We start from the raw sequence: 57671 nt of genomic DNA, 5'->3' as shown, positions 1-57671 counted from the left end.
AAAATGCGTTATGTGGAGAGCGGTGGCGGCGAAGCCAGCGGTGACTGCCGCCTGTGTGTCCCCATGGTCACAGACGACAGCACCGAAACCGACAAGGACTAGGCGCCGGCCTCTGACTGGATTTGTGCAGCAATCTGCTGTGCTTCATCCAGGACACGCAGAATGTTGCCACCCCAGATCTTGGCAATATCCTCTTCTGAATAGCCACGGCGAACCAGTTCCAGAGTGATGTTAAAGGTCTCGCTGGCATCATTCCAGCCGGTGACCCCGCCGCCGCCATCAAAATCGCCGCTGATACCCACATGGTCGATACCGATCAGCTCAACCATGTAATCTATGTGATCAACAAAATCGTTGACATCCACAGGCGGTGCGGACTCACCCGCTTCATTGGCCTCCCGCCAGGCGCGATGCTTTTCTGAATCCACATAACCACGGAAGGCCACTGCCTGAACGACTCCGCCATTGTCGCGCACCGCCAGCAACTCCTCGTCCCACAGGTTGCGGCTGACAGTCGGATCCAGCGCACGTGCCGAGGAATGAGAGGCAATGACCGGCGCCCGGCTCAACTCGATCGCCTGACGGTTGGCTTCAACAGAAGGGTGAGAGATATCAATCAGTATGCCCAGCCGGTTCATTTCAACGATGGCCTGACGTCCCAGTTCACTCAGGCCATTGTGCAGCCAGACATCATCCCGCTCGCCGGTGTTAGAATCAGAAAACTGACTGTGACCGTTATGCGACAGGGAAATATACCGCGCGCCCATATCGTAATAGTCCTGGATTTTGCTGATGTCTTCGCCCAGCGGATACGCGTTCTCAACACCGATCATGGCCACTTTTTTGCCACTGGCAACAATGCGACGCACATCCTCAGAGGTCGTCGCCAGCTCAATTCGGTCCGGTGCAATCTCACTGACCAGCCGGTGAATTGCACTGAACTTGTCCATCGCATTAGCTTCTGCACTGTTATAGCCCTCTTCTGTCAGCGGACCCTGCCCCGTGTAAACAACCAGCCAGGCCACATCCATACCACCCTGATCCATTTTCGGCAGATTGACCTGGGTGTTCAGATCCTGCAGATAATTGATGTCCGGCGTGAAGTTGGCCGTGTTTATGTCTACGTGAGTATCCATGACAATCACCCGCTCATGGATTCCCCGGGCCCGCTCAATCAGGGCAGATTCTGACTCGACGGCAACGGCAGTCTCCATGACTGGCGGCTCCGCAACCGCAGCGCTCTGGACAGGTGGCTCAGCCGGCCCGCAGGACACCATCAATAATAACAACACCGAAAGCATGAGTGACGTTCGGGCAGACTTCACAAAAGCTGTGTTCATAACAATATTCTCCGTCAATGTCATTCTTGTTTTATGCAAGGCGTGTGCCCGCTTCAGTTGTCCTGAGGAAACCAGCCGCCGGAGCGAATCGCCCGCAAACCAGACACTGGGGGATTGTAAATATATATCCAGGCCGGCCCGAAACGTGTCGGCATGAGAACCCGGTTGTACAGCCCTTCGTCCGGAGCATTACTCAGGTAGTCTTCCAGAATATCCAGTCGGCTCAGATGCGACACCGTCAACTCAAACACTTCGACGTCCACCCCATCAGAGCGCTCCGGTCTGGCCCCCGGAAACGGTCCCAGATCATAAAGCGTAATGTCAGTCAGACAGTCGCAGCCAACAAATCGCGCGCCCTGCAGCAAGGGAAAGTTACTTAATCCCCGCTTCAATGTACCGTAGACGGCCACTCGTGTTTCAGTCTCAGACATTGATCCCCGGAATTGATTTAAAATCAGACTCGTGTGATAGTTGGAACCTGCTAACACCCGACACAATAATCAAGAACAAGCGGGAGAACAAGTATGCCGAATTATCTGGCCGGTGCAGCACTGTGTTTAAGTCTGACAGTGACCGGTTTCGCCACCGCCCAAACCGACAACGTGTCGCGCACTGCAAGCGGCAAGCCTGACTTCAGTGGACTGTGGCAGGCACTGGGCAATAACCAGTGGAACATTGAGCCCTCTGCTGCAAAGGCAGGTCCGGACTGGCAATGGGGAGCGCTCGGCGCCATACCGGCCACCCTGGGCATCGTCAAAGACGGGGAGCTTCCCTACACACCCAGCGGTCTTGCTCAAAAACAGGTCAATCAGGCTGACTGGCTGGCACTCGATCCCGTGGTGAAATGTTACATGCCGGGTGTGCCGCGCGCCAATTACATGCCCTTTCCCTTCCAGATTGTGCAATCCGACGAAACAGTAGTCATGGCCTATGAGTTTGCCAGCGCCATGCGTATTGTTTACATGGATCAACCTGATTTCGACGGACCGGTACCCGCCTGGATGGGACACTCACGCGGCCACTGGGAAGGCGACACCCTTGTTATTCGGGTAACAGATTTTATGCCCTACACCTGGTTTGATCATGCCGGCAATCACCACAGTGACCAGCTGGAAGTAATCGAGCGATACACGCCCGCCGGCCCGAACTTGATCATGTACGAGGCCGAGATTCGCGACCCGGTGACCTATACACGGCCCTGGCGCATGGCTTTCCCACTTTATCGTCGCATGGAAGAAAACGCGCAGCTACTGGAATTCAAGTGCGTGGAATTTGCCGAAGAGCTAGTATACGGCTACTTGAACAAGGATGCGCCGGATGACCGGGTGCCGCCGCGCGGCATGCCATTTACCATTCAGGAACAATAGGGCGAGGTTAAGCATCATGACACGGCACAATATAACTGAAAAAAATCAGGGTAAATCGCAAGGTTTCACGCTGGTCGCGCTGGCGCTGGGAATATTGGTATGCGGTGCTGGCTGGGCTCAGCAATCTGACTGGCAGGTGCCTCGTACGCCCGAAGGTCAACCGGATCTGCAGGGCGTTTGGGCCAACAACAGCAGTACACCACTGGAGCGCCCGGAATTTTTTGGCGATCGCGCCACACTGACAGCCGAAGAGTTTCAGGAACTGCGCCGCCAGGCTGAAGAAATTCGTGCCAGCGGTGGTGATGCCCTGTTTGGCGACGGCTTTCTTAACGCGGTCATCAGCGGTGAGGTTCAGTCCTACGATCCAGCCACCGGAAACTATGACTCGGGATGGATGGTGGACAGAAACCTCGAGAATCGCACCTCACTGATCATAGATCCGCCCAATGGCCGTATCCCGCCCATGACAGAAGAAGGACGCGCACGCGCCCAGCAACGCATGAGCGCCCGTCTCAGCCCGACTGACTCATACCTCGGGCGCCCCTTGCAAGAGCGATGTATCACCTGGGGCATGCCCTACATCATGGCGGGCTATAACAGCTATTATCAGATCGTGCAGGGCAAGGACTCTGTGGCGATCATTCAGGAAATGATTCACGATGTGCGAATCGTACCTCTGGGTGAAAAACCACCCCTGGATGAGCGAGTCAAACTGTGGCACGGTGACTCACGCGGCTGGTGGGAAGGCGATACGCTGGTGGTCCAGACCAAAAACTTCTCAGACAAAAGCCTGTTCCGGGGTGCCGGTGAGAATCGCCTTTTTACAGAACGCTACACACGTGTTGCCGAGGATGTGCTGCAGTATGAGTTCACGGTGGAGGACCCTTCAACCTGGGAGCGTCCCTGGACAGCTGTGATTAATTACACAGCCAGTGAAGATCCGATTTTTGAGTATGCCTGTCACGAAGGCAATTATGCACTGATGGGCATATTGTCAGGTGCCCGGGCTGCCGAACGCGCAGGCCAGATCCCGACGGAGTGAACATCCGGTTGCGAGGCGCGAGCGGTCAGTCTCTGGCCAGCTCGCGCGGCATTCTGAATACAATATTCTCTTCAACGCCAGGAATTTCAACGGGTGCTTCGCCAGTCATCTCGCGCAGACGATCGACCACCTGCTGAACAAGAATTTCCGGTGCAGAGGCGCCGGCTGTGACACCAAAACAACGCTTACCCTCAAACCACTCCGGACGAAGATCTTCAACCCGGTCAATCAGGTAAGCTTCGCAGCCCATTCGTTCCGCCAGTTCACGAAGGCGATTGGAGTTGGAACTGTTTGGCGAACCCACCACCAACACCAGATCGGACTCCAGCGCCAACTGCTTTACAGCATCCTGTCGATTCTGTGTGGCATAACAAATGTCTTTTTTGCGAGGTCCTTCGATAAAAGGAAAACGCTCATGCAACGCATCAATCACCTTGGCCGTATCATCCATGGACAGGGTTGTCTGAGTCACGTAGGCAAGCCGCTCCGGATTATTGACCTCCAGCGTAGCAACATCCTCTACTGACTCCACCAGATAGATATCACCGCCCTGACTACGGTCGTACTGTCCCATCGTGCCTTCAACTTCCGGGTGCCTGGCGTGGCCAATCAGAACACACTCTCGTCCCTCGGCGCTGAAACGTGCAACCTCCAGATGGACTTTGGTCACCAGCGGACAGGTGGCATCAAAAACCTGAAAACCTCTCTCTGTCGCTTCCTGTTGCACCTGTTGTGACACCCCATGTGCGCTGAATATCACAATAGGCTGTCGGCCAAGCGCATCTGTTGGCGGAACGTCGTTCAGCTCATCTACGAAAACAGCACCACGCTGACGCAGAGTATCAACTACAAATTTGTTATGGACCACTTCGTGACGAACGTATATCGGAGCTCCATAAACATCCAGTGCCCGGTTAACAATATCAATTGCACGATCCACGCCCGCACAGAATCCGCGCGGATTAGCGAGGCGAATTTCAGGCTTGCTGTCCTGAATAGAAACCACTGACTGTTGCATACGGATACCTGTTTACCCTGCGTCTGTTTATTAACCCTGAAGCCTGACAGCCTGAACGTCAGCTGCCAACACTGATATCACGCTGGCTTTAAATACAATGTCACGACCAGCCAGCGGATGATTAAAATCTATCACGACATTAAGTTCACCTATCTGTTTGAGAACACCTGGTATCTCGTTGCCGCCGCTGTCAGTAAACGATACGACTGTTCCCGGCTCAACGGGATCAGTCGTATTAGCCAACAATCCCGCAAAACGTTGTCGGGGAAAGGTTTGCACATTTGCCGGATTGACATCACCAAATGCCTGTGCTGCGGGCAGCACAACATCAATGGTCTGTTCTGCAACAGCTCCCATCAACGCGGCTTCAAAACCCGGCAATAAATTTCCATCGCCCACCGTGAAAGTAGCTGGGGAGGATTCATAATTGCTGTCGATAACCGTACCATCGGTAAGCGACAACGAAAAGTGTAGCGTCACTCTAGCGCCAGGTGCCACAGGAGCTGACTGCTTCATGCCAGTGTCCGTTTGCTCACGCATAGGCTCGCTGCTCGCCCTCGCCACTTATATTTTCCACACAACGCATGCACAGTTCCGGGTGCTCAGAGTCCTGTCCTACGTCGGCACGATGATGCCAGCAACGAACACATTTGGGCTGCTCTGACGGCCTGACGTACAAAGCAAGACCCGGCAGATCAGTAACCGCTGCATCAACGGCATCAGCCAATGGCTTCAGCTCTGCAGATGACACAATAAGCACAAACCGAAGCTCATTCTGCAGGCGCCGCAGACGCTCATTCAACTGGTCATCGCAAAACAGTGTCACTTCAGCACTCAGAGCTGCGCCTATTTTTTTCTCCGCGCGTTGCTTCTCCAACTCCTTGTTGACTGCAGTTTTGACATCAATCAACTCGCGCCAGAAATCATCACTGAAGTCCTCGGCGGCTGGCAACAGCTCCAGCCCGTCATCAAAGGAGGACAGGAACACTGAAGCGTTGCGTTCACCCGGTACAAACTGCCAGATTTCATCCGCCGTGAAACTGAGGATTGGCGCAATCAGCCTCACCAGAATCTCGGTGATGTGATACATGGCCGTTTGTGTTGAGCGACGCGCCAGACCGTCAGCCTTGGCTGTGTACTGTCTGTCTTTGATGATATCCAGATAGAAACTGCCCAGTTCGATCACACAGAAATTGTGAACTTTCTGATACACATTCAGAAACTGATAGTTGTCGTAATCTGCCTTTAATTGTTCTCGCAGCTGCTGAGCCTGGCGTGTGATCCAGTAATCCAGCGCCAGCATCTGTTGTGGCTGCACCGCGTCAGTTTGTGGATCAAACCCGTTAAGATTGGACAGCAAAAAACGCGCGGTATTGCGGATACGGCGATAGGCATCGGCGACACGTTTCAGGATTTCGTCTGATACTGCCATTTCTCCGCGATAATCTGTCGCCGCCACCCACAATCGCAGAATGTCTGCGCCGTACTGGTTAAAGACCTCCTGCGGAGAAATGGTATTGCCGATGGACTTGGACATCTTGCGTCCCTGGGCATCGACGGTGAATCCATGTGTCAACACCTGACGATAAGGTGCCGTGCCATTCATGGCGATAGCCGTTTTAAGCGATGACTGGAACCAGCCGCGATGCTGATCCGAACCCTCCAGGTAGATATCTGCCGGATACTGCAACTCTTCGCGGGCCTGCAGGACTGAGAAGTGGGTGACGCCTGAATCAAACCAGACATCCAGCGTGTCAGTTACTTTATTGTACTGCGCGGCCTCATCACCCAGCAGTTCACTGGCATCCAGATCGAACCAGGCATCAATGCCGGATTTCTCAATACGCTGCGCAACCTGCTCGACCAGCTCAGCGCTGCGCGGGTGCAGCTCGCCGCTTTCCTTATGGACAAACAGAGTGATGGGCACACCCCAGGTGCGCTGCCGGGACACACACCAGTCCGGGCTGCCTTTCAGCATCAGCTCAATACGCGCCTGACCCCACTCAGGAACCCACTTCACATTTTTTACCGCAGCCAGCGCATCCTTCAGCAAACCTTTTTCAGTCATGCTGATAAACCACTGCGGTGTGGCTCGGTAGATCAGAGGTGTCTTGGTTCGCCAGCAATGCGGATAGCTGTGACGGATCTTTTCAACGGCTACCAGCGCCTGCTCGCGTTTCAGTATGTCGAGGATTTTTTCGTCAACTTTGTAGACGTGTTCTCCGGCAACTTCACCGGCACGCTCGCTGAACACACCGTTTTCGTCAACCAGGTTCAATGTGCCCAGACCGTAGGCCTGACCTGCCACAAAGTCTTCCATACCGTGATCGGGCGCGGTATGCACGGCGCCCGTACCCGCGTCAGTGGTCACGTGATCGCCCAACAGCACAGGCACTTGCTTGTCGACAAAGGGGTGACGTAACAATGCATTTTCAAACACGGAGCCTTTGGCGACTGCCAGACGCTCGGCGTTTTCCAGACACGCATAGCGGCTCATGATGTCATCTTGCATATCAGCGGCGACAACCAGTAGTTCAGCACCACGCTCTTCACTGATGGTGCAACGAACCAGCGCATATTCCAGTTCGCCGTTCAGGCAGACTGCCTGATTGGCTGGCAGGGTCCAGGGTGTTGTGGTCCAGATCACAACCGACAACGGCTCATTCCGGGCAGCCGATTCCAGCAAACCAAACAGAGTCAGCCACTGTGCCGCGTCCACTACCGGGAAGCGCACATCGATGGCAAACGACGTTTTATCCTGATATTCCACTTCGGCTTCAGCCAGCGCAGACGCACCGACAACGCTCCAGTACACCGGCTTGAAACCCTTGACCAGATGACCGTTTTCCGCGATGCGGCCCAGCGCCCTTACGATATTGGCCTCAGTATCAAAATCCATGGTCAGATAGGGTTTATCCCACTGTCCCAGTACGCCCATACGCACAAAGTCTTTTTTCTGGTTGTCGACCTGTCTGGCTGCATATTCACGGCATGCCTGACGAAAGGCTGCATGGCTGATTTTTTGTCCGGCCTTGCCCTTTTTCTTCTCAACATTGTGCTCAATTGGCAAACCATGGCAGTCCCAGCCTGGCACGTAGGGTGCGTCGAAACCTGACAGCGTGCGCGATTTCACGATCATGTCTTTCAGGGTCTTGTTAACCGCGTGACCCAGGTGCAGATCACCGTTTGCATAGGGAGGGCCATCATGCAGAATAAATTTGGGACTACCAGCCCTGAGCGAGCGAATCTGGCCATACAGGTCCATGTCCTGCCAGCGTTGCAGCATGGCAGGTTCGCGCTGGGACAAACTGGCTTTCATCGGAAACTCGGTGAAAGGCAGATTCAGGGTTTGCTTGTAGTCACTCATAAAATGTTCACTTGCTCTGATCGTTAGCGTTTAAGTGTTGAGATTGAAGAACTGTCTGACCTGTTCAATGTCGATATCAATTTGCGATTTGAGCGCCTCCAGAGACTCGAACTTCTGCTCTGCCCGCACACGGCTCTTGAATGTTACCGACATCCAGGCACCGTACACGTCTCTGTCAAAATCAATCAGATGGACTTCAAGTACAGCTTCCCGGTTGTCATCAACAGTCGGTCGATAGCCGATATTCGCCGCGCCGAAGGCACGGATCGTCTCACCATCAGTCGTCACAATACGGGATTCACAGGCATACACGCCATGCAGCGGAATATTGCGTCGGTTCAGCGCCAGGTTACAGGTCGGAAACCCCAGACTGCGCCCTAGCTGACGCCCCTTTTTGACCGTTCCGGCGATGGCGTACTCGCGTCCCAGCGCCGCCGTGACCCTGTCGAAATCCGCCACGGCAAGGCATTCCCGAATGTAAGTACTGCTGACCCTCACCCCCTGACAAATACAGCTTTCCGTTTCAATCACGTCGAACCCTGCCCGCACCCCATACTCCTGCAGGAGTCTGTAGTCACCAGCGCGCTGATACCCGAATCGAAAATCATTACCGATAATCAGGCTGCGAACATTCAGTCCTTTAACAAGAATGTCCTCAATATAGCTTTGCGGGCTCAGCCGACACAGTTGCTCGTTAAAAGTCAGCAGAAACACGGTATGCACACCTAACTGGCTTAACAGCTGAATTTTCTCCTCAGCTTCACTCAGGCGGGGCGGGCAGTCCTGCGGGTGACTGGCAAAAAACTCCTCCGGGTGCGGCTCTATGACCACCACCACAGACGGAACTTTCAAGTCAGCCGCTTTTGCCAGCAACTGACGGATAATCTGCTGGTGGCCAAGATGAACACCATCAAACTTGCCGATTGTGGCTACACAGCCAAGCTGGCGCTCACTGAAGCCTGCGGTACTGTGTATTACATTCATGACCAGACAGTCGCTCAAAAAATGCGTAACTATACCATCTAAAGCCGCTTTCTGCCTGCCTCAAGGAGCATTTTGGCCAGTACCAGCGCCCCGATAATGACAACAAATTGACCGATCAGGGTATTGACCACCGAAATCGAGTCCGGACGAGTCATGATAAAACCGAGGTTGATAGCAGTTGCCACCGCGACCAGTGCGCACAGTGCAGCCAGCGCCAGCAAAACAAAACCCAGCAACCTGGTCGACACTGGTTTTTTCGATGAATCCATTTCCAGCCTACCTCCGTTGACAGGACTGACTATTCTACGATTGCTGACAGTGTATGCCCGGTACAGGTATCATGCCAGCTCAGGATACGGAAACACGACATTATGCTATCAAAAATTCTGCTGACGGCATTGGTCATAGTAGCGGCCTACGCCTATATACGCCGCCGTCAAAAGCAGCGAGATACAATCAATGACCGGCCGGTGCAGCGCTTCCTGGGACAGGCACAGCAACAGGGACAGTGGTCGGATAGCGCCAGCGACATCAATCTGAACAGAGAGCACAGCCCGATGGCAGGCAAATTGCGCCTGAGTTTATGGCTCGCGCTGCTTGTTTTAATCCTTATCGGTGGCGGATACAGTCTGTGGCACTGGCAAAGCCAGCAACAGGAAATCACCGTGCTGCTGTACGCCAGCGGACAGGCTGCGCCGACGGTTTACCGAGTACCCAGAAAGAATCTTGGGCAGTCCAGCTTTATCACCTCAGACGGCACATTGGTCCAGGTCTCGGCCAATGAACGCATGGAAGTCATCGGTCTGTAGCGCCAGACACGCCAATTGTCGAGAAACTGCCACAGTTGGTCGTCAGCTCCATCTATCTCTCACCACTTTCTGCTAACCTGACCTCAATTATGTTCTTCGGATTAATGACCATGGCGCTCTGGCAGCCTGACATGACAAGCACAACTGATGCATCAGGAGCATCGTGGCGTGACCGCTTTCACAGCATCTGTCTGGCCATTTTATGCCTGTGCCTGCTCAGCCCGGCGGCACAAGCACGCGAAATTGTGTTACCCATGGATGATGGCAGTGCCGTCAAAGTGTTCATGTTCGAACCGGACGACCATGGTGAAGGCCCGTGGCCGCTGACCATACTCATGCCCGGCGGCGACGGTAACGAGTACGTTGCCCGCGCCCAGTTCTGGCTGGGTCGCGAGCTGGCCCGGCAGGGCTGGATCATTGCTGTACCGGTTTCATCAACCAATACCGCGTTTGTAGGGGAAAATGGTCAGAAGATCCCTGTTGTGATAGCCAAACTCCAGGAACAGGCTGACGTACTCCCAGGCAAAGCCCTGTTGGTTGGTGTATCCAGTGGCGGTAGCGCCGCACTGGAGCTGGCCGCACAACACCCTGAGCAATATTATGGCGTGGTTGCGGTTCCGGGCATGTTGGCGGATCTCTCAGTTATCGGTGATATGCAGAATCTACCCGTCTATCTGCGCATTGCTGAAGAAGACATGCTGCGCTGGAACACACGCATGCCTGGTCTGGTCAGCGCTCTCGAAGACGGTGGTGCGCGTGTCGACGCCAGGCTCATGCCCCGCGGCAAACATGTATTTCGGCTGGACTGGCATAATCTGTCGCCCTGGATAGACTCGCTGGAACTGCCTGACCTGCCCGGTCGCACCGAATCACCTTAGTCACAGTGGTGCAATTTGCGCCCTCATGATAAAGTTCGCATCCCTGCAAACCTTCTTGGCCCGGCCGGAGAAACTGGATGAAACTGATTACTGCTATTATCAAACCGTTCAAATCTGACGATGTGCGCGAAGCGCTGTCGGAACTTGGCGTCAACGGCATGACAGTCACCGAAGTCAAGGGTTTCGGTCGTCAGAAAGGCCACACGGAGCTGTATCGCGGGGCCGAGTACGTGGTGGATTTTCTGCCAAAAGCCAAGATCGAAGTAGCTGTTGCCGATGAAATAGTCGATCAGGCTATCGACGCTATCTGCAAAGCGGCCAATACCGGCCACATTGGCGATGGTAAAATCTTTGTGACCGCGCTGGAGCAAAGCATCCGCATTCGCACCGGCGAAACCGGCAACGACGCCCTATGAAGCTACCCGGCGGTCGATAACCCGTAAAGTCACAATCGCGTACACCAATTTGTTGCCAGTTTCATCCAGAAATGTCACTGATACCAGGGACGTCGAACGTCCCTGACTGATCAACTCACCCTTTAATTGCACCCTGGGACCCAATACCGGATCCAGATAGTCTATTCGCATATTGATGGTTGTTATCCAATAGTCATCACGCGCCGGGTAAAGTGTCCTGATTGTGTAAAGCGCCACCATATCAACGTAGGTTCCCGTGAAACCGCCGAAAAGTTGTTCTCGAGGGTTAAGCACCTGACGGGGAATATGGGCATCAATGACCACATGGCCATGGGATTCCTGAAGAATTTTCCAGTCAGGCGCCTCAAGCAGGTCGCCGGCACAGTGTCCGGGTCGCATAAAGATCGGTCGGTTGTCATTCTGAGTCATTCGAAAAAATAAACCTCCAGATTTAACTGCACTCTGGGATCAGGCTCCCAATCGTATCTGTATTCAAATAATAGCTGTGGGACCACTTCCAGGATCAGCCAGTCCTCGTAAATCGCCCGCCGGTAGACCATCTGCGCGAAATAGCTATCGACCTCACTGACTGGTCGATTCTTGCCCAGCAGGCCCAGCTCATAAACCATGTTCTCTCTTTCACCGATCTGCTGATGCAAGGCAAAAGATTGTGCAAACTCGGTCAGACGCTCCTGATGTTCATAATTCACCTGCGTCTCCAGCCTGAAATTCCAGACCGGGTCTATAGTACGGGTGAAAAACAGCCGGGAATCCTGTCCCCAACCATCCTGATTGTAATAATAAATCCGATTGGTAAATCCCAGATACCAGTCTTCATTCAGGTCTACACTATAGCGACTTCGTAATCGGTAAAAGAGATCCACGGGCAATTTGGCACGCAACCCAATATCATGATTTATGCGCCACCCATTCCTTTCCGGATGTTCATAGCTGAAACCACCGGTAAAATCAGATGCGTTTATATTACTCAGTCGTTGATCTCGCAGAGAGTTCTGCTCCCGGTTTTCTGATTCGAAAATCAGCTTCCAGCGTTCTGAAGCCCGAGGCAGATCCAGTCGGCCGCTGATACGGGCATTCGAAAAGTAAGTATCATGACGCCCGATGCGCTGATTGAGACGTATCTGGACATAACTCTCATTAAGCTCATCTGCCTCAACATCGCCTGCCAGCCAATCGTCAAAACTGCGCCCGACATAGGAAACACCCCGCGACATGTCATCACGCTGCTCTTCGAGCCAGCGAAACGTGCGATCAAACTGCAGACTCTCCAGAGTGCGCTGCAGTAATCCAGACTGCTCGGCCAGGTCTTCAGTGGTCTGAGGCGGACGTTGAGTGCTGCCAGATACTTCCGGAACCTGGGCGGCGATCAGGGGCGAAAACGACAACGCTGCAAAAAAAAGTGCGTATCTGGTGATTACAAACTTGTGAATGGTCATCTTGTGTATGCGACCTTTGTCAAACTCAACTGTGCAGATGCAATGCTTGCCACTGTATCACAGTCACCAGCCATTCAATCCCATGATGCAGAGGATTCAGCACCAGCAACACCGAGACAGTGACAATCATGATCAGGCCAGTCAGGTGCCAACCAGTCAAAGGCGCCCGGCACGAGTGCGTCAGCAGGGCCTGAACCCGCAGCGCCAGATCGGACCCGTTAATACCGCTGGTCAGTGCAGTATTGTCGGCCGATTTCAACAGCCTGCCCACATGAACCAGAGTGTCTGCAACCGTAAACCTGCCATGCCTGGCTGCCGAGGCAAAATCACAGGCCTGCTCAGACATCAGTTGCAGGTCATGTTGCATGATTCTCCGCCATCCAGGCGGCAAGGCCAGGCTGAATACACTTCCCAATAACAGGCGCAGATTATCTCTGCGCTGACGGTGCGCTCGTTCATGATCGATAATCACCGTCAGTTGCTCCGTCGAGCAATGATCGATCAGACCGGTGCTGATGTAAATTCTCGGATGCCACCAGCCGAGCGTGAATACAGCCCGCTCCGGAACCAGTAACTCACTGAACCCGTTACGACGCCTGGCCAGACGATCTAGCTGCCTGCCAATTCGCTGCCCTGCCAGCAACATAATCAAGAACTTTGAAGTCAGACTTATTACCAGGATTGCCATTATGCTCAGACCGACCCAACCCAACACACCAGCACGCAGGATCGGAGCATGCTCGCCACAGTCACCGTGGCAGTGAGGTGAAATCAATAGCTGACCACTTTGCGGATAGAATAACAGGATGCTCAACAGTAAACTGAGCAAAACAGGCGAGGTCCAGTAGGCCAGAATCAAAGCACTGCTATGTGCAGGATGCATATTCATCAGGGTGTTACGTACCAGGAAGTAGCCGCAACCGAACACCAGCGTCAAGGTTACCCACAACAGCAACCAGACCAGGGAAAAAGAGCCAAGCTGCTCAAGCATCGTTGGCATCACGACGGACCTTGATCAACGCCTCGAGCTCGTCCAGTGAACTGTCATCCAGATCCGCTGCTACATGCACAAAACTGCTGAGTATGGTTTCCATTTTCCCGTCGTGCAGCAACTGAATAACATTCCCGAGCATGCGACCCAACAAGGCACTGCGCGAAACCGTGGAAAAATAAAAATAGGCCTGCCCGTGTTTTACCCGGTCTACGTACTGCTTGCGAAATAGTCGCTCGAGCGCAGACTGGATTGTACTGAGACTTGGAACACGGGCGCCAGACAATGAGTCGCGCACTTGCCGTGCATCCAGGTGCGGCCTCTGCCAGAGGACTTCCATAACACGCAATTCAAGTTCTCCGAGATTGCTAATCTTGACGTTGGATGCCGCTTTACGAGTGTGGATGGTCATTCTGATTCCCTGTCGACACATCTAAAGTATCTTTTTGTTGGCTCAAAATAGCTTCGATTGCGTCAAAATGCAAAAACCGATTTTCAATCGGCGAACCAAATAATTTTTTTTCCATTATATTTCATGGAGTTAAAATACAAACGACGATCATCGCACTATAATACCGGTCTTCGTTTTTCCTGCAACGCCCGAAGTGGATATCCCTATGACACGTCGCCATCTTTACGTAGCCATACTTGGCATTCTCAGCATGCCTGTTTTTGCTCAATCAAATAACCCCGGCAACGAGTCGATTGAAGAAATCCTGGTACTGGGCGCCGATTTCAGCTTGCAAGGGACACCATCCAACGCCACTGAAGGGCTGGTTTACGAGCAACAACTTGATCTTCGCCCCATATCCAGAACAGCAGAGCTGCTCGAATTCATTCCAGGGATGATTGCCACACAGCACAGTGGCGAAGGCAAAGCCAACCAGTATTTCGTGCGCGGATTTAATCTTGATCACGGTACCGACTTTGCAATCAATGTCGATGGCCTGCCGGTCAATATGCCATCGCATGGTCACGGTCAAGGGTATGCTGATATCAACTTTGTCATTCCCGAACTTATCAACAGCATGCGATATCGCAAAGGCCCTTATTACGCGAGTGCCGGCGATTTTGCCACAGCCGGCACCGCAGACTTCGAGTACGTGGATTACCTCGATGGCAGTGAGGTAAACCTGACTGCAGGCGGGCACGACTATGGAAGACTGTTCGCGGGCCATTCAATTGCAATGCAGGATGGCCAACTGACAATCGCCGGCGCTGCGACCACCTATCACGGCCCCTGGGAGCTTGACCAGAACCTGAGTAAGCGCAAAGGTTTCCTCAAATACCATCGGGAGAACGCCCGGAATATCTATAGCCTGACGGCAATGAGTTATTCCAATGCCTGGGATGCAACTGACCAGATACCGTTACGCGCTGTTCGCAACGGGCAAATTGGTCTTTGGGGTAACATCGATCCCACGGCCGGCGGCGATTCGGAAAGGCACAGCCTGTCTGCCGACTGGCAACACCTGTCTTCAGACAATGGCAACTGGCGCCTCAAGGCGTATATCATGGAATATGAGCTGGATCTGTTTTCCAACTTCACCTATTTTGACGCGGATCCTGTGCGGGGCGATCAGTTCCAACAAACCGATGATCGACGCGTCACCGGCCTGACTGGTGACTATTCGCGTAACCTGCAGACTCTGTCCGTGCCAACCACACTTACCATGGGCTTTCAGCACAGGTACGATGATATTCATGTAGGGCTGCACCAGAGCGTTGCACGACAGCGCTATGCCAGCACTCGAGACGACCGTGTGAAACAGTCTCTCAGTTCTGCTTATTTATCCCTTAATCAAACCTGGAGTGAACGACTTCGCACAGTCGCTGCTGTCCGGACTGATCACTACCGGTATGACGTTGATGATCTGCTGGGCCCAAACAGCGGTAACGGCGACGATACGCTTGTCAGTCCGAAATTAAATATCATTTACACTCATTCCCCGGCACTGGAAACCTTTTTCAGCATGGGAACAGGCTTTCACAGCAATGACGCACGCGGCGCGACCATCAGTTCAGACCCGGTGAGCGGCGAACCAGTCGACCCGGTTGACCCGCTAGCCAAAGCGCGTGGCTACGAAATCGGTTTACGCACAGCTGCCCTGCCCAAAACTCAGTTGCATCTGAGCGCTTTCAGCCTGCGTCTTTCTTCAGAATTGATTTATATTGGCGACGAAGGTACCACCGAGGCTGTGAATGCCAGCCAGCGCGAAGGGCTGGAACTGGGACTCTTATACACACCACTGGAATGGCTGTTAATTGACGCGGATATCAGTTACACCAATGCCCGGCTACGAAACAGCGCGCCTGACAACTACATTGCCAATGCTGTTCGCAATACCGCCTCATTCGGCATTATTGTCGATGACTATCAATCTACCGGATGGAGTGGCGGTATACGCATGCGTTACCTCGGTTCTGCCCCTCTGATTGAAGACAATACTGTGCGCACAGACTCGACTTTCCTGGTCAATGCCCAGGTTACAAGACAATTGACTCCGGCAGTGGCAGTCAGCCTGGAAGTGTTAAATCTGTTCGATAGTCGGGACCGTGACATCACATACTATTATGAGTCACGATTACCCGGTGAAAGCGATGCTGTCGCAGACATCCATTTTCACCCGGCTGAACCGCGCAGTCTGCGCGCCAGGCTGACCGCCACTTTCTGATCAGGTTACAAAAAGTCCATATCGCCGGCAGTGAGCCACCAGGCTCCTGCCAGCATCTTTGCTTCCGGCCCCCTGCTCCAGCAATTGCAGGGGATTTCTATGCCCAACTGAGCCCGGCTCGTACGCTCTGTTTCAAAGTGCACCGCCTGTCCAGCCGTGATCCATAGTTTGAACGACAGACCCTGCTGCAGTCCGTAGGCGCTGAGTGCTTCAAAGGCATCCGCAAGCATTCCGATCTCGCCGATCAGATCCATCACAAGATATTCACCACCGTGTTCGCGAGCCAGCGCCAGCGCCTGACATTGGTCATCAGCGTCGTCGATACGAAAGCAAAGATAGTTCTGACCGGGACGTTCTAAATATCGATAATTGAGATAATCCAGTGTTCTGAGTCCCACAATGGCATCCGTTAGCCCGACAGCCATCCGATTCCAGAGAGTCGGAGCCAGGGTATGTATTGCCTGTGAGACATCGGGCTCGGGTGTCACATGACTGGCCCGGACAAAGTCTGGCTCAGAGATCTGCAATTGAATGAGTTCGTCGGTTTTTTCATACAAACCCAGACGTTCTGCAACATGCATGGCTTTCAGATTGGGAAAGCCGATGCCCAATAGATGAGCCCCGCAATAACCGGCATACTGCTCCAGCATGGCCGCTGCCATCTTGAAAAACAGACCCTTACGACTGAACATTCCGCGCTCACCCGGCAGCACCATCACGTCACAAATCTGCACCGCCAACTCTGGGGTACCAAAATATAATATTTGTCGGGCAGAACCGCCATAGTGACCCACCACACTGTTGTTCTTGATCACAGCGACGGATGCGCCACGATCCTGACCATACTTCCAGTGCCACAGCGCTTTGTCGAAGGCTACATTAAAGCTGCGTTCAAATACCTCAGCAAACATCTCGGCCGGCAGATCAGCCGCCAATACCAGCAATGGTCTCGCTTCAGCAGGTGCAGTCCAGGCGAGTAATCGATGGCTGCAAAAACCAGTCAGGCAGCGCTGCAAATCCTGCGCGAAGGTCTGATTCAAGGTCGAAAGCGTTTCAACCCCATAAGCCGTCTGTCGGCTCAACTCGCCCGTATTTTTTTCCAACAAGTCCAGTGCGAGCGCTTTAAAACGACTCACCTCAGTGGAGTACTCTTCATCTCTGGTCAGGGTAAACCCGCTTCGCTCAGCCAAGGCCAGCAAATGCTGCCCCTTCGCCAGAATCTGAGGCTGTCTGATATCGTCAGGGTTGTTAATGAACTCGTCCAGCAACAGCAATTGTGCACCCGGTTTGAGCAAGGTTGCCGCGGCTGCCATTAATGTAATTGGATTGAAATAACGAGCGCTACAGTGAAAGACCATCACATCGAAGCTTGCTGCAGGCACCTGGCGCCAGTACTCGTTGAAGTCTGCCAGAACCACAGTAACGGCAGCCTGCTTATTCTGAGAAACGGTCTCCGTGGCCATGGTTACCGCTGCGGGGCTATTATCAATGGCTGTGACCCGATACCCGGCCTCACCCAGCATCGCGCACAAACTACCCGGACCACAACCCACTTCAAGCACCGCGGCTGGTGCCGGAAAATCGATAACCTTCAGCAGCGCGCCCGCTGCCCTTTTCTGGGCTTTTATTAGCGCCGACGAATCATCACCGTCGTTCTCATCAAGCCATCCGTAGCTGAGAAACGGCACACATCCGGTGGTTTGCCGCAGCAGGGCAGCGTAAACATCCAGCGGGAAAGGTAATTTCTGCGAGGGTATCTCCATGCGCGGCATTATACGGTAGAATCAGGCTCATGAGTGATATACCTGACAGATTCAGCAGCCTGTTTACATCGGCTAATGGCGAGCTGCGCAGCTCCCCGCGAACCGGCCTGCAAAGGTTGCTGATGCTGCGTGCTCTGGTCGCTGTCAGTGGCACAACCGGCGCGCTGGCATTCGACTTTTTTTCGCCACTGAATCTGCCTGTTCTAATCGTCGCGCTGTTGTTAACCGGCATCGCAATCTCGCTGATCGCTGGCTGGCTGCAAGTCACCCGGGCAACGCTGGTCAGTCAGAATGCTCTGATTATCAACCTGGCTCTGGACTTTTTATTCCTGGTTGTCTTACTTGTTTATACCGGCGGTGCGGCCAATCCGTTGATCTCGTACCTGCTTGTGCTGTTGGCTGTGGCAGCCACCCTGTTGTCCGCAATGTGGGCAATCCTGTTCGCTGTGCTGGCCATGATTATCTATACCGTCTTTCTGTTCATTGGCATCAGTACCGATGCACACGGCGACCATATGATGCAAAGTTTTCAACTGCATCTGGTTGGTATGTGGGTGACTTTTGTTGTGAGTGCCGCACTGATCAGTGTGTTCGTGAGCCGGATGGCAACTGCGATACGAATCCGTGAAACCAGCCTGGCACAATTCCGTGAGAGCGAGATGCGCAATGAACAACTGGTCGCCATCGGCACGCTGGCAGCCGGCACGGCTCACGCCCTGGGCACACCCCTGTCGACCATGTCGGTTCTGCTAACCGAACTGGATGAACAGCCGACACACGAACTGTCACCAGATGACCTTAAAGCCGATATCCACCTGCTGCGCCAACAGGTTAATCGCTGCAAGGATTCGCTCGATCAGCTGACACGCATCTACCATCAGAATGATCAACAACATCGGGGACTGATGCGCGTGAGCAATTTCCAGGGTGCCATACGTGACTACATCACCAATATCCATCCGAATGCCAGAATCAGCTTTGAACATGACAAAACCCTGCATCAACAGCTTGTCAGCGGAGATATCACCGTCCGTCATGCTCTCATCAATATCATAGAAAATGCGATTCGCGCCGCTCACAGTGAGGTACGCGTTCATTATTCGGTCAATGAACAGATGTTATTGATCAGCGTCGAAGATGACGGACCGGGCATCCCCGCTCACATTATGGAGAGCATGGGGGAGCCCTTTATTTCAACCCGGGAAGGTAATATGGGGCTGGGCATCTATCTGGCAAATGCTTCCATTCAGCGCCACGGGGGCACCATTGAAATGGTTAACCTGAAAGATGGCGGTGCGCGATCGTTGATCCAGCTTCCATTGACGATCCCGGTACAATCATCAGGCAATAAAAATACCAGGTCCACAGAGTCATGAATCAGGAAGTGATTTTATTAATTGAAGACGACGAGGTATTCTCCTCTGTCATATTGCGAGCATTTCAGCGACGCGGGTTCGAGACCCTGCACGCCGGGGATATTGATACGGCACGAATGCTGATCAGCAGCTCACTATTTGATATGGCTGTGGTCGACCTGAATCTGGACGGACATTCTTCTCTGGAACTGATACCACTCATGCGTGAGCACTGCCCGGATAGCAATATTCTGATGCTGACCGGATACGCCAGCATCGCAACAGCAGTTGAAGCCATCAAGCTGGGGGCCGATAACTATCTGGCCAAACCGGCCGACGCCAATGAGATACTTGCCGCTCTGCAAAACCCTGAAGCGGACGGCGCTGCCGCCAGTTTTCAGGCACCCATGTCAGTGCGACGTCTGGAATGGGAGCACATACAGAAAGTATTAAAAGAGAATCATGGCAACATTTCTGAAACGGCAAGGCAGCTTAAAATGCATCGCCGCACGTTACAGCGAAAATTACAAAAGAAACCTGTGTCTGGATAGCCGGATTTCCGGGCCTTACTCCCCACGCTCAGGCACTCCAGTGACTTTTGGCACTCAGCAAGCAGCGGTCTTAATGATATAAAGCGGCGCGCATTGATGTTTACCTTGAACTGCCCGGCCCAAGATCCGGGGCACTCACCGAAAGCGTATACCTCATAACAATAAAAACAACGATAATAGAGGATCGGCCCGTATTCGGGCTGTCGGCGTTGCCGTTGTAAAAATCTCGTTACATGAACTTGTAACAATCCAGTCATACAGTCAGCAAACGGAGTCTGACGTGAAAAAACAATATCTGGTAGCAGTCGGGCTGGTCGCCCTTATCGTGATATGGATGCTCATGCCGCGCGAGCGGGTTGTGGATGACCGTTATGAGCCTGATGCCGAGCCGCGCCAGGTCACGGCTATTGCTGATAATAACAGTGCCAGTGGCAACATGGCAGACTTTACAGTCCGCGCACGCCGGTTGAGCATGGATACATTCACGCAGACCGTCAGCGTCCGCGGACGCACCCAGGCAACGCGGCTGGTCAATGTGCGCGCGGAAACCGCCGGGCGCGTTGTGGCAACACCGGTTGCTCGAGGTGCACGTGTTGCGGCCGGTGATATCTTGTGTGAGATCGCCATGGACACCAGAGAAGCGGATCTGCAGGAAGCGATCAGCCGTCTTGAACAGACCCGCCTGGAATACGAGGGCGCTCAGGATCTGCAGCGCCGAAATCTGCAATCACAAATTTCAGTGGCTCAGTTAAAAGCCGCATATGACTCAGCAGCGGCTGCTGTGCAACGCGCCGAGCTGGCGGTTGAGCGCACCAAAGTCCGCTCACCGTTCGACGGCATTATGGAATCTCGTGCCGTTGAAGTGGGGGACTACATGGATATGGGCGGTCAATGCGCCGCTGTCATGGACGACGAACCCATGCTGCTGGTCGCCCAGGTTCCCGAGCAGGACGTGGGAAAACTCGAACTTGGCAGTCGGGTCACCGGTATGCTGGTCACTGGCGAGCGTGTACAGGGAGAACTGACCTATGTTTCAAGAGCAGCCGACAATATCTCAAGAAGCTATCGTATCGAAGTTGAGCTGGAACCATCCAAGGCTATTCGCCAGGGCATCAGTACAGAAGTGCTGATTGCCGCCAATGAGACACGTGCCCACCTGGTCCCGCCATCGTCGCTAACCATGGACGACGAAGGTCTGATCGGTGTCAAAGCCCTGAATCGCGATAATCAGGTTGAATTCCACCGTGTTGAAATAGTTGGTGAAAGCACCCGTATCGACAATCCCGGATTCTGGGTCAGCGGCCTGCCTGAGCAGGTTGTGGTCATTACTCTGGGCCAGGAGCTGGTATTCCCGGGACAACAGGTTAACGCCAATTTTGACTGGGCCAGCTTATGAGATACATCAAAGCCGCTGTATCCCATTCAAGAACATCGCTGAGTATATTCGCCGTCATTCTGCTGGCAGGATTTGCTTCATATCGTTCAATTCCGGTTGAATTAAACCCGGACGTCACTGTACCGGTCATTATTACCACCATCGTTTTCCCCGGAATTTCTCCTGAAGATGCCGAGCGCCTGCTGGCCCGTCCGACGGAGATTGAACTGAAAAACGTCGAAGGCATTACCGAGATACGGTCATTTGCCAGCGAAGGCTCAGCCACCATCATCACGGAGTTTGATGTCAGCTTTAACCCAGACCTGGCCGTTCAGGATATCCGCAATGCTGTCGATATCGCAAAGGCACGTTTCCCGACTGATACCGAGGAACCCATTATTCAGGAAGTGTCAGCGGCAACTGTGCCCGTGGTGCAGATAGCCATCGGCGGAACAGGCGTTGGCGAGCGGGTACTGCTGCAGATCGCCCAGACCTTGCAAAGAGAGATCGAAAATCTGCCGGAAATTCTCTCGGCCGACATGATCGGAGCACGGGAAGAACTGCTGGAAATCATCGTGGATCCCGCAAAGCTGGAAAGTTATGGCATTACTAACCAGCAACTTGTACAGGCTGTCACCACCAATAACCGATTGATTCCTGCCGGCACTCTCAACACTGGCTCCGGCAGCTTTTCAGTCAAAGTGCCCGGGCTGATTGAGACAGCCGAAGACCTGTTTGATCTTCCCGTGGCAGCGACACAGGACGGCGTCATTGTACTCAGCGACCTGGCCGAGGTACGCAGGACATTCAAAGATGCCGAGCGTTATGCCTACGCCAACGGTCAACGGGCCATTTCGCTTGATGTGCAAAAGCGCAAAGGTGCCAATTTGATCCAGGCCATGGATAAAATTGACCTGCTGGTACGCGAACTGCGTACCCGGACCCCCCCGGCCGTCGAAATTACCTACCTGAATAACACGATCCCCCTTGTTATTGAACAGAATTCAGGATTGCAGGGTAATATGGCTACGGCCATGATACTGGTGCTGGTTGTTGTGATAGCAGCGGTTGGTGTGCGCTCCGGCATTCTGGTCGCCCTGGCGGTGCCCTTCTCATTTTTCTTCGCCTTCATCATCATATCCATGCTCGGTTTTACCTACAACTTCATGGTCATTTTCGGCCTGCTGCTGGGACTGGGCATGTTGATTGATGGCGCCATCGTCATGGTGGAATATGCTGATCGCAAAATGGCCGAGGGTTACACCCGCGCTGATGCCTTTCAGGAAGCTGTCGGTCGGATGTTCTGGCCGATCCTGGCATCCACCGGCACCACACTGGCAGCCTTCTTGCCGATGATGTTCTGGCCAGGAGTAGCCGGTGAATTTATGGGTTACCTGCCGGTAACCGTCTTCGCCGTGCTGGTGGGCTCACTGTTATACGCACTCGTCTTCGCTCCAGTCATTGGCTCTTTGATCGGTAGCCAGACGGTCAAAATGCAAGGCAACAGTCAGGTTGGCAAGCTGGAAGACGTAGCGCCCGAGAAAATTGGTGGTGTTGTCGGCTTATATGCCCAAATACTGCGCTTAGCCGTTCGCTTTCCCGGTATGGTTTTTGTGGGCAGCCTGGCGACACTGATCGGAATTATAATCGCCTACGGTAACTACGGCAGGGGTGTTGAGTTTTTCACCAGCGTAGAACCCGCTCAAACTCAGGTACAGATATTCGCCCGCGGCAACTATTCACCGGAAGAGGTCCGCGACATCGTGCTGGATGTGGAGCAACGCATCAAGGATATCGGTCACTACAAGAGCATCGTGACTCAGTCGGGTGCCGGACGCAGCATGGGTGGCGGCATGGGTGCCGCACCTGACCTGGTTGGCACTATTTTCCTTGAGTTCACAGACCGCCGCGATCGCGACGTCAATGGTTTCGAAATCGAAGATATGTATCGTCAGGCCATCCGGGACCTGCCTGGCATACGGGCGGAGATCAATACGCCGGAGCAGGGCCCACCGGTCGGTAAAGAGCTGCAGATTGAATTTTTCGGTGAAGACCTGCGTGCCATTATCGCTGAGGCGCGCAGGGTTCGCGACCATATCGAAAACAATATGTCCGGTCTGATCGACATCGACGACACAACTCCGGTACCTGGCATCGAGTGGGAGATTACCGTCGATCGCGCCAGAGCCGCGATGTCGGGAGCCAGCATGACTGAAATTGGTACCGCCATACAGTTACTCACCAACGGTGTGCGGATGGGCGACTACCGACCGGATGACAGCGAAGAAGAAGTTGAAATCCGGGTTCGTTATCCTCGCGAATATCGCGGTATCGAGCAAATCGACAATATCCGCATCAACACGGCCAGTGGTCTGGTACCGATCAGTAGTTTCATCGACCGTGTCCCCATGGAGGGCGTGAGTTCCATCCAGCGTGTTGACGGCAATCGAGTGATTTATGTGCGCGCCAATCCTGCACCTGGTATTGTTACCGATAACAAACTGCAGGAAATCCGCCAGTGGCTCGATCAGAACCCGCTGGCACCGGGGGTCGACTATGTCTTTCGCGGTGCCAATGAGGAGCAGGAAGAGTCCTTTGCATTTCTGTTGACCGCTTTCAGTCTGGCGCTGGCTTTGATGGCCATCCTGCTGGTAACTCAATTCAACAGTTACTATCAGGCATTGCTGATACTATCCTCCGTTCTGCTATCTACGGCCGGCGTTCTGCTGGGTCTGCTGACCACAGGTCAGACTTTCAGTGTTATCCTCACAGGGGTCGGAATCGTGGCATTGGCAGGTATTATCGTGAACAATAACATCGTTCTGATTGATACCTTTAATTACTTGCGGGGCAAGCATAAAAACTGGGATATCAAGGAAGTGATTGTGCAGACGGGCATACAGCGTTTGCGCCCGGTGTTTCTGACCACGTTTACCACTGGCTGTGGATTGCTGCCGCTGGCGATGCATGTTTCTGTCGATCTGATTGGTGCAGAAATCGAGATGGGCGGCCCGATCACATCACAATGGGTCAAGCTGGCAAACGCTATTGTGTTTGGTCTTTCATTTGCGACCATCCTCACGTTAATCGTTACGCCGGCCATGTTGGCGTTGCCAGACCATCTGCGCCAGCGCCTGGCACAGATCAAAGGATTATTCAGACGCTCTGCTTATCAATAATTTGCAACAGCACCAGGGATTTATTACAGCAACCCAAACGCTTTGCAACAATTTGTGACCTGGCGGTACGCCCTTGTGCCGCTGTGCTAGCATCAAAATGCTCAGAATTTCAGGGTAAAGTTATGGGGCATTATTCTCTGTTCCCCCCTAACTGACGTTGAATCGGGTCCTGTAACTTTACCCTGATTTTGAGTTTCAACTAGCTGCTTATCGATAGGTCCGGTTGGCAATCCAACCCTCCAGCAAGAGCACCACAACTACCAACAGCAGAATCCACCACCACAGCCGCTGCGGCTGTTCAATATCTGCAATTAATTGCGCCGTTCTTACACGCTCGCTGATTACCGGTGTGGTTTCGGGATTTAGCACCGCATCACTCAGCTCGGCAACATCGATGGCAGCCAGTGTGGCTGCATCGGGCGCAATATTCACAGAAAACATCATCGAGTCCGGGCCACTGACAACACCGGGCATTCGTGCTGTGTAAAATGGCGACTCGCGAGTCACATTCACTTCACGGCCGTCCGGTTCACGCAGTTGAACAGCGCGCTCATCACTTGCGTCAAAAAAACTGTCCAGAGCGATGACGTCGCCAACTTGCCAGGACTGCTGCCGTTGAGGCGGCTGTATCAGATAAGTCAGGACTTCATGTACAAAAGGCAAATATAGACCTTGCAGCGGAAAATTACTCCAGCCAAGGTCCAGAGAACTGCTAAGCAACATGCTTCGACCTGAAGCCATAGGCTGTTCCAGCAACAACGGCTCCCCTGAATCCAGGCGTATTAACACCTCAGAATCCAGCGCGGGTTCAGTCTGCCAGAAACCTTCGAAACGCGTGCTCCAGTCCACATCCAGGCCCGACAAGGCCGGGTGACGACGATCCATATCAGCTATCAGCCTGTAGTCATTGGCGGTCAGTACACTGGAAGTCAGCAGGCGAGCAGGCGACAGACTGCTGAAATTCTGATTGAACAGCTGCGCATCAACTCTGTCACCTGGCGCAAACCACAGCGATCCGCCATCCTCCACAAAGCGCTGTAAAGCCGACAGACTGCTCTGCGGAACCTCGTCCACATTCAGCAACACTACGGCATCATGTTCACTGATCAGCCCGGCCGTCAGCGTTGCAGCCTGCACCGTTGTCACTTCAAACGGTGAACTGTCCATTCCCTGCAGAGCCAGACTGAACCAGTGCGCCTCATCGTCATACCAGTCTGCAGACGGGGCACCATTCACAATCAATACCTGCATGCGAGGCATGACGTCCAGACTGAAGTGCCACCGGTTATCCAGATCAAAGCTGTCTCCCGCCAGAATCAATTCACCCTGATACTGACCGCTGCCGTCCAGTGCCAACGGCAGAGTGACCACTTGTTCCGCACTGTCCTGCAGCACTACCGGCTGCTGCTCAACAGTCTGTCCATTAAGACGCAATGTCAGCGTACCTCGATCCTGAAAAACCGTGCCGGTACTTCTTACCCGGACCAAAACGGACTGATCTGCATCAATGGCGGTTAACTGCTCAGGTACACGCACATCTGTAATACTGAGATTATTGCTGCGCTCATCAGCCACACTGATACCTTGCAAGGCAACGCCCGGGGCCAGCATCCAGCCTTGCAGAGCGTCGCTCATACCCGCCGCCTGAAAATCCGACACCAGCACTATCCGTCGCCGCTCATGGCTAGCCTGAGCGAGCAGATCATTAGCCAGCTGCAGTGGCGGGAAAAACCGGACACGATCGTAGCCCGGTGACTCCAGGCTCTCAACAAAGCTACGCAGACTATCGATCTCACTGGTCAGCTCACGGACATTCTGTGTCGCACCGGCAAATGTGACAAGTGCTGCTTCGTCAGCTGGTGACAATGCATTCAACACAGTCAATACCTGATCACGTGCCCGATCAAACCGGTCCGCATAATGCATACTGAGCGAGGTATCCAGCAATATAACCACTGACTCGGGTTCAGCATCGACCAGCCTGGCCAGTGAACCCTGGTACAAAAATGGCCTGGCAAACGCAAAAACCAGAAGACAGATTAACAGGGCTCGCAGAGCAAGCAGTAACCATTGCTGAATCTGCTGAAACAGGATCAGTTTTTTGGTGGTCTGCTTGAGGAATCGCAGTGAGCCGAACATCACCTTGGGCGGATTCTCACGCCTGATCAGGTGGATGGCCACCGGAATAGCAGCAGCCAACAGCCCCAGCAGAAACAACGGCGACAGAAAACTCATTCAGGCACTCCTCGTCCGTCGCGTCAGATAAGAAGCCAGCGCCTTGTCCAGTGGCTGCGATGTATTCAACAGACAGTAATCAACACCGCTGCTCTGACAACGTTTGCGACAGTCAGCCAGATAGTTGTTGAGGTTTTCCAGATAAGCCTTACGCACCGCTGCCGGCGAGGTAATATGCTTTTCTGCACTTTCCATGTCGATAAACTCGGACGACTCATTAAAATTGAAATTCAATTCCTGATCATCCAGCACATGGAAAACAATGACCTCATTACCCATGGCCCGAAGCTGTTGCAATGCTTTTATGGTCGCCTGCTCATCCTCAAGCATATCGCTGATCAGAATGACAAGACTTTTTCGGTTCAGCGACATCGCCAGTTCGGTAAGCGGTCTGACGATATCAGTGGTTGTGCCCGCCTGTAATTCATTGAGACTGCGCAGGATGCGAAGCAGGTGTAACTGTCGGGCTTTCGCCGGGATGTAATCACGCACTTTTTCGTCAAAGGTAATCAATCCCACCGCATCCTTCTGCCGCATAATGAAGTACGCCAGCGCCGACGCCAGGGTCCGGCCATACTCCAGCTTGCTCATGTTGGCAGAGGCGTATGCCATCGAGGCGCTGCTGTCCAACAGGATATAGCAGCGCACATTGGTCTCGTCCTCATACTGCTTGATATACAGCTTGTCTGTCCGACCGTACAGCTTCCAGTCCACATGTCGCATATCATCTCCACGGATGTAATGGCGATAATCAGTGAACTCGACGCTGAACCCGCGCTTGGGGCTTTTGTGCAGACCGGCAATAAAACCCTCCACAATCACTCTGGCACGCATTTCCAGATTATCCAGGGTTGCCAGCACTGCCGGATCAATAAAATTATTGCTCTGTGCCATACGCTGCGCCTGATGAAATTGGATGCTTGCTCATGGTTACAGGCTCGGTTCCTGCACAGTCTCGATAACACGACGAATAACCTCATCGCTGCTGATACGCTCGGCCTCGGCGTGGAAGTTCAACTGCAGACGATGACGCAGGACTGATGGTGCCAGGGCCCGGATATCGTTATAGGATACATTGTAGCGACCATGCAGAAGTGCCCTGACCTTGCCGGCCAGTACCAGATTCTGCGAGGCCCGGATGCCAGCTCCCCAGGTCACCCAGTCCTTGACAAAATCAGGTGCATGTTCATTCTGAGGCCGCGTTGCATGCACCAGTCTCACAGCATACTGAATGACTGACTGTGCGGCCGGCACCTGGCGCGCAATACGTTGAAAGGCCAGAATATCCTCACCGCTGAGCGGGTGCGCAACGGTTTTATCCATGGTCCGGGTTGTAGTGCTGACCACCTGCACTTCTTCTTCCTCGGTAAGATAACCCAATTCAATCTTGAACATGAAGCGATCCAGCTGCGCCTCGGGCAACGGGTAAGTACCTTCCAACTCAATGGGATTCTGCGTCGCCAGTACAAAAAACGGTTGCGCCATCTTGTGAGTGACACCTGCTGCTGTTACTTGCCGTTCTTCCATCGCTTCCAGCAGAGAAGACTGAGTTTTAGGCGGCGTTCGGTTGATTTCATCAGCCAGCAGAATATTGGTGAAAATCGGCCCCTTCACAAATACCAGCTTACGCCTGCCTTCGTGCTCCTCTACAATCTCAGCACCAACAACATCCGAAGGCATAAGATCCGGAGTGAACTGAATACGGCTGAAATCCAGCTGCAGAATATCTGCCACTGTTTTAATCAACAGAGTCTTGGCCAGCCCCGGCACACCCGTTACCAGGCAATGACCACCGGCGAACAGTGAAATCAATAATTCCTCGATGACAGCATCCTGACCCACAATGACCTTGCGAATCTCCTGCACCATCTGATCACGGCCCTGTTGCATCTTTTTGACCAGCGCCAGATCATCGTGATCCTCCAGTCCGGCAACGGGTGTGTCGTGAACGATTTCTGTGTCTGTCATTCTGTAGTCCTTCCTGTACTGATTGTGCGTTTTTTTAATGTGTATAAGCGTAAATCAGGTAATTGATGCCAAGCCGGTAAGCCTCGTTACTCATCTGGGTTGGGTAAAGTTCCAGAAAGGTATGTTCCCAGCCATCACCCATATCAGAGTTGTAATTGGCAACGAGCATGACCCGACCGTCATCATCCAGAACAGCATGCACCGCAGGAGGGTAACGCGGGTCGTCCAGCGTCACACTGCCGTAATCCCAGGTAACAGCCCGACCAGGCACCTGAGGCACTCTTTCAACATCATAAAACATGCGAAAGATTTCATGATTCAAATCCAGGCGAACCACCTCACGGTCAGGGAAAATCTTGCTCATTTCAATCAGAAAATCCTGAAAATGGGCATCCGTCCAAAAGTCGTCAACCATAACGAAACCGCCGCGCAACATGAATTCACGCAAGGAATCTGCCTCAGCAGGCGTAAAATTCGGCCCGCTGCGCATAGAGCCTATCGGCACACGTTTCATGGTCATATATAAGAAGATGTTTTCAAACAAAGCCGGATCCGTCAGATCCATGGCGCGGGTCGCACTGGTGTCTGTATCAATCAGGGTGTAGCGCTGGACACCGCGCAAAAAATTGCGCTCGGCATCGGGGAAGTCAGTGTCCCACCAACCTCCGCGTCGAGTGCGACCACCCGGATAATTCTCGTAACGTCCGCGTATAAATGTAAATTCCGGGGCTGCCAGGGGTTCAGCACTGCCAGGACTGAAGCGTTGTCCCATATCGATGGGAGGTGGCCGTCGCTGCTGAAGCGTGGTGATGTCAAAATCGGGTGGAAAAGCGATGCTGCGATCCGGCTGCGCCATGGTCGGGATAGCCAACACTGACAGAACCGACACAACAAAAGCCAGTGCCAGCTTCCTCAAAACCCGCCTTTTGAACAATACCGGTTGACCCATCGTTACTGTGCTCCCCGGCCCACTGCCTGCAACAGGATCTGCTGAGCGCGCTCGTAACCCGGTGCTGTCTCCAGAGCTCGCAGAATATTGTAACGTGCATCTTCGGTCTGATTGTTTTCCAGATAAGCCTGCGCCAGGTTTGTTCTGGCAGCAACTGGATCAGTGTTATCAAGCTGCAGCAATACTTCATACGCCTGCACGGCTCTTTGCGTGTCACCAGACGCCTTAGCGAACTCAGCATCAGCGTGATGAATCTCAGCACGGTAGGGGTTAACCGACAGCGCACGCTCCAGATAATAACCGGCGCGCTCAAGGTCACCTTTTTCCAGCGCATCATTTGCCAGCAGAAGTGGCGACGCAAAATCGTGTTGCTGATTCTCCAGCATGACTTCCAGCCATGCCAACTGTTGTTCCCGCTCGCCCATGGCTTCGTAAACCTGCGAGAGCACCAGCGCCGGACTTGGATAACCGCTATAGTCTGGCAGGATATCATTCGCCAGAGTCAGATGATGTATGGCTTCCCCATAGGCTTCTTCCCGGAACAGCACGATGCCCAGCTGTAACTGCGCCTGAAAGTCCCGAGGTTCGCGCTGGATCCTGGCCCGCATATACTGTTTCAAAGACTCGTTGTTGTACAGCTCTGCCATTACCGCACTGTTGTTCTCACGAACACCGTGCCCATGCCCGGCACCTTCATCGGGACTGTCATCGCTGTGTACATAGACATTAATCTCTTCAACCCGGGCCTGTATCCAGTCTCGGAAACCACTGTCGAAGGTTTCTATATCCATGCCGAATACATTGCTGAACATTTCACTTTCCGGGAGTACATTAGCGTACTCATGGATAAGCGCCAGCAGATGATCAAAACCAAACTCCTCAGCGATATATTCAACGACCAGGTAAGACTGGAAATACGCGAAACTCAAATCGGCGTTGCTGTTGGCTGAGGTAAAACCACGATTCAGATCGGAAACCGGTAATAGTTTGTCCTGCTGAACGGCTCTCACGAGGTCAAGCCCCTGACGACGCCCCCACTCTGGTCGGCCCAATCGCTCCTCCCAGGTGGAAATACCCTCAGAAAGCCAGCGTGGCATACGATTATTGGTCATTTGCAGAGTCCACACATGCACCAGCTCATGCCAGACTATTTCCTGCCAGTTGGCGCTCAGCGTGTCGGGTGAGATCAACGTGACCACTTTGCCAAAACAGATTCCAACCAGCGGACCGATGTCAGGCAGCCCGACCGAGCGCACTGCAAAATCTTCTGTTCGCTCAAAGACCTGCAGGATGACTGGCACCTCTGGTTCAAACTGATATTTTTCAACCAGACGATCCCAGCTTTCTTCCAGCAGCGGCTCCATATACGGCCAGAGAATCTGAGCGTCGCGTTGACTCATATTCACACGGAAATGTTCACTTTCCAGTGTGGCATACTCCTCCAGCACATCAAAAACCTGCAACATGTTAGAGGTCAGGACGTTAAAGGGATCATTATCAAAGGCCAGTTCCAGATGATATTTACCCTGCTCCTCCTCACCCAGTCGAACCAGATTACCGCCCAGAACAGTGTGAGCGAACCAGTTTCCGGAGTCTGTTTCAATAGCCCGTCTGGCAAAACTGACGGCTTCAGTAAACCGGTAATTGTTGCCCAGATAATCGGCAACCAACGCAAAAAACTGAGCGTTGTCCGGGCTGAACTGATTAATAGCGCGCAACTGCTCATCAAATGCTGCCTGATCATCTGACATCGCAGCCAATGCGGCCAACGTGGCACGTGCGGGAATGGATTCCGGGTTATTGTCCAGTGCCTGCGCCAGCATCTGACGTCCCTCTTCCTCCCGGTCATTCCTGATCAGCATCACGCCAAATGTTTCCAGTGCAGCCACATCACGCGCATTGATATCCAGGGCGCGGGTCAGGTTGCGCTCCGGCGAAGAGATTTTTGAAAGGCCAACAAGAGCCGGGGTGTATCGCGGATTCTGTTCAAGTACCTGAACATAGTTCTGGCGGGCGTCCTCATCATTAAATTTTTCCTGGAAAAGATTACCCCACAGCACCAGTGATTCCAGGTTACCTGAATCCAGTCGCACCGCTTCTCCGAACAGGGCATTTGCATCATGGAACTCATCAAGCTGCCAGGCCGCCAGCGCAACCATCCCGACATCCCCGGAGTCAAATACCAGCCCACTGTCATAGCGATCCAGCGCTGCGTTGAATTGCACATCGGCCAACTCTGTTTCGCCACGCAACTGCAACACCAGGCCGTATTGCACCAAAGACCTGACTGGCGGCTGAGAAACCGAATCGACAACTTCCTGCAACAAGGCCTGAGCTTCGGCTGATCGACCAGTCAGCACATAGATTTCGGCCAGGCGTGTACTTGGTAACGGTTGATCAGCCGGCTCATCGATGACCTGTTGCAGGGCAGCGATAGCCCGATCATACTGGCCAGTTTCCATGTGTGTGCGCGCCAGACCCAGAGCCACCTGCTCCTGGTAAAAAGCATCACGCACAGTCTGAAACACTTCCTGCGCTGCCAGGTAAGAACCGCGTTGCAGCAATTCCTCGGCGCGTTGCAGATTCTCCAGCGCTGTCGGCTCATTCTGGGCGTACAGTGGTGCGGGACATAGCAGCGCGGCAGAAAGAGCAACCGCGCTCAACCGTTTAACCATTGTCGTGAATTCAGGGCAAGGCATTGTATTCCCTCGTTTGAACGGCAAGATCAATCAACAGGGCTTCCAGCCGATTCCAGTAATCATCCTCAAGGTAATTGGCTTTCTGATTACGTAAAATAAAGATGTCGCGCTCCAGAGACTGTATCTGTGACAGTACTTCCCTGGCACGGGGTGAGGTCTTTTCGGCCACCGGACGAATCACATCCAGGTAGGCAATTTCAGCCAGCAAACCATCAGCCTGCTGCTGGCCTGGCTCGCGACTGAACAAACCGTCTCCGGTATCATCGAGCACCGCATTTTCAGTGGCCAGTCGACCCTGTTCCCGATACCAGTCAGCAACTCGTGTGCTGGCATAGTTAAAAACTTCCAGCACGGAAACACGACCGTTTCTGTCCAGATCGGCGGTATGGCCCTGCAGACCGGCAATCAGATAGTCAGCAAACAATGGATCATAGCGCTCGGCCGCTGAGCGTGTCGCTGAGACCACAACCCGACCTGGCAGGGATAACTCACGAGTAAACTCGAAACTGGCGCTGGTGGTATTAAAAATGATCAGATCCTGTGCCGTGAAAACCGACAACATGTCAGCCAGTTCCGCACCCGTCATATCCGGGCCCACATTATTGAACTTGGCCTCACCAAATGTTCCCGAACCATGACCGATCAGGAATACACTCAGTTGATCGCCTTCGTTGACCTGTTCGGCCAATACAGACACCTGGCGCTTGATATCGTCGACTCTGGAACTCCCGCTGATAATGGAAGACAGGTTGCCAACATTCTCTCCATCATCCAGTAATATCCGAATACGGCTACTGTCATAGCCGTAATCTTCGATCAGGGTGCTGCGCAATGTCGATGTCCAGCGTCGGAAGCGGTCTCGTATATCAGGCGCGGCGGCGGCCCCCGTGATGATCAATGCATATTTGTTGTTGGCGGCCGTCTGATTAAACCAGGGCATTTCATTATCAGACACCGGCTGAGCCTGCACGGTGCCAAACAGTCCCAGGCAAGCTAATGTGATCACACAGAATCTACATAGTCTCATGACAGCCCCCGATAACGCCTGGCCATCCAGTCGGCAGACATCAGAGCTATAAGAAGTGCCAGGAGCCATGGTTTATCCCAAAGATCTTCCTGCACCTCACGCGAATAAGCACCCGGGGTTCGTTCAATATCAGAAACCAGCTGATCAATCTGCGACAGGTCATAGTATTGCCCGCCACTGCTCTCAGCTATACGTCCCAGTAATCCTGCATCGCGCCCGGCATTGTTGAATTCCCGCAGCGACGGGGTGACAACAAATGCCGAGTTTTTCTCATTTTCTATGCCCGCCCCGACTGCACTGCTGACATCAACCAGGGTGTTGTAAACACCTTCCTGGTCAACGGTAAACTGACTTCGGTAGACACCATCTTCGCTGATATCCCATTCCATGGCGACGTCGCTCATCGAGCCATCAGGGTTAGTGCGCTGCAGCCACAGAGAGGCATTGTTGTCCGCCTGAAACTCTTCATTGCGAACCCGCGCGGTTACCGTGACCTGGTCACCCACGTTGTAGAATGGTTTGTCGAAATTAACCGTTACCCGCTCCAGGGCATCCTGCGACAACCAGCGCAGCATCTGGCGCCAGATCCGTTCATGCGAATCATCTTCGGACGACATCAGCATCTGCCATCGCCAGGTGCTAGCCGTTGTGATGGCCATACTGCGGCCACTGCCGTAACGCTGGGTTGCGATCACCGGCAAAGCCTGGCCCTGATACTGAATAGAAGGGTGTTCGGCCAGCACAGTAGCTCCTGGCTTAGGGCGACCGGTAACATAAACACCCTGTAACGCGGGCAATGCGGCCCACTGCACCCGATTCTCTGAATCATCGGAACTCAGCCGCAGCAATGGCGAGAACTCGCCGGACGGCGTAAGCCGCGGTCTGAAAAGCTCGCCGGTAGCATGCGTGCCGCGGGTAATACCACCTTGCAGATAAGCAGGCAATGTTGTGGAGCGCTCAGGCGTCACCGGCAAAAGATCAGCCAGAGCAGTATCGATAAATGCATCATTCAGTCGACCACTGAGCAGCAGGCCGCCACCGCGCTCAGCGACAAAGTCCTGCAACAGTCCTAGCTGTTCATCGCTCAGAAAATCCCGTTCGATATCCCCCAGAATCACTGCTTCATAGGTGTAAAGTTCCGAAGCATCAGTCGGAAATCCGTTGTTGAGTTCCAATGGCGAGTTAATGCCCTGGCGATAGAAACGTCCGGGGCCGGTTTGCAGATAGGAGGCAAGCCGCAGACTCTCATCGCCCTCAACCGCTCGTCTGATAAACTTGAACTCGTTACGCGGATGACCTTCCACATACAGAACATTCAGTGCCGGTCGTTCGCTGTTGTCGACCAGAAACTGATAGCGGTTGTTCTGCAGTATCAGCTCCTGATCCAAAGGTTCAATCAACAGCTCATAGAGAATGGGTTCGCGGCGCTCCGGACTCAGTTCCAGGTCGACTCGCTGGCTGCTGCCATCCGCCCCCAGAAGCACCGCGCGGCTGAGCACCTCAGTGTCGCCGTCCATGACCCGCAGGTTAACCTGACGTCCGGCATAACCCCGCTGAATCAATGTTGCCTGAACATCAAAGACACTGTTATCCAGGATGGTGCTGGCAGCCGAGACAGAGGTAATGCCTACATCGGTGGGAATGTCACTTTGCCCCACCCCGACCGTGAAAATCGGGATTTCACGAGCAGCAAAATCGCGCGCCCGGGCCAGCACATCGCCCCCGGAATTGTCCGCGCCATCACTGATCAGCACAACACCACTCAATGGCAGCCCGCCTAACTGATCAGCCACCTGCTGCAGGGCAGCATCTGGACTGGAGAGGTTGCCCGAAGCCGTCAACTCCAATTCAGAACCTGCCCGGCGCAGGCTCTTGTCAAAGCCAAAAGTCCGAAGCTGATAGCGTTCAGCCAGGGTGGCCAATGCACCGTCATCGCCATAAAGCACCGAGCGAACAGCTTCACTGCGGCTCTGCCCACCCGCCATATCAGCAATCTGCATACTTTCGCTGTCATCCACCAGCACAGCCAGGTAGGTTTCCTGGGGATTTATTTCCCAGGTGCTGATAACAGGCCGCAACAACATTAACAGCAGAATGATCAGCGCCGCTGAACGCAAGCTGATCAGCAATAAGCGCCAGCGTGGTGTCAGCGGCCGCGTAGTGCGTCGGTAAAGCCACCAGACAAGCACCGGCACCAGCAAAAATAGTGCAAAGGTCAACAGTGGATGCGGACTGTAAGCCAGCGAAAACCGACCATCACGAATGGCATCAACTACATATGATTCGTAAAAGAAATTCATGACTTACGGTGTTGTACTCCGGTTTTCAGAGAGCGCCCGATAGTAGGCCTCGACCAGCTGGCGGTATTCATCCGGGATATCTTCTTCTGATACTGTGTAAAGACGCTGGGTAATGCGCGCCAGTTCAGCACGTGCTCGCAGATCACTTTCCAGTTCAATCAGGGGTTGCAATAAACCGCGCAACAACTCGGGCTGGTTCATGAAGGCTTCCAATGATTGTTGCGTGATTTCGCTGCTGATCGAGCGGGCATTACCCCACAAAGCGGCCTCACCCTGCTCGGGTATGCCACCCAGGCCCTGTCGGGTTTCCTGGCCGCCCGCGGCACGGGCACCACGATTGGCCTGCTGACCTGCCTGACCTCTCTGAGCAGGCTGACCGGCGGCTCGTCCCTGTTGTTGCCCGGCTTCACCGGACTGTTGTTGACCGGCCTGTTGCAGCTGCTCGGATAGTTGTTGTGCGAGCTGCTGGGATTGCTGCAGCCGTTCGCGCAGTTGTGCAATGGACTCTGTACCCGACTGATCACCGCCAGGTTCGCCCTGACGTTGCTCAATCTGTTGCTGGAGGGCTTCCAATTGTTGTCGAAGAGCACTGGCATCTGCCGCAGCCTGGCTGATCGGATCCGCATTAGCCGATTGTTGTGCAAGCTGGGTACCGCTACCCAGTGCCTGCAAATTATTATTCAGCTCTGTAAGTGCTTGATTTACATCATTCTCTATATCCAGTGCGAGGTTTACCATGCCATTACGCAATACCCGATTACTGGTATCCATCTGCTCGCGCACCGGTCGCAGAGCGCGGCTGGCCGCCTGAGCCTGCGATAACAGTTGCTGCTCGTCCGTATCAGCACGCGCGACCACTGCCCGCAGCATCCGTTCTATTTCCTCCAGTTCCTGACGGTTGCGTTGCTGCTGGTTGACCAGTTCCTGTAGCTGCTCGTTCTCGGCTGCCGCCTGACGGGTTTGTCCCAGGCCCTGCTGCCTGTTCAGATCTTCCAGCGCCTGCTGAAGCTGCTGCTGTTGCTGCAGTAACTGCTGACCGCGCTGGGCAAGGTTCTGGGCCAACTGATCAGGCGAGTTGTCTGGTTGCTGCGCCAGCGTTCGCTGCTGCTCTCTGAGACTTTCCAGGGCTCGCTGACTGCGGGCAGCAGCCTGCGCCGGCGTGGGCGCCTGCGCCGCCTCCTGCATTTGTTCCAGTGCACGCTGCAACTGTTCATTCTGGCTCTGTCCGCCGCCCGCCTGAGCACTTTGCGCCGACTGGCTCATCTGCTGACGACGCGACATCTGTTGTTGTAATTGCGCCACATCGTTCAATAACTGCTCCTGCTCGCGCCGCAATCGCTCAAGTTCCCGACGGCGCTGTTCTTCGTCCATCTGATCCATACGTCTGGCCAGATTACGCTGCGCCCTGGTCAACCCTTCCTGACGCCTCGCCAGTTCCTCCAGGCGGCTGTTTTCTTCGGCGTTCTGCCCGCCACCCTGCTGAGCCTGACGAGGTGTTTCATAACGATTTTCGTTTTGTCCCATCTCCATCTCGAACAGCTCACGCAGGTCCTCACGCTCCTGCTGTCCCCCACCGCCACCGCCACCGCCGGCCTGACGTTGAAAATTCACATCGGTACGGTTAATTTCTGCTTCTGCCCGCAAGACAAACTGCAGCGCCTGCTGTTCAGGCTGCATGGCCTGCGTAAGCGCCAACTGATCCAGATCATCAGCAGCGGATTGCATCTGTTCAATGGCGCGTTGCAGATACGTGACTGCATTGCCATAACTGTCATCAGCAAAGTTGATTCGTTCTGACAGACGATCAATGGACATGCGGGCACGATCCATGGCATCGCGCTGAGAGTCGGCCACCACGGCCACATCATCCTCAAACTGTTGCTGGTCCATGTTCAGTTGTTGCTGTCGTAATCGCCAGGTTGCCGCAATAATGTCTTTTTGTAGCGTGACCAGCGCACTGCTTTCATTGTTGCCGCCACCACCGCCACCGCCTTGCTGACCGCCGCCACTGGCGCGACGAAACTCCTGGTCAGTCGGTACCACCTGCAGGAAATAGATATCCGACACAACTTCCTGAGGACCGCGAAGTTCATTGTTATCCGCAACTGTCAGGTAATAGCTGACAAAATCACCAGGGCTGACAGCCAGGTCTTCCATGTAGATCATCTGGTCGCCTGTCACGTTACGAATATTGGTTTCTGGCAGAAAGTCCACCGAAACCTCATCGGCACCAATCACGCTGTAGTGCAGGGTAAAATCTGTCAGACCGTAGTCGTCGCTTGCTTCAATCTGCAGTACAACTTCTTCCAGTGGCATGACATTCTGATCGCGACCCGGGCTCAGCAATGCCAGCGATGGCACTTCATCGGGAATAGCCCGAATGTAGTATTGATCAGCATCTTCTGTTTGCTGACGGTCAAAATCAGTAGCAACAATGCGATATACACGGTCCTGATCAACTGTCAGGGAAATTCGTCCGGACTGGCCGTCTACGGTAACAGGCAGGCTGCTTTCATCATCAAACACCATCTGTGCCTGCTGTACCGCCTTGTTAAAGGCAATGTTCAGGTCCAGACGGGTACCTTCCGGTACAACAAAATCACCGCTGTCGGTTTCTTCATAGTTTTCCAGACCCGTGTATGACGGGAACTGATAGGCAACATCAATCTGCTCCGCCTGCGGCAGATCATAGAGGGTAATGCGGTATTCCCGACTGCGCTGCTCACCGTCAGAATCAACGCTGACATAGTAGACCAGGTCTTCAGTGACTGTCGGCATGTAGTAACTGAACGCTGCACCGTCACTGCCCGCCCCATCGCGCTGCATATTGACGTCGTACCAGTTAAGTTGATCGGAACGCATGCGCAGACGCACGTCATCAGGAACAGCATTCTCCACCCGAACCTGAATCGTGGCTGCTCTGCCGCGCTGCATACGGATATCACCCGGTTCGACGGACAATACAAGCTCAGCAGGTTCGGCGGACTCCTCAATTACCGGCGTAGCAGTCACTTCAGGCATGTTACTGAAAGGCCAGAGTAGCTGGCTGCCAGCACGCAGCAAAGCATCCGAGCTGACCAGCAATACGACCAGCAACAGCCCTGAACCGCTTGCAATGGCAAAAGAAGTCAGTGGAATGCGACTGTCAGAGATTCTGCTGAGTTGTTGTTGCTGGGCATGCAGGTGAACATCAGCATCATCCCATAGCTGCTGCAGAAACTGTCTGGAAACGCCCTTTTGCGAGGCTGAATCGGAATCGGCAGAAAACTCCAATGAGGTCAGCAGGCGCTGCTCAAGATCTGGCAACCTTGACTCCACATAACCCGCCAACTGCCGGTCATCTTCACGCAGACGCCGCAAAGCCGCCAGATAGCGCCACAGGGCAAATACGGAAATCGCGCCGAATACAGCAAACATCAGCACTTGCAGCAGGAATTGTTCCGGCAGACGCAGGCTGAGGAAACTCAGCGCCAGGAAGGCGGTGACCACAACAACCGCCAGCAGGCTGGACTGATGCAGGACACGCAGGAATTGCCGGCGTTTGCGAACGCCGGCCAGAGCGACTTTCAATTTATGAACGCTGGCTATGTCCGGACTTCTTTTGTCGGTAAGACTCATAGACGACCCTGCTGATTATTATCCAGTCTGCCTGAACTATCCCATTAACGGACCGGCCAAAGCAAGGGAATCTGTCGTCAGCGTCGGTCGATCTGACGAGCAATTCTCAGGTGACTCTCACGAGCCCCTCAATTGGCCGATAATGATCTGAGTTTTCGGGAAAAACATGGATATCAGCGCGCGTCATACTATCGCAGAGCACCTCCAGATTGCGGAACGGCGCAATGCTTTCCAGGGTATGACAAGTGGGCATCGGCAAACGAATGATGCCTTGCTCATGCTGCTTCAGAGCCTGTTCAGGCTGCAGCCACTGATAATCCAGAATCTCCTCGTCATCTACCTTGATCGGTTCATCGCTGCGCACCGGGCAAAGGAAAAACCACGTTGCATAGCGCCTGGGCAAGCCGGTCGGAGTCGTCCAGTGAGCAATGTGAATCAGGTCCTGAGGTGCAATGACCAGACCGGACTCTTCCCGCGTCTCACGCACGGCGGCATTAATCGCTGCCCGGTACTCGAGATGTGCCTCCGGCAGTGTCGACTGGGCCGGGGGATAATCGCACTGATCTACCTTGCCGCCCGGGAACACCCAGGCACCGCCCTCAAACGACAGCTTTGTGTTTCTCAGCAACAACAATGTCTCCAGGCTGTTAATGCCTGTCTGTCTGTTTTCACGCACCAGAACAACTGTGCTGGCAAGTCTGGGCATAATCGTTTATCCGTAATACGAATGAAGAGCCGATATGGTTTTAACGGAATCACACTGAGCAATCAAGTCCGTCAATTCATTATCGCGCTGCGGATTGCAGTTTGTGTTTCAGCACCTTGCCTGATGGCGCGGTCGGCAGCGGGTCCATAAAAATAATCTGCGATGGCCGCTTGTATGCCGTCAATCGGGGTTTCAACCAGGTCTGCAGGGTTTCTTCATCCAGATCACTGCCGCCGGCGAGCTGGACATAAGCGACTACCATCTCATTGCCTTCCGCCTCACGGCCAATCACGGCGCACAGCAACACCTGCGGGTGTGCTGAAATCACCCCTTCAACTTCAGGCGGATATACATTAAATCCGGAATGAATGATCAGCTCTTTGCTGCGCCCGGCAATATGGACATTGCCCCTCTCATCCAGCTTGACAAGATCGCCGGTATTCAGAAAACCATCAGCATCCAGCACGGCGGCCGTCGCCTGAGGATTGTGGTAGTAACCCAGCATGATATTGGGTCCGCGGATATGCAGTTCGCCAACTTCCCCGTCAGCCACTGGCTTTCCGTCCGGGCCCAGCAGACGGATCTCCATGCCCGGCAGGGGGCGCCCGACGCTGCAATTATCCAGCGGCTCGTTGTAGCGGACCTGACAAATGGTCGGACCACTCTCCGTCATACCATAACCGTTGAGCAGAGGCAGACTGAACAGTTTTTCGGTTTTTAACTTGATGGCCGGATCCAGCGGAGCACCGCCACTGTACATAAACCGCAATGCGGGTAAATCGGCGCCGCTGATGCCCGTCGAGCGCGCATGATCAGCCAGCCTGGCAAACATCGCCGGCACCCCGAATATGCCGCTGACCTGACGCTCACGCATGGTCTGCATGGCCTGCGCCGGATCAAAACGATCAGCAACAATGAGCTCGGCACCTGCATAAATCGATGCAAGAAACACCGCCGACAGCCCGAAGATATGCGAAACAGGCAAGACCAGATACACACGGTCATCGGCACTCAAACCTCTCAGTGCACCGCTGACAGCCGCTACATATAGAACATTGCGATGGGTCAGCATCACGCCTTTGGGATCGCCGGTTGTGCCGGTTGTGTATATCAGGGTAAACACACCCTGATCACTCAACTGCTGGTCCTGCGGCAGTCTTTGCGTCTCGTATGTCCGACAGGCCACCTCGCCGCCGACAACATTCAGCATGCAGTCCGATCCAACAGACGCCGACTGCAGTGTCTGCCATTGGGCAGCGGCAGCCTGTGAGTCCATCAGATACAGCGCCAGCCGGGGCTGACAGTGGGAACGTATGCGGTCGATTTCAGCGGCGGCCATCCGGGCATTCACCACCACAGGCCAGGCACCCAGCTCGCTCAGCGCGAGGATCAAGACCAACACCGGCACACAGTTTTCATTGATCAGCAATACCCGGTCGCCACGACAGACACCCTGCGTGGTTAACTTTTCTGCCGTCTGCTGCACAACAGCCGCCAGCTGCTGATAATTCAAGCCTCTTCCCAAATGATCACTCACGGCAGCGGCTTCAGGACGGCGCTGCGCCTGCTCGAACAGCGCTGAACTGACTCGTGCCGGCAGCGAAGCTATCAACTGCTGTGGCGATTGACCCAGCAACTGTTCATCATTAGATTGCATAGTCCGTTTTTACACTCACATCCCGAAAATTAACGATTTGATGCCCGAAGACACCCGAATTTTGTTGCTCAGTGCCTATGAAGCTGTCAGTCATCAACAATGGCGCAGCAGGCTTTTTGAGCTGTTTCCCACCGCACGGTGGACCGCTTTGGGCCTGCCAGCCAGGCATTTTGCGTGGCGGGTGCGAGGTAACAGTCTGACCTGGGCATTTAACCACCGGCAGGAGCTGACTGACAACTACGAGCTGTTGATTGTTACGTCGCTGTGCGATCTGAGTGCCCTGCGCGGCTTTGTGCCGGAACTGGCAGCTCTGCCCACGCTGGTCTATTTCCACGAAAACCAGTTTGCATACCCTGACAATACTGAAGCTGATGATGCCAGACGGGCTGGCCGCCAAGCGCATAATCTGCTCAACATGCAATTAACCAGCATTTATACGGCATTGTGTGCGGACATGATTGCATTCAACAGTGACTGGAACCGGCGCAGCTTCCTGAGCGGCGCCCGGCAATTGCTGGACAGACTGCCGGATCATGTGCCGTGCGGCCTGACAGAACATCTGCAGCAGCGTAGCCAGGTGCTTCCGGTCCCGCTTGCTGACTCGCTGTTCAACTCGCATGCCTCAACAGGTGCGCCTGCGATTAATCAGCAACGGCTGTCTGGCGATGCTTTGAATATCGTCTGGAATCATCGTCATGAGTACGACAAAGGACCCGAACTGCTCCTGGGTATCATGCAGGAGCTGATTGAGCGTGGCGTTTGTTTTCGCCTGCATTTATTGGGACAACGCTTCCGACAACAGCCAGCCGCCTTCGCCACATTGCGGCAACTTTTGTCGGATCATTATCAGTCCCAGGGCATTGAGCCGGGAATCGATAATCACATTGAAGATCGAAATGCTTACCTTCAGGTGCTTCAGCATGGCGATATTGTTCTGTCAACAGCCCGGCATGATTTTCAGGGTCTGTCGGTATTGGAAGCCTGTGCGCTGGGATGCACACCACTGGTACCCGACGCGCTGGCCTACCCGGAATACTTGCCGGCACAGTGCCGCTACCCGGTTATTGCTGACAGCATCTCCGCGCAGGCACAGGCCGCCGCCGACTGTCTGCAGAAGATGTTACCGGATATCCGGGCAAACCGCCCGAATGTGAGCCATCTGAGTGTCGGCGCGCTAGGCGCGGCCTGGAATGAGGCGATCAGCAGCCTGCTCAAACCTTGAAAACTACTTGTCCCGCATCACACCGTCGCGATAAAGTTAAACGCTGATCAGACGTTGTTACATCACAGGAGTCAGCATGACAGTCCGAACCAGGTCGGCACTGATAATTTTTTCCGTTTTCAGCTTTTTAAGCGCCACACTGCTGGCCCAGGAAAACGCTTCAGAACAGGACAACGAGGCGGCATTTCAGAGCTGGCTGACTGAGTTCAGGGCTGACGCGCGTACCCGAGGCATCAGTGATGCGACACTGGATCTGGTTCTACCGGAGATTACCCAGCAACGGCAGGTTATACAGGCAGACCGCAATCAAGCCGAATTCGATAATACCTATGCTCGTTATCTGCAGCGGGTCAGCAGTAACCGCATAGAAGCCGGCAAAAATCTGATGGCCGAACATGGCGACATGATCCGCGAAGTCTCTGCCCATTACGGCGTTCAACCCCGTTTTGTTGTGGCTATTCTGGGACTGGAAAGTAACTACGGTAGTTTTCCGATTACCCAGCCGCTGTTCAGCGTAATCGCTACGCTCGCCTTTGACGGCCGCCGCGGTGAAATGTTCCGTAACGAACTGTTTGCAGCGCTGGAAATCGTCGATAAAGGTCTGGCCACTCCCGACATGATGAAAAGCTCCTGGGCCGGCGCCTTGGGCATCGCCCAATTCACACCGAGCAGCTTTCTGCGCCTGGCCGTTGATCATGACGGCGACGGTCGCATAGATCTGTGGAGTATGGGACCGGATGTGATCGCATCAGTTGCCAATTACCTTAAATCAACCGGCTGGCGCGATGACCAGACCTGGGGTCGACGCGTCAGTCTGCCGCCGGGTGGTGAGCAATCTCTGCCTGCACCACAGAGTGCCGGTATGACGCCGGATGCGACCTGCCGATCCTATCGGACAACGGGTGCGTGGCGTCCGCTGAGTGACTGGCAGCAATTAGGCGTGCGACGGGCTGATGGCAGCAATCTACCAACACGGGACCTGCCTGCCGCTTTATTACTGGGAGATGAGGGGGATGATCAGGGTTACCTGGTATACCGCAACTTCTGCTCGATCATGCGTTATAACCCGGCCTTCCGCTACGCTTTATCAGTCAGCCTGCTGGCTGATGCCATCGCCGATATTCGTGACTGAGCCAAGATCACACGTCATTGACGGGTTCAACAATGGGTACCAGGATTGTCTGACCTACCCGAACCCGTCCCAGATCAAGATCCGGGTTGTACTGACGCAGCAACCACAGAGGTATTGAATATCGACGGCGGGCCAGTGTATCAATTGTCTCGTTAGCGGCCAGTTGATGCTGATTCAAATCCTGAATCCGGTAGTTGCGGAAAAAGCGCTCCTGCTGGGCAATATGGAATTGTCGGCGACGCAGTTCAAACTCATCCCGGCTGACCTGATCCAATGACAGCCGCAGGCGGTTACCAACGATCAACGGTTGATTGAAACTCATGCCATTGATGCGCCGCAGGTCCTGGGCGCGAACATCCAGCCACTCAGCAAAATGTCCCAATGTTTCCGACGCCTGAATTTCAATGGTGCCATCGGCTGCAACAGAATAGTCGCTGGGGTCCGCAGCCAGATCCAGCTCAGCCAATTCGTTGCTGACCTGCACGTTTTCTACCACTTCAATGGCGGGCTGATCCGCATCCACCCCGGTGATTGACAGCGAAGGTGGTTCCGGCGGTCCGTAAAATGGAGCTGGTTCAGTGACAGCAACCATTTCTGCAGCACTTTGCTCAACCGCCGCAACGCTGACGGTCGCCGCATCCGACAACTGCGGCCCTTCATCTGTGTCAGAAAACGATACTGCAACCAGCTGAGGCTCAGGCTCGTCAACCGGGCTATCGACAGGTTCATCGACGGATGCCAGCGTGCGTGTCACCATGTCGGTATCATGCGGCAGCAGCAGAGTCTGCCCGACGCTGATACGGTGCTGATCCCGCAACTGATTCAGGGACACCAGCTCCCTGACAGAGGTATCAAATCGTCTGGCAATCACAGACAGGCTGTCCCCACGCTGCACCACATAATTCACATCGGGCGTCTGATAGGCATACAGCTGGGTATCGGGAACCGATTCGATCAAACTGGCCAGGTCACCATTGATGGAGTTACGCTGAATTTTCAATGTATAGCCACGGGGGATGCGTTTGCCACCTTGCCAGACCACGGGGCGCAGCGCCGGGTTATCAAATCGCAATTGCTCTATTGTTACGCCCAGTCTTTGGGCCAGGACATCAGCCTCGATATAGGCCTGCAGTTCATACTCTTCGTATTGCGGTGCCGAATCCAGGTGCAGAACCCCGAAAAGGGCCTGTGCCTGACGTTCAACATCCAGCACCGCCAAAAACTGAGGATAGAAGTTTCGAGAAGCGAAACCGAATGCCCGGCCACGATAATTGGCGATGATGTCTTCGATATTATCGCTGCCGGTTTCACGCACAGCCCGGGCAATTCCGCCAGCGCCATGATTATAGGCAGTCAGTGCCAACGGCCACTTGCCCAGCAGGCCATAGTTGTACTCCAGCAGGCTCATTGCGGCATAAGTAGCCGTGTAGGGATCCATGCGCTCGTCAACCACATTGTCGATGCGCATAAAGCGCTGTCCTGTGGCTCGCATAAACTGCCACATCCCCGCAGCCGCCGCATGAGAGTATGCGCCCGGATGGAAGGATGACTCAACATGCGGTAGCGCCGCCAACTCCACTGGCAGACCGCGTTCACGGGTGACTCGTTCAATGTGCTCACGGTAGGCTCCGGAGCGAATCAGCCCCTCTATAAAGCGGTCTGACTGACCCAGTTGGAAACGAACCCGATTCACCGCCTCTGCCAATGTCGTATTGCTGACGCCTTCCGGCCAGGCGTCCAGCACCTGCTGCTGGTGCAGGGTCAGCCCTGTGCGTTTACCACTGGCCAGCACCTGCAGATCTTCGTGTATACGACCTCTGTAGTGTTCAATCTGCTCACGGTTGTAATCCACCCTGCGGTAAACCACTGAGAGATTCTCCGCATCGTGCAGAAAGCCGCTTTGGGTGTCGACCTCGGTGTAGACACGCGTCCAGAACTTGATCGCCGGCTCCAGCGCGGCTGGCCGGGGAAGCAGGTCTGAGGAAGATTGTGCGTGAACCGAAAAGGCTGCAAACAGCGTAAAAGACCAGATCAAGTGGTGCAGATACTTTATTGTTCGCATAGATTTAGAAGCTCTGTGGTTGATTCCTGTCTGATTTTTGCGACATATCGACCGCAATTTGCAGTGATCTTGCCCTTGCAGCCCCCTGACTGTCAACCTTGTTGTAATTCCACTATACTGCGCACCCCTGCTACCAATGGGCCTGAACGATGAGCGAAAGTAAAAAACTGGCCAGCGCCAGCCTCGAGTCTTTGTACCGGATTTTCACTGTACCGGAGGCACCGGATTCAACGCTGGGGCGAATCGATCAATCAATATCACAGAATCTTGCCGGTTTTCTGCAGGAACATATTGTCGCCTCAGAGCGCGATCTTTCAGATATCGAAAAGGATTTCGCCGACCCACAGATCCCGGAACAGCCGACCTTCGTTTCTGATCAGATCCAGTTTGTACTGGATAAACTGGTCGCTCAATCTGTACACATTTCGGCACCGAGTTTTGTCGGTCATATGGCCTCGGCGCTACCCTATTTCATGCTGCCGCTCTCGCGCATCATGATGGCTCTGAACCAGAACCTGGTAAAGGTTGAAACTTCCAAAGCCTTTACACCGATGGAGCGCCAGGTCGTCGGCATGATCCATCATCTGGTATACGGCCGGGACAAGGATTTTTACACCCAATGGATGCACGACAGGGCCCATGCACTGGGCAGCTTCTGCTCTGGTGGTACAATCGCCAATCTGACGGCGCTGTGGGCGGCACGCAATAACGTATTGGCGCCAACTGAAGGCTTCGCTGGACTGGGGCAGGAAGGCCTGGTGGCCGGCATGCAGCACTACGGATACAAAGGGCTGGCCATTCTGGTCTCAGAACGCGGCCACTATTCGCTGGGTAAGGCCGCCGATATTCTGGGCATAGGCCGCCGTTCGTTGATCGCTATCGAAACCGACGCCAACAATAAAATCCGCACTGACCTGCTGGCCAAAAAATGTGATGAACTGGCTGCGGCCAATATCAAAGTAATGGCCATTGTCGGCATTGCCGGTGCATCTGAAACCGGCAGCATAGATCCGCTGGACCAGATGGCCGATATCGCTCAGGAGCGCGGCATACACTTTCACGTCGACTCAGCCTGGGGCGGACCCACGCTGTTCTCGAATACCTACCGCCCCCTGCTGAAGGGCATTGAAAGAGCCGATTCAGTCACTCTGGATGCCCATAAGCAGCTATATGTACCCATGGGTGCCGGCATTTGTGTATTCAAGGAGCCCAGCACGCTGAGTAGCGTCGAGCATCATGCGGAGTACATAATACGCAAAGGCTCCAAAGATCTGGGCAGCCATACAGTCGAAGGTTCACGGCCGGGCATGGCGATCCTGGTGCACTCGGGATTGCATATTATCGGACGCCAGGGTTATGAACTGCTTATTGATCAGGGCATCAGTCGCGCCAGACATTTTGCCGATATGATTCGGGCCGACAAGGATTTTGAACTGATCAGCGAGCCCGAATTGAATATTCTGACCTATCGTTATGTACCGCAGGATATTCAGACGGCTCTGGAATCGGCACCGGCCAGCCTGCGCACCGAGGTCAACGAACAGCTGAACCTGGTCACCAAACGCATTCAGAAAACTCAGCGCGGGCTTGGACGATCATTCGTTTCACGAACCCGGCTTAATCCCCATCATCACAACAGGAATGCGGTCATCGTCTTCCGGGCTGTACTGGCCAACCCGCTGACGACCAATCAGATTCTTCAGGACATGCTGGCGGAGCAAAAAGAGATCGCAGCTACCCCGCCGATACAGGCACTGCTGAAGCAGGTTCGCAACCTGTTCTGCGGCTGCTGAACTCAGCCTTCGATCTCCATCAGTACCTCACCGGGTGTGACGCGGTCGCCTTTTACAACGTGAATTGCCTTGACCTTGCCACCGATGGTGGCATGGATCTCGGTTTCCATTTTCATGGCTTCGGCAATCAGCACTGCACGACCCGCCTCCACCTGATCGCCTTCCTTAACCAGCACTTCCACAATATTGCCTGGCATGGTGGTCGTCACATGCCCCGGTCGCGAAGCTTTCTGGCGCGCTCCGCTGCCGCCCTCGGCTACGTAGGCGTTAGTTGGCTGAAAGACCACCTCTTCCGGCATGCCGTCCAGCGTCAGGTAAATTCTGCGCTTGCCTTCTTCCTTGTTTCCCACACCCGTAATGGCAACCTGGTAAGTCTCTCCGTGCACGTCGATCACAAACTCTGTGGCAATACCTTCTTCCACCGTTCGCCCGCTTTTCGGTTCCGGCAACAGAGGTTCGGGCTCCAGCGTGCCGGCCTGCCTCTGCTCCAGAAACTGGCGGCCGATATCAGGGAACATGGCAAAGGTCAGCACATCCTCATCGGATTTAGCCAGCTCACCGATGTCTCTCTGCAGACGCTCCATTTCCGGCTTCAGCAGATCGGCCGGACGGCCGTCGATGATGTCTTCCTTGCCGATAGCACGAGTCTGCAACTCGGTGTTAACCGGCGCCGGCGGCTGACCATAACCGCCCTGTAAATAACGTTTCACTTCATTGGTAATCGACTTGTATCGCTCACCGCTCAACACATTCAGCACAGCCTGAGTGCCGACAATCTGGGAGCTGGGCGTGACCAGCGGCGGGTAGCCCAGATCTTTACGAACACGCGGAATTTCCGCAAACACTTCACGAATACGACTCAACGCATTCTGCTCTTTGAGCTGATTGGCAAGATTCGACATCATGCCGCCCGGGACCTGGTTGATCTGTACAGAAATATCTTCGCGGGCGAACTCACTTTCAAATTGATGATAACGTTTGCGCACATCACGGAAGTAGTCAGCAATCTCGGTCAGCAGCTCCAGATCCAGTCCGGTGTCCCACTGTGTGCCCCTGAACGCCGCCACCATCGATTCTGTTGCCGGGTGACTGGTGCCCCAGGCAAAGGATGAAATAGCTGTGTCAATATGTTCGGCGCCCGCCTCGACAGCCTTGAGTTGACATTGATCAGCGATTCCGGCGGTGGCGTGACTATGAATAAAGACGGGCAACTCAACGGCAGACTTGATCGCGCTGACCAGATCGTAGGTCGCATAAGGCGTCAGAAGTCCCGCCATATCCTTGATGGCAATTGAGTCGGCACCCATATCCCGCAGGGCCAGCGCCTGCTTAACAAACAGCTCCTCGGTATGAACCGGGCTGGTGGTGTAGCAGATGGTGCCCTGCGCGTGTTTGCCCGCTTTTTTTACGGCGCGCATGGCTGTTTCAATATTACGCAGATCGTTCAGTGCATCAAACACCCGGAACACGTCAATGCCATTGCTCGCCGCCTTGGCAACAAAGGCCTCCACGACATCGTCGGCGTAATGGCGGTAACCCAGCAGATTCTGACCCCGCAACAGCATCTGTAACCGGGTGTTGGGCAGCGCCTGGCGCAACTGCCTGAGACGCTCCCAGGGGTCCTCTTTAAGAAAACGCACACAGGCGTCAAACGTCGCGCCACCCCAGACTTCAAGAGACCAATATCCGACTCTGTCGAGCTTGTCACAGATCGGCAACATGTCCTCGGTGCGCATGCGTGTTGCTATTAATGATTGGTGGGCATCGCGCAGTACCACGTCAGTTACATGGATTTTGCTCATGATGTCAGTCTCCTGGTGTTCGGTACTTTAAACGCCCGCATGGGCAGCAAGGGCGGCAGCAATGGCCAGAGCCAGTTCGTTTGGATTACGCTTTTCTGAGTAGTCCAGTAATTGCGGATGATCCGGCACAAAACTGGTCGTAAATTCGCCACTGCGAAAATCCACATCCTGCAGAATCTCCTGGTAGTAGCGAGCGGTGGTTTTTACCCCCTGCACACGCATATCTGAAAGCGCCCGGGAACCCCGGTTGAGCGCTTCCTCCCAGGTCAGTGCCCAGACAATCAATTTCAGGCACATTGAGTCGTAATAAGGTGGAATGGTGTAGCCGGTATAAATAGCTGTGTCAGTCCGCACGCCCGGACCACCGGGTGCATAGTAGCGCGTAATGCGCCCAAAGCTGGGCAGAAAATTGTTTTTGGGATCTTCCGCGTTGATACGGAATTGCAGTGCGTAGCCACGGAAACTGATATCCTCTTGACGATATCGCAGTGGCAACCCCGATGCGATACGAATCTGTTCCTGCACGATATCCACGCCGGTAATCTGCTCGGATATGGTGTGCTCGACCTGAACACGGGTATTCATCTCCATGAAATAAATTTCATGTCCGGTCACCAGAAATTCAACTGTACCGGCATTTTCGTAATTCACAGCCTTGGCAGCACGCACCGCCAGCTCGCCCAGATACTGACGCTGTTCCGGCGTAATCTGGGGGCTGGGTGCAATCTCGATCAGTTTCTGATTACGCCTTTGAATGGAGCAGTCACGCTCGTAAAGATGAATCACATTGGCCTGGCCGTCAGCCAGCACCTGCACCTCAATATGGCGGGGATCAACAATGCATTTTTCCAGAAACACATCTGCGGAACCGAATGCTTTGGTGGCTTCGGATATGACACGCGGAAACTGCGAGCGCAGCTCCTCCGGCGAATCACAGCGTCTGATGCCCCTTCCGCCGCCACCGGAAGTGGCTTTCAACATGACCGGATAACCTATTTCCCCGGCCACCTGCAGGGCCTCATCGAGATCTGCCAAATTACCTTCTGACCCAGGTGTGACCGGTACACCAGCGGCAATCATGCTGGCTCGTGCCGCCGTTTTATCGCCCATTTTTTCAATGACCTCAGCACAAGGTCCGATAAATCGGATACCTCTAGCCTCACAGATACGGGCAAAATCGGCGTTTTCTGATAAAAAGCCATAGCCTGGGTGAATCGCATCGCAACCGGTCTGCACCGCCAGATTCACCAGCTGCCTGGGATCCAGATAGCCAGCCAACGGATCTTCACCAACAAAATGTGCTTCGTCGGCGCGCTTGACATGCAACGCATGGCGGTCAGCCTCGGTATAAACGGCAACCGAGCGAATATTCATCTCGGCGCAGGCGCGTACGATGCGCACAGCAATTTCACCGCGATTGGCTATCAGAATTTTTTTAAGCATGCGCTGTCTCCGCTGAAGCGTGTTCGCAGTTGCCTCAAGGTAATTCAGTCAAAGCAAAAGTAAAAATTAATTTTACTTTCTACATCTATAAGTAATACCTTATAGATATCACCAATTCAGGAAAAATATTATCGATCCATGCCATATCGTCTGGCCCGTCTCATACAGCGCCTGTCATTCCGGCAACTGCAGATTTTCCATACGGTCTATCGCAAGCAAAGCTACAGTCGGGCGGCGGAGGAACTTAATCTCACTCAACCCGCCGTCAGCTCCCAGATCAGGCAGCTCGAGCAGGCTCTGGGACAACCCGTATTCGACTATGTAGGCAAAAAGCTCTATGTCACAGCGGCCGGCGAACAGCTTATGCGCCATGTGACCGAACTATTCGACAACCTTAATGTTCTGCAAATGGAATTAGCTGTCCTTCAAGGCCAGGTTCGGGGACAGCTGCGAATAGCCGCGGTCAGCACAGCCCAGTATGTCGTGCCTTACCTGCTAAAGGGCTTTCTAGATAAGTTTCCGCAGGTCGACATACAGCTCAAGGTCATCAACCGGGCAAGGGCACTGGAACGACTCACGCAAAATCAGGACGATCTGCTGATTATGGGCATGGTGCCGGACAGCAATGGCATCAATCTGCTGCCCTTTCTGGACAATTTGCTGGTACCGGTCGTGCGGGCAAATGATCCGCTGTTGCAACAGCCCATCGATACTCAGACCTTTCTGGATGCAGGCCTGCTGATTCGTGAGCAGGGCTCAGGCACCCGTCATGCTCTGGAGCAATGGTGTCGGGAACAGAAACTACAGCTGAATCCGAAAATGGAGATGGGCTCGAATGATGCCATCAAGCATGGTGTTCTGGCGGACTTGGGCGTGGCGGTACTACCTAAAGTCAGCATCAGTTCAGAACTACAACTCGGCAGCCTTGAAATACTGAAACTGCCTGGCTTCCCCCTGAGACGCTCATGGAGCCTCGTCTACCCGAAAGGCAAACATCCGACTCCTGTCATGCAGGCATTTCTGAATTTCGTAAAGACCCCACTGCCTCAAGGCATGGAGTCAATCTCCTCACCTTCCTTGATCGGAACGGCCAGGTCTTCTTTCTGAATTTTCAGATACATCAGGAAATTACAGCTGATATGCAACGAAGTATAGGTACCCACGCTGACACCCACAATCAATGACATTGCAAAGCCGCGGATCGCCTCACCACCCATGAACAACATTGCAAACAACGCCAGCAAGGTGGTCAAGGAGGTAACAAAGGTCCGTGAAATAACCTGATTCAGGGTTGTATTCAGAATGACTTCCGGATCGGTCGTGCGCATGGTGCGGAAATTCTCTCGCGCCCGGTCAAAAACCACGATGGTGTCATTCAATGAGTAGCCAATAACCGCCAACAAGGCCGCCAGTACTGTCAGATCGAAGGTCAGATGCAACAGAGAAATGATACCCAGCACGACCACAACGTCATGCGCCAGGGCCATCACGGCCGCCACGGCAAATTTGTACTGAAAGCGGACCGCCACGTAGAGCATGACGATACCCAGCGCCACCAGCAAAGCCAGCGCCCCTTTCTCAGCCAATTCGGCACCCACTTTCGGACCCACATATTCCGAACGTCGCATCTCCACCGGCACATCACTGACCTGCTGCAATACGCCCAAAACTTCATTGCCCAGCGACGAGGCCGCACTAGCTGCCTCGAGATCGTCCTCATCCGCGTCAACGGGCAGGCGCACGAGCAGGTCGCGGTCCGAACCGAAAGCCACAACCACCGCCTGCTCGTAACCAGCGTCCACCAGTTGCTGTCTGACCAGCTCCGGATTAATACTGTCGGGATAGCCGACTTCGATCAGGGTTCCACTGGTGAAATCCAGACCAAACTCAAAACGATTGAATATCAGCGTAAGTACAGCTATCAGCAGCATGATTCCAGAAATCGTACTGGTAATGCGGCGCTTGCGCTGACTCATGAAATCGATATCGGATTTAAACAGTGCCATATTCTTTGCCTTTCCGTGTCCGCCACCAGGCGGTCATCTCAAAATGTTGATCACCTGACCTTACGCCTTGATAAACGGCCCTATTGACAAGGATTGGACCTTGCGACCACCGTACATCAGATTAACAATGGCTCGTGTAACCATAATGGCCGAGAACATTGACGTGACAATACCCACCATCAGTGTCACCGCAAACCCCTTTACCGGTCCGGTACCAACTGTAAACAGCACCATGGCTACCAGGAAGGTGGTCAGGTTGGCATCGACAATCGTTGAGAATGCCCGGTCGAAACCGGAAGAAATGGCATTCTGCGGCGAAAGTCCCGAGACTATCTCTTCCCGGATACGAGTAAATATCAGAACATTAGCATCCACGGCCATACCAATCGTCAGCACGATACCGAAGATACCCGGCAAGGTAAGTGTTGCTGAAATAATCGACATGATGGAAACCAGCAGTATCACGTTGATAACCAGGGCGATATTGGCTGCCAGACCGAATAGTCGATAGTAATAGAGCATGAAGGACAGCACCAGGATATAACCCAGCAACACCGCCTGAGAGCCCTGAGCAATATTTTCAGCACCAAGACTCGGGCCTACAGTGCGCTCTTCAATAAAGTACATAGGGGCTGCCAGCGCACCGGATCGAATCAGCAGGGAAAGGTCATTGGCTTCACGCGCACTCAAGCCGGTGATCACAAACTCCCGCCCCAGCGCGGCACGGATCACCGCGTGGCTGATCAGGCGACGTTCTTCGTAAGTTTCCTGTCGTTCCACCATCTCGCCATTCTCGTCGGGTTCCAACACCGTGCGAGTGCGGGTTTCAATCAGCAGAATATCCATCAGATTACCGATGTTTTCCCTGGTAATGCGATTGAACTGACTGCCACCCTGTGCATCCAGGTTGATAACTACCTGCGGCTGTCCATATTGATCCAGCGCTGAGCGCACATTACTGATGCGGTCACCTTGCAGGATGACATCATTGTTCACCCGGATCTGCTGACCTTGATATTCATAGGTTTCGTAGGTGCCCGGTGATGCACCGGGACCCGCTTCAAGATGGAATTGCAACGTGGCAATACGCTGCAGAATGCGTTTGGCCTGCGCAGTATCCTGAACACCGGGCAGCTCCACAACAATTCGGTTGGGACCCTGTTGCTGAACAACCGGCTCGGCTACACCAAGAGAATCTACGCGGTTAAGAATACTCGTCTGATTGGCTGCAATAGTGTCACGTTCTAACTGCAGCACATTCTCTGGTGTCATGGACAGTGCCAGCAAATATCGTCCAGCCCGCTCACGAGCCTGAATCTGCAGATCTACGAAATTGTCTCGCACAATACTGCGAGCCTGATTGCGCGACTCCTCATCATCGAAAGCCAGTTCGATCAGATTGATTTCTTCCAGTGTGATGGAACGGGCACGGATACGCTCGTTACGTAACTCCTGGCGAATGGTACTTAGTGTGTTTTCCATGCGTCGACGCAGCGCAGTTTCCATATCCACTTCCATCAGAAAGTGCACACCACCCTGCAAGTCCAGACCCAGATTCATCTTGCCAGCACCCATGGCCTGCAGGAATCCCGGTGTGGTTGGCGCCAGGTTCAGCGCCACGATATAACCCGAACCCAGATTCTGCTCAATAACGCTTTTTCCGCGCAACTGGTCATCCAGGCTGTTAAAACGAATCAGGCCGCCAACATCGGTCAGTTCATCACCAAAAAAGTCGATACCGGCCGCACGCAAGGCATCCGTTGCCATACCCACGTCGATTTCGGTGACCTCAATATTTTCATGCGATATCTGAATAGCCGGATCATCCGGAAACAGGTTGGGCGAGGCATAAATAAGTCCCAGCAGCACTATCGTCGCTACCAGTATATTTTTCCAGAGTGGAAACTTGTTCAGCATGTCTTTTACAACCTGTTCCGATTAATGCTCAGCCCGGGATCAGATGGACTTGATGGTACCCTTGGGCAACGCTGCCGCAACGGCCGATTTCTGCAGATTCAGCTCAACGCCCTCGGCGACTTCGACGGTGACGTAATCGTCAGAGACCTTGGTAACTTTACCCAGAATGCCACCACTGGTCAGCACTTCATCACCCTTGCCCAGGCTGCCTACCAACTCGCGGTGCTCTTTGGCGCGCTTGGCCTGGGGACGCCACAGTATCAGGTAAAACAACAGGAACATACCGCCGATAAACAGCAGGTTGAACATGGCACTGTTTTGCGGGGCCGCAGCCTGCTGGGCATGCGCTGTCGCGAATAAAAAATCCATAATCATCTCTCTCGTGTCGTAAAAATAGTCTTGTCAGGCGTCCGGCTGCTGTTCCAGGACAGCCTGCCCCTGGTAAAACGCCTCAACAAAGGCCGTAAATCTACCCTGTTCCAATGCCTGACGCAAACCTTGCATCAGCGACTGGTAGTAGTGCAGATTATGAATGGTATTGAGCTGCGCACCCAGCATTTCCTTGCATTTATCCAGATGATGCAGGTAGGCACGGCTGAAGTGCTGACAGGTATAACAGCCGCAAGCGGGATCCAGCGGGCGGGTATCATCCTTGAAACGGGCGTTGCGAAGCTTCAGAAGGCCCTGGCTGGTGAACAGATGAGCATTGCGCGCATTACGAGTCGGCATGACACAATCAAACATATCAATGCCACGACGGACCGCTTCAACGATATCCGAAGGCGTGCCCACACCCATCAGATAGCGGGGCTTATCAGCCGGCATCTGGTGCCCCACATAGTCCAGCACCTTGATCATCTCGTCCTTGGGTTCACCCACTGATAGCCCACCGATTGCATAACCATCAAAATCCATGTCTCTCAGCGCATCCAGCGACTGCTGACGCAGATTCTCGTACATGCCGCCCTGAATGATTCCAAACAAGGCCGACGGATGATCACCATGCGCTGTCTTGCAACGCTCAGCCCAGCGCAGCGAAAGCTGCATGGAGCTTTCCGCTTCCTGCTCAGTCGCCGGATACGGCGTGCATTCGTCAAAGATCATGATAATGTCTGAACCCAGCTCATGCTGTACCTGGATGGCCGATTCAGGTCCCAGAAACACCTTGGCGCCATCCACCGGCGAGCGAAAGGTCACACCCTCCTCGGTAATTTTGCGCATCTCCCCCAGACTGAACACCTGAAAGCCGCCGGAGTCAGTCAGTATGGGTTTGTCCCAGCCCATAAAGTCATGCAGATCACCGTGCTTGCGAATAATTTCCGTGCCCGGCCGCAGCATCAGGTGAAAAGTATTGCCGAGTATGATCTCCGCACCAATGTCATGAATCTGCTGCGGCGTCATGCCTTTGACAGTGCCGTAGGTGCCGACCGGCATAAACGCGGGTGTCTGCACATCCCCCCTGGGGAAGCTGAGTGTGGCACGCCGGGCGTGGCCTTCGGTTGCGTGTACTGTAAATTCCATCGATCTCTCTGCGCCTCGGCCGGCGTCTGTGTTGCGTTCTGTTTGCTGCGAATGATATCGCTGCGTAGCCCGCGCTGTGCGCTGGCCGGAACTGTCCGGGTCACTCTGTAGTCCGCGCTTCAGGCTCAGTGCTCGCGGGTGGCGCGGAATTTGACGTCGGGCCAGCGTTCCTCCATCAGGCTCAGGTTCACCCGCGTCGGTGGCAGATAGGTCAGATAGCCGCCGCCGTCCTCCGCCAGGTTCTCGTAGGCCTTCTTCTTGAATTCCTCAAACTTTTTCGGGTCATCACAGCTCACCCAGCGGGCACTGTAGATATTGACCGGCTCGTAGATGCAGTCCACTTTGTATTCATCTTTTAGGCGGTAGGCTACAACTTCAAACTGCAGAACACCGACCGCGCCGACGATCAGATCGTTATTGCGCTGTGGCATAAAGACCTGGACAGAGCCTTCTTCAGAGAGCTGCTTCAGGCCTTTTTGCAGTTGTTTGGTCTTCAGCGGATCTTTCAGGCGGATGCGACGAAACAGTTCAGGGGCGAAGTGGGGTATACCAGTGAACTGCAGGGTCTCGCCTTCGGTAAAAGTATCGCCTATCTGAATGGTGCCGTGGTTGTGAAAACCGATGATATCGCCCGAAACGGCATGCAACGCCTGTTCGCGCTCACCGGCCATGAATGTCACGGCATCACTGATGCGCACATCTTTTCCCAGACGGCAGTGCTGCAGCTTCATGCCTTTGCTGTAACTGCCAGAGCAGATACGCAAGAAGGCAATGCGGTCTCGGTGATTAGGATCCATATTAGCCTGTATTTTGAACACAAAGGCGCTGAACTGGGCTTCAACGGGCTCAACCAACCGGTTCTCAGTCGCCCGGGGGCGCGGCGCTGGTGCCCAGCGAACAAAATCATCCAGCATTTCCCGCACACCAAAATTACCCAGGGCGGTGCCAAAAAATACCGGTGTCATGCGTCCGGCCAGATAGGCGTCCAGATCAAATTCATGACTGGCACCACGCACCAGCTCAATCTCATCGGCAAAGTCGTCCGCA

The 57671-nt window shown here is 53.9% G+C and carries 45 protein-coding genes (2 of these 45 running past the window's edge); 15 read left to right on the top strand and 30 right to left on the bottom strand.

What is annotated here, in order from left to right:
• Positions 1–102, top strand: partial view of an SAM-dependent methyltransferase gene (locus PS2015_RS05275; RefSeq protein ID WP_082627973.1) — the end only. It extends 630 nt beyond the left edge of the window; the window shows 102 of its 732 coding nt (coding positions 631–732); the start codon falls outside the window, past its left edge; it ends in the stop codon at positions 100–102.
• On the opposite strand, the gene PS2015_RS05270 is transcribed toward PS2015_RS05275, so the two are convergent.
• Positions 99–1340: a dipeptidase gene (locus PS2015_RS05270; protein ID WP_335338258.1), complete on the bottom strand. Its 1242-nt coding sequence runs from the start codon at positions 1338–1340 to the stop codon at positions 99–101. The genes PS2015_RS05275 and PS2015_RS05270 overlap by 4 nt on opposite strands.
• A 53-nt stretch (positions 1341–1393) precedes the next feature.
• The gene (locus PS2015_RS05265; protein WP_058021242.1) at positions 1394–1771 is read right to left on the bottom strand and encodes a gamma-glutamylcyclotransferase family protein; all 378 of its coding nucleotides are present in this window, start codon (positions 1769–1771) and stop codon (positions 1394–1396) included.
• Between the two features lie 93 nt (positions 1772–1864).
• Here PS2015_RS05265 and PS2015_RS05260 point away from each other — a divergent pair, with 93 nt between their 5' ends.
• Together PS2015_RS05260 and PS2015_RS05255 are read left to right on the top strand one after the other, a co-directional pair.
• Complete coding sequence (locus PS2015_RS05260) at positions 1865–2707, top strand: hypothetical protein (RefSeq protein ID WP_058021241.1); 843 nt, start codon at positions 1865–1867, stop codon at positions 2705–2707.
• A gap of 16 nt (positions 2708–2723) precedes the next feature.
• Positions 2724–3749, top strand: a complete 1026-nt coding sequence (locus tag PS2015_RS05255) for a hypothetical protein (protein ID WP_058021240.1) — start codon at positions 2724–2726, stop codon at positions 3747–3749.
• Positions 3750–3774: 25 nt separating this feature from the next.
• On the opposite strand, the gene ispH is transcribed toward PS2015_RS05255, so the two are convergent.
• From ispH to PS2015_RS05230, 5 genes are read right to left on the bottom strand one after another with little or no spacing between them, the layout of a single operon-like run.
• Positions 3775–4767: a 4-hydroxy-3-methylbut-2-enyl diphosphate reductase gene (gene ispH / locus PS2015_RS05250; RefSeq protein ID WP_058021239.1), complete on the bottom strand. Its 993-nt coding sequence runs from the start codon at positions 4765–4767 to the stop codon at positions 3775–3777.
• A gap of 30 nt (positions 4768–4797) precedes the next feature.
• Positions 4798–5307: an FKBP-type peptidyl-prolyl cis-trans isomerase gene (locus PS2015_RS05245; RefSeq protein ID WP_237113387.1), complete on the bottom strand. Its 510-nt coding sequence runs from the start codon at positions 5305–5307 to the stop codon at positions 4798–4800.
• Positions 5300–8134 carry an isoleucine--tRNA ligase gene (gene ileS / locus PS2015_RS05240; protein WP_058021238.1) on the bottom strand — a complete coding sequence of 945 codons (2835 nt, stop codon included), beginning with the start codon at positions 8132–8134 and terminating at the stop codon, positions 5300–5302. The genes PS2015_RS05245 and ileS overlap by 8 nt, the downstream gene beginning before the upstream one ends.
• Positions 8135–8164: 30 nt before the next feature.
• Positions 8165–9118 carry a bifunctional riboflavin kinase/FAD synthetase gene (ribF, locus tag PS2015_RS05235; protein WP_156412665.1) on the bottom strand — a complete coding sequence of 318 codons (954 nt, stop codon included), beginning with the start codon at positions 9116–9118 and terminating at the stop codon, positions 8165–8167.
• A gap of 38 nt (positions 9119–9156) precedes the next feature.
• A complete protein-coding gene (locus PS2015_RS05230) occupies positions 9157–9387 on the bottom strand; it encodes a hypothetical protein (RefSeq protein WP_058021236.1) in 231 nt (76 codons plus the stop codon).
• Positions 9388–9489: 102 nt separating this feature from the next.
• Between PS2015_RS05230 and PS2015_RS05225 the strand changes: the two genes are divergently transcribed.
• The 3 genes from PS2015_RS05225 to PS2015_RS05215 all read left to right on the top strand — a co-directional run bounded on the left by PS2015_RS05225 (position 9490) and on the right by PS2015_RS05215 (position 11221).
• A complete protein-coding gene (locus PS2015_RS05225; protein ID WP_058021235.1) occupies positions 9490–9927 on the top strand; it encodes a hypothetical protein in 438 nt (145 codons plus the stop codon).
• A gap of 131 nt (positions 9928–10058) precedes the next feature.
• Complete coding sequence (locus PS2015_RS05220) at positions 10059–10805, top strand: dienelactone hydrolase family protein (protein ID WP_058021234.1); 747 nt, start codon at positions 10059–10061, stop codon at positions 10803–10805.
• A 77-nt stretch (positions 10806–10882) separates the two neighbouring features.
• Positions 10883–11221 (top strand): P-II family nitrogen regulator, encoded by a 339-nt coding sequence (locus PS2015_RS05215; RefSeq protein WP_058021233.1) that lies wholly within the window; start codon positions 10883–10885, stop codon positions 11219–11221.
• Here the strand turns inward: PS2015_RS05215 and PS2015_RS05210 are convergent.
• From PS2015_RS05210 to PS2015_RS05195, 4 genes are read right to left on the bottom strand one after another with little or no spacing between them, the layout of a single operon-like run.
• Positions 11216–11650, bottom strand: coding sequence for a PaaI family thioesterase (locus tag PS2015_RS05210; protein ID WP_058021232.1), 435 nt, complete (start codon positions 11648–11650; stop codon positions 11216–11218). The genes PS2015_RS05215 and PS2015_RS05210 overlap by 6 nt on opposite strands.
• Positions 11647–12678 carry a hypothetical protein gene (locus tag PS2015_RS05205; RefSeq protein ID WP_058021231.1) on the bottom strand — a complete coding sequence of 344 codons (1032 nt, stop codon included), beginning with the start codon at positions 12676–12678 and terminating at the stop codon, positions 11647–11649. Before PS2015_RS05205 ends, PS2015_RS05210 begins: the two co-directional genes overlap by 4 nt.
• A gap of 25 nt (positions 12679–12703) precedes the next feature.
• Complete coding sequence (locus PS2015_RS05200; protein ID WP_156412664.1) at positions 12704–13678, bottom strand: M56 family metallopeptidase; 975 nt, start codon at positions 13676–13678, stop codon at positions 12704–12706.
• Complete coding sequence (locus PS2015_RS05195) at positions 13662–14081, bottom strand: BlaI/MecI/CopY family transcriptional regulator (protein WP_058021229.1); 420 nt, start codon at positions 14079–14081, stop codon at positions 13662–13664. The genes PS2015_RS05200 and PS2015_RS05195 overlap by 17 nt, the downstream gene beginning before the upstream one ends.
• Before the next feature lie 205 nt (positions 14082–14286).
• On the opposite strand from PS2015_RS05195, the gene PS2015_RS05190 reads away from it, so the two are divergent.
• On the top strand, positions 14287–16344 hold the full coding sequence (locus PS2015_RS05190) for a TonB-dependent receptor (RefSeq protein WP_058021228.1): 2058 nt from the start codon (positions 14287–14289) through the stop codon (positions 16342–16344).
• Between the two features lie 5 nt (positions 16345–16349).
• On the opposite strand, the gene PS2015_RS05185 is transcribed toward PS2015_RS05190, so the two are convergent.
• On the bottom strand, positions 16350–18107 hold the full coding sequence (locus PS2015_RS05185; RefSeq protein ID WP_237113386.1) for a bifunctional class I SAM-dependent methyltransferase/GNAT family N-acetyltransferase: 1758 nt from the start codon (positions 18105–18107) through the stop codon (positions 16350–16352).
• Positions 18108–18136: 29 nt separating this feature from the next.
• Between PS2015_RS05185 and PS2015_RS05180 the strand changes: the two genes are divergently transcribed.
• The 4 genes from PS2015_RS05180 to PS2015_RS05165 all read left to right on the top strand — a co-directional run bounded on the left by PS2015_RS05180 (position 18137) and on the right by PS2015_RS05165 (position 24567).
• Entirely contained in the window at positions 18137–19483 is a 1347-nt protein-coding gene (locus tag PS2015_RS05180) for an ATP-binding protein (RefSeq protein ID WP_058021226.1), read from the top strand.
• Entirely contained in the window at positions 19480–20013 is a 534-nt protein-coding gene (locus tag PS2015_RS05175) for a response regulator transcription factor (protein ID WP_058021225.1), read from the top strand. The genes PS2015_RS05180 and PS2015_RS05175 overlap by 4 nt, the downstream gene beginning before the upstream one ends.
• Before the next feature lie 280 nt (positions 20014–20293).
• On the top strand, positions 20294–21409 hold the full coding sequence (locus PS2015_RS05170) for an efflux RND transporter periplasmic adaptor subunit (protein ID WP_058021224.1): 1116 nt from the start codon (positions 20294–20296) through the stop codon (positions 21407–21409).
• A complete protein-coding gene (locus PS2015_RS05165; protein WP_058021223.1) occupies positions 21406–24567 on the top strand; it encodes an efflux RND transporter permease subunit in 3162 nt (1053 codons plus the stop codon). Before PS2015_RS05170 ends, PS2015_RS05165 begins: the two co-directional genes overlap by 4 nt.
• A 207-nt stretch (positions 24568–24774) precedes the next feature.
• Here PS2015_RS05165 and PS2015_RS05160 read toward each other — a convergent pair whose 3' ends face one another.
• The 10 genes from PS2015_RS05160 to PS2015_RS05115 all read right to left on the bottom strand — a co-directional run bounded on the left by PS2015_RS05160 (position 24775) and on the right by PS2015_RS05115 (position 41726).
• The gene (locus PS2015_RS05160; protein ID WP_058021222.1) at positions 24775–26802 is read right to left on the bottom strand and encodes a BatA domain-containing protein; all 2028 of its coding nucleotides are present in this window, start codon (positions 26800–26802) and stop codon (positions 24775–24777) included.
• Positions 26803–27696 (bottom strand): DUF58 domain-containing protein, encoded by an 894-nt coding sequence (locus PS2015_RS05155; protein ID WP_058021221.1) that lies wholly within the window; start codon positions 27694–27696, stop codon positions 26803–26805. It lies immediately after the preceding gene.
• Positions 27697–27732: 36 nt separating this feature from the next.
• Positions 27733–28770 carry an AAA family ATPase gene (locus PS2015_RS05150; protein WP_058021220.1) on the bottom strand — a complete coding sequence of 346 codons (1038 nt, stop codon included), beginning with the start codon at positions 28768–28770 and terminating at the stop codon, positions 27733–27735.
• 34 nt (positions 28771–28804) lie between these two features.
• Complete coding sequence (locus PS2015_RS05145; RefSeq protein ID WP_058021219.1) at positions 28805–29719, bottom strand: DUF4159 domain-containing protein; 915 nt, start codon at positions 29717–29719, stop codon at positions 28805–28807.
• Between the two features lie 2 nt (positions 29720–29721).
• Complete coding sequence (locus PS2015_RS05140) at positions 29722–32394, bottom strand: tetratricopeptide repeat protein (protein WP_058021218.1); 2673 nt, start codon at positions 32392–32394, stop codon at positions 29722–29724.
• 10 nt (positions 32395–32404) lie between these two features.
• Positions 32405–33424: a hypothetical protein gene (locus PS2015_RS05135; protein ID WP_156412663.1), complete on the bottom strand. Its 1020-nt coding sequence runs from the start codon at positions 33422–33424 to the stop codon at positions 32405–32407.
• Positions 33425–33441: 17 nt separating this feature from the next.
• Positions 33442–35745, bottom strand: a complete 2304-nt coding sequence (locus tag PS2015_RS05130) for a hypothetical protein (RefSeq protein WP_058021216.1) — start codon at positions 35743–35745, stop codon at positions 33442–33444.
• A 3-nt stretch (positions 35746–35748) separates the two neighbouring features.
• A complete protein-coding gene (locus PS2015_RS05125) occupies positions 35749–39363 on the bottom strand; it encodes a DUF4175 family protein (protein ID WP_058021215.1) in 3615 nt (1204 codons plus the stop codon).
• Positions 39364–39469: 106 nt separating this feature from the next.
• Positions 39470–40069: an NUDIX hydrolase gene (locus tag PS2015_RS05120; RefSeq protein WP_058021214.1), complete on the bottom strand. Its 600-nt coding sequence runs from the start codon at positions 40067–40069 to the stop codon at positions 39470–39472.
• Positions 40070–40148: 79 nt separating this feature from the next.
• A complete protein-coding gene (locus tag PS2015_RS05115; protein WP_058021213.1) occupies positions 40149–41726 on the bottom strand; it encodes a class I adenylate-forming enzyme family protein in 1578 nt (525 codons plus the stop codon).
• Between the two features lie 40 nt (positions 41727–41766).
• Here PS2015_RS05115 and PS2015_RS05110 point away from each other — a divergent pair, with 40 nt between their 5' ends.
• Together PS2015_RS05110 and PS2015_RS05105 are read left to right on the top strand one after the other, a co-directional pair.
• The gene (locus PS2015_RS05110) at positions 41767–42948 is read left to right on the top strand and encodes a tRNA-queuosine alpha-mannosyltransferase domain-containing protein (RefSeq protein ID WP_058021212.1); all 1182 of its coding nucleotides are present in this window, start codon (positions 41767–41769) and stop codon (positions 42946–42948) included.
• 76 nt (positions 42949–43024) lie between these two features.
• On the top strand, positions 43025–44080 hold the full coding sequence (locus PS2015_RS05105) for a lytic murein transglycosylase (protein ID WP_058021211.1): 1056 nt from the start codon (positions 43025–43027) through the stop codon (positions 44078–44080).
• Between the two features lie 7 nt (positions 44081–44087).
• On the opposite strand, the gene PS2015_RS05100 is transcribed toward PS2015_RS05105, so the two are convergent.
• Positions 44088–46142 (bottom strand): LysM peptidoglycan-binding domain-containing protein, encoded by a 2055-nt coding sequence (locus PS2015_RS05100; protein WP_058021210.1) that lies wholly within the window; start codon positions 46140–46142, stop codon positions 44088–44090.
• Positions 46143–46291: 149 nt separating this feature from the next.
• Here PS2015_RS05100 and panP point away from each other — a divergent pair, with 149 nt between their 5' ends.
• Positions 46292–47935, top strand: coding sequence for a pyridoxal-dependent aspartate 1-decarboxylase PanP (panP, locus tag PS2015_RS05095; protein WP_058021209.1), 1644 nt, complete (start codon positions 46292–46294; stop codon positions 47933–47935).
• A 2-nt stretch (positions 47936–47937) separates the two neighbouring features.
• Here panP and oadA read toward each other — a convergent pair whose 3' ends face one another.
• Together oadA and PS2015_RS05085 are read right to left on the bottom strand one after the other, a co-directional pair.
• The gene (gene oadA, locus PS2015_RS05090) at positions 47938–49737 is read right to left on the bottom strand and encodes a sodium-extruding oxaloacetate decarboxylase subunit alpha (protein ID WP_058021208.1); all 1800 of its coding nucleotides are present in this window, start codon (positions 49735–49737) and stop codon (positions 47938–47940) included.
• A gap of 27 nt (positions 49738–49764) precedes the next feature.
• On the bottom strand, positions 49765–51180 hold the full coding sequence (locus PS2015_RS05085; RefSeq protein WP_058021207.1) for an acetyl-CoA carboxylase biotin carboxylase subunit: 1416 nt from the start codon (positions 51178–51180) through the stop codon (positions 49765–49767).
• 138 nt (positions 51181–51318) lie between these two features.
• On the opposite strand from PS2015_RS05085, the gene PS2015_RS05080 reads away from it, so the two are divergent.
• On the top strand, positions 51319–52287 hold the full coding sequence (locus PS2015_RS05080; RefSeq protein ID WP_058021206.1) for a LysR family transcriptional regulator: 969 nt from the start codon (positions 51319–51321) through the stop codon (positions 52285–52287).
• On the opposite strand, the gene secF is transcribed toward PS2015_RS05080, so the two are convergent.
• The 5 genes from secF to PS2015_RS05055 form a co-directional block, all read right to left on the bottom strand.
• On the bottom strand, positions 52227–53186 hold the full coding sequence (secF, locus tag PS2015_RS05075) for a protein translocase subunit SecF (protein ID WP_058021205.1): 960 nt from the start codon (positions 53184–53186) through the stop codon (positions 52227–52229). The genes PS2015_RS05080 and secF overlap by 61 nt on opposite strands.
• Before the next feature lie 60 nt (positions 53187–53246).
• On the bottom strand, positions 53247–55103 hold the full coding sequence (gene secD, locus PS2015_RS05070; RefSeq protein WP_058021204.1) for a protein translocase subunit SecD: 1857 nt from the start codon (positions 55101–55103) through the stop codon (positions 53247–53249).
• A 39-nt stretch (positions 55104–55142) separates the two neighbouring features.
• Positions 55143–55472: a preprotein translocase subunit YajC gene (gene yajC, locus PS2015_RS05065; RefSeq protein ID WP_058023154.1), complete on the bottom strand. Its 330-nt coding sequence runs from the start codon at positions 55470–55472 to the stop codon at positions 55143–55145.
• Between the two features lie 33 nt (positions 55473–55505).
• Positions 55506–56624, bottom strand: a complete 1119-nt coding sequence (gene tgt / locus PS2015_RS05060; RefSeq protein WP_058021203.1) for a tRNA guanosine(34) transglycosylase Tgt — start codon at positions 56622–56624, stop codon at positions 55506–55508.
• Between the two features lie 125 nt (positions 56625–56749).
• Positions 56750–57671, bottom strand: partial view of a peptide chain release factor 3 gene (locus PS2015_RS05055; RefSeq protein ID WP_058021202.1) — the 3' portion only. 665 nt of this gene lie beyond the right edge of the window; only the last 922 of its 1587 coding nucleotides appear in the window; the start codon falls outside the window, past its right edge; it ends in the stop codon at positions 56750–56752.

This window comes from Pseudohongiella spirulinae, assembly GCF_001444425.1.
GTDB classification, from domain to species: Bacteria; Pseudomonadota; Gammaproteobacteria; order Pseudomonadales; family Pseudohongiellaceae; genus Pseudohongiella; species Pseudohongiella spirulinae.
Note: the sequence above shows the minus strand (reverse complement) of the source record. Positions and strands in the feature narration are given on the sequence as shown.

Coding starts and splice junctions, on each gene's coding strand:
- PS2015_RS05200 (WP_156412664.1), bottom strand. CDS start 13,678: ATGCCAACGATGCTTGAGCAGCTTGGCTCTTTTTCCCTGGTCTGGTTG.
- PS2015_RS05225 (WP_058021235.1), top strand. CDS start 9,490: ATGCTATCAAAAATTCTGCTGACGGCATTGGTCATAGTAGCGGCCTAC.
- ispH (WP_058021239.1), bottom strand. CDS start 4,767: ATGCAACAGTCAGTGGTTTCTATTCAGGACAGCAAGCCTGAAATTCGC.
- PS2015_RS05220 (WP_058021234.1), top strand. CDS start 10,059: ATGACAAGCACAACTGATGCATCAGGAGCATCGTGGCGTGACCGCTTT.
- PS2015_RS05195 (WP_058021229.1), bottom strand. CDS start 14,081: ATGACCATCCACACTCGTAAAGCGGCATCCAACGTCAAGATTAGCAAT.
- ribF (WP_156412665.1), bottom strand. CDS start 9,118: ATGAATGTAATACACAGTACCGCAGGCTTCAGTGAGCGCCAGCTTGGC.
- PS2015_RS05100 (WP_058021210.1), bottom strand. CDS start 46,142: ATGCGAACAATAAAGTATCTGCACCACTTGATCTGGTCTTTTACGCTG.
- ileS (WP_058021238.1), bottom strand. CDS start 8,134: ATGAGTGACTACAAGCAAACCCTGAATCTGCCTTTCACCGAGTTTCCG.
- PS2015_RS05110 (WP_058021212.1), top strand. CDS start 41,767: ATGCCCGAAGACACCCGAATTTTGTTGCTCAGTGCCTATGAAGCTGTC.
- oadA (WP_058021208.1), bottom strand. CDS start 49,737: ATGAGCAAAATCCATGTAACTGACGTGGTACTGCGCGATGCCCACCAA.
- PS2015_RS05120 (WP_058021214.1), bottom strand. CDS start 40,069: ATGCCCAGACTTGCCAGCACAGTTGTTCTGGTGCGTGAAAACAGACAG.
- PS2015_RS05150 (WP_058021220.1), bottom strand. CDS start 28,770: ATGACAGACACAGAAATCGTTCACGACACACCCGTTGCCGGACTGGAG.
- PS2015_RS05175 (WP_058021225.1), top strand. CDS start 19,480: ATGAATCAGGAAGTGATTTTATTAATTGAAGACGACGAGGTATTCTCC.
- PS2015_RS05270 (WP_335338258.1), bottom strand. CDS start 1,340: ATGAACACAGCTTTTGTGAAGTCTGCCCGAACGTCACTCATGCTTTCG.
- PS2015_RS05230 (WP_058021236.1), bottom strand. CDS start 9,387: ATGGATTCATCGAAAAAACCAGTGTCGACCAGGTTGCTGGGTTTTGTT.
- PS2015_RS05255 (WP_058021240.1), top strand. CDS start 2,724: ATGACACGGCACAATATAACTGAAAAAAATCAGGGTAAATCGCAAGGT.
- PS2015_RS05085 (WP_058021207.1), bottom strand. CDS start 51,180: ATGCTTAAAAAAATTCTGATAGCCAATCGCGGTGAAATTGCTGTGCGC.
- PS2015_RS05180 (WP_058021226.1), top strand. CDS start 18,137: ATGAGTGATATACCTGACAGATTCAGCAGCCTGTTTACATCGGCTAAT.
- secD (WP_058021204.1), bottom strand. CDS start 55,103: ATGCTGAACAAGTTTCCACTCTGGAAAAATATACTGGTAGCGACGATA.
- PS2015_RS05080 (WP_058021206.1), top strand. CDS start 51,319: ATGCCATATCGTCTGGCCCGTCTCATACAGCGCCTGTCATTCCGGCAA.
- PS2015_RS05210 (WP_058021232.1), bottom strand. CDS start 11,650: ATGACTCAGAATGACAACCGACCGATCTTTATGCGACCCGGACACTGT.
- PS2015_RS05245 (WP_237113387.1), bottom strand. CDS start 5,307: ATGCGTGAGCAAACGGACACTGGCATGAAGCAGTCAGCTCCTGTGGCA.
- PS2015_RS05215 (WP_058021233.1), top strand. CDS start 10,883: ATGAAACTGATTACTGCTATTATCAAACCGTTCAAATCTGACGATGTG.
- PS2015_RS05140 (WP_058021218.1), bottom strand. CDS start 32,394: ATGGTTAAACGGTTGAGCGCGGTTGCTCTTTCTGCCGCGCTGCTATGT.
- PS2015_RS05105 (WP_058021211.1), top strand. CDS start 43,025: ATGACAGTCCGAACCAGGTCGGCACTGATAATTTTTTCCGTTTTCAGC.
- PS2015_RS05265 (WP_058021242.1), bottom strand. CDS start 1,771: ATGTCTGAGACTGAAACACGAGTGGCCGTCTACGGTACATTGAAGCGG.
- yajC (WP_058023154.1), bottom strand. CDS start 55,472: ATGGATTTTTTATTCGCGACAGCGCATGCCCAGCAGGCTGCGGCCCCG.
- PS2015_RS05185 (WP_237113386.1), bottom strand. CDS start 18,107: ATGGAGATACCCTCGCAGAAATTACCTTTCCCGCTGGATGTTTACGCT.
- tgt (WP_058021203.1), bottom strand. CDS start 56,624: ATGGAATTTACAGTACACGCAACCGAAGGCCACGCCCGGCGTGCCACA.
- PS2015_RS05115 (WP_058021213.1), bottom strand. CDS start 41,726: ATGCAATCTAATGATGAACAGTTGCTGGGTCAATCGCCACAGCAGTTG.
- PS2015_RS05260 (WP_058021241.1), top strand. CDS start 1,865: ATGCCGAATTATCTGGCCGGTGCAGCACTGTGTTTAAGTCTGACAGTG.
- PS2015_RS05190 (WP_058021228.1), top strand. CDS start 14,287: ATGACACGTCGCCATCTTTACGTAGCCATACTTGGCATTCTCAGCATG.
- PS2015_RS05125 (WP_058021215.1), bottom strand. CDS start 39,363: ATGAGTCTTACCGACAAAAGAAGTCCGGACATAGCCAGCGTTCATAAA.
- PS2015_RS05155 (WP_058021221.1), bottom strand. CDS start 27,696: ATGGCACAGAGCAATAATTTTATTGATCCGGCAGTGCTGGCAACCCTG.
- secF (WP_058021205.1), bottom strand. CDS start 53,186: ATGGCACTGTTTAAATCCGATATCGATTTCATGAGTCAGCGCAAGCGC.
- PS2015_RS05130 (WP_058021216.1), bottom strand. CDS start 35,745: ATGAATTTCTTTTACGAATCATATGTAGTTGATGCCATTCGTGATGGT.
- PS2015_RS05205 (WP_058021231.1), bottom strand. CDS start 12,678: ATGACCATTCACAAGTTTGTAATCACCAGATACGCACTTTTTTTTGCA.
- PS2015_RS05145 (WP_058021219.1), bottom strand. CDS start 29,719: ATGGGTCAACCGGTATTGTTCAAAAGGCGGGTTTTGAGGAAGCTGGCA.
- panP (WP_058021209.1), top strand. CDS start 46,292: ATGAGCGAAAGTAAAAAACTGGCCAGCGCCAGCCTCGAGTCTTTGTAC.
- PS2015_RS05160 (WP_058021222.1), bottom strand. CDS start 26,802: ATGAGTTTTCTGTCGCCGTTGTTTCTGCTGGGGCTGTTGGCTGCTGCT.
- PS2015_RS05165 (WP_058021223.1), top strand. CDS start 21,406: ATGAGATACATCAAAGCCGCTGTATCCCATTCAAGAACATCGCTGAGT.